This window comes from Burkholderia sp. BC1 (assembly GCF_052683555.1).
This window is the reverse complement of record NZ_JBQYLP010000202.1, coordinates 1-52,212: the sequence shown is the minus strand read 5'-3', so window position 1 is coordinate 52,212 and position 52,212 is coordinate 1. Positions and strand designations below refer to the sequence as shown.

Genomic DNA, 52,212 nt, shown 5'->3' with positions numbered 1-52,212 from the left:
GATGCTTTCCACGTAATGACTAGGCTTACTGATAGGCACAAGACTATCCCTTATTTTAAGAGAGTCCTCGTGTCCTCAGATACGTGGGGCCACTCCAATAACGCAGATAAAGCTCGGCGACATGAGCGCGCTGAAATGCGAGAGCGTGTGGTGTGCGGGTCCATCAGCCTCACCGTACTCAACGCGAAAGTCATTCCGAGCGGTAAGCGTCTCAACGATTGCGGCTTAACCACTGCTGGCGGTCTAATATTCAAGCGGGCAGGCTATCGGAGCATAAGTCATCGGTTCGCCAACGGGTTCGCTCCTGATGCCCTCCGCCCACTACATTTTGTTCTTAGCGAGCGTCTCGTATTCAAAAGCGGTCAGCCCAGACGTTAAGTAATCGTCGTTTAGCAGTTTGTAAAACCTCTTCACGCTATCGCGCGAAGAAAGGTGAAATTGACCGTCCACAATCTTGAGCCCGATCTTTTCTGCCTTCTGCGTTGCAAAAGCGAGTATCACGGCGGCGTCCAACCGTAGCACATCACTTTGTCCGGCACGCAGAATGTCGCGCTTCGGCGCGACGCAGGCCGCAAGATAACCCTTTACGTCATTGACAATCCCCATCTGCAGAATTGATTGAACAACTGACAACATGGCGCGCTCCGCGATCTCCGTAAACGAGAAAGCTTTCTCGAATTTCGAAAAATCATTTATATAAAACTCGCCATCAGCAAGGAGAACATCAAATCCCGGCGTTACCTTAATAAGATCACCATCGAAGATGGTGAATCTATTCTCCAGCTTATACAGCAGTATTTGATCCCGTCTGACAAGCGAAACAGGGTAGAACGTCTTGAAGAACACGACGGACTGCTGCGCAGACGCAATCTTTATCGCAATGCTGCGAATTTCGCCAACGTTGTTTTCGTTGAACGAGAAAAAGTCTGGTTCATCCTCGTTTTGCAACGCCTGGAGCTGAGCAAACTCTATAGGCTGCTCTTGCAGATCGTACATTACCAAGGCGTCGCTGCGCTGATCCATTTGCGACAAAAGCACGGTCTGTAACTCGTCGCGCTCAAAAAACTCACGAACGCTAGCAGCATAGTTCGCCAACACCGCATTTGTGGCTCGGTCATCAAAGTCAGCAAGCTTGTACATTCTGGCCGCCCGCGCCCCGAGGCCAAAATAGAGCTTCATGTTCACGCCATCTACGAAGATGGCGTCTAAGTGGTCTTTGAGTTCTTGTTTGGTCTTCATGTCAGATGCGCGTGGCCTTTCGTGCAAAGAAAATTTTCTTGTCCAGACGAAGTACGTTGACCGAATCACCAATCTCAATCTCCTCTCTGGAAATCAAGATCGCAGTGTTTCCCTGAGCTTTTACATTGAATATCTTGAAGCCTAGCAAGGATAACGTGGGGTTTGCGTAGAATAGGTCTGTTTTAATATAGATAGCACCGAGCAACAGCAACGTGATGGCAAGGTTTATCATCTGCCTCGGGCTATCCAAGCTAAATCCCACGAGAGGGATAACATAGGTCGCAAGAAAAACAAGATGCTCTGCGTTTTTGTCTTCTAGCTCTTCGATTTTAATCGGACCATCTTTTGCGCCTGATATGATCTTAACAAAGAGAGCATAGAAGATAGAAGACGCTGCAAGCATTGCGACGCAAACCAGTGGCAGAAGGTTTTTCAGTGCCAAAGTTGCTAGCGCTGGACGAGGCAGGAACGCGCAACCGAGACAGATGGTTACGTCGACATCCGCCTTATTAACAATAACAAGCACGAAGAGCAGCCACAGCGACAGGAGGTACATACCGACCTTAACGAGGCGGCTCATTCGAATCGATGCGACGTTCACTTGGACCCCGATGCCCCCGCATGAAAGGCGAGTGTTAGACAGAATTTTTACAGGAATTTAACACGTTGCCGCCCATGATTCCTGCTTACTGCGAGGGCGAGGGCTTCGCAGAATAAGCGCGTCGAAAACTTCCATGAGCACGCGTGGACCGATGCGTTCGTTTGCTTTTGCTGGCTGATCGCCGTCTTGACCGGCGGTGCTCGACTTCACCGAAGAACGGCAAGGCACGTTCCGTAGCGTCAGCTATGTTGGCTCCTCTCCTAAGAAGGGACCGCTGGCAACATCGCCGCCGCTGCCGCTTTCTATCGGGATATGCGCTCGGTGGCTAAAAGCAGACGGCTCTTGTTCGATCCGCCCGGAGCAGCACTTTGATAGTCAGTTTGTGGGTCGGAAAACAAAAAACCCCGTAAATCATTGATTTTACGGGGTTTTCCACCATCATCTGGCGGAGAGAGGGGGACTTTCTGCCAAAACAAAAAAACGGTTTAAAATCAAGTAGTTAGTAGCGGTTTGAGGTCAAAAACTTGTTACCCAACATGCTACCACATCACCCCCACCTGTAAAAATTTACAGGTTTTTAGACAAGCTCGTCTTGTCTCACAACTACCTCCCCCAAGATTGGGGGCTGGGGGGATGATAAACAAACTTCATCTTGTTGCTTGTTAAGTTCTTTTTTTATGAACAAGGAATATTTAGACATAAAGTGTCTAAATAAAGTGGATACAGGTTGATTTGTTTGTTTGGCGTAGCGAACAAACAAATCATAGACCTCCTTGTCTACAAATAGTTTTCTTTCTATGATGTTTTCTTTGTTGTTAATTTCCATTTAATTCTCCTATGTATTTGGTACCTTGGATAAAGTACTGTTTATCACAGGATGATTAAAAGTCAACATAATTTGGTACCATCAATAAAAAGTCAATCAAGGTACTTTTCAAAATCCCCCTACGAAAACTCACTTTGTGAGTTTCCTCAGACACAGTGCAACGCTTTCAGCCTTGCGATTCTGCCCTGCGCCCTTGCGGGCTTGGAAATTGGGGGATTTAGCCAAGTTTCTTGGCAATTTGTTTTCAAGTTGAGAATAACTTATATCAAGTTTTTAAGTTGCTTAAAGTCTTATTTGGTAAGGCTTTGGCGTGCCTCACCTTGTGAGGCAACTTTATTTTGAAAAATGAGGTAAAAAATAAGTCTGGTATTTATCATCTTTCTTTCTATGATGTTTGCGATAGGTACCTGTTTAAAGTATCACTCGACCGATAGCAAACCTATCGTTTGAGTGATAACAAAACCTATAACTCAAACGATAGCAAGGTGATAATTTAAGCGATAACGTGACATAGGTTCTTATCTCTTGTGCGCGGTTTCCTATGCCTGGTTCCGTTCATTTTTCAATGATAAGACGGAGCTTATCATTGAAAAATAAACGGCTCTTATCTTGACTTCCTCTCAGGGCTTCGCCCATTTTAATAGGAATTATTCTTTTTACTTTATATAGAGTTGCATTAGGGGTTCCCCCCGTTACTTTGACTTTAAAACCTGTCAAAGTAACGAGGGATAGATTTTCAATTTTTGGCTACGCTTTTTATAGAGCAACATCAACGGCTACGCCGAAAAATAGATTTTAATTTACGGCTACGCCGATATGAAAAACCATAGTTTGATTTCTTCCCCCCAACCCCCAAGCATGGGGGAGGTAGTTGAACACAAGACGAGCTTGTGTAAAAACCGATGATGGATGATTAAGAACCACGGGTTCTTATAAAACTGTCCCCACTGTCCCCTTTGTCCCCATGTTTTTAAAAAAGTGTCCCCAAGTTTGGGGCATCTTTTACGACACTCATTGTTTGTCAAGTATGTGTCAAGTAGAGCAGTTTGACAGTTTCAAACTCGCAAAGTATTAATAGATAAGGCTTTGGGCGATTGCGTCAAGTTGTCAAGCTGTCAAGTAGGGAGAATAGATTTTGTCAAGTAAATCTTCGCCGTTTACTTGACAAGACGAGCTTGTGTAAAAACCGATGATGGATGATTAAGAACCCAAGGCTTTAAAGTGTCATAAATCAATTTACGACACTTTTACGACACTTGAAAGCGCCAAGAACCACATTTAATAAGGCTTTCAGGGAAAGTGTCATACTGTCATACCTGTCAGAGCGTATAAAAGAAATTGTCTTAAAATTCCTCCGCAATTCTTGACAAATAAAAATAATCCATTACCTTGTAATTATAACTATTAGAAGGTATGTATGGATAAGAATAAAACCAATGATTTAACACCACACGAAATAAAGAAGATCATTGATAACTTTACCAACTCCCTTGTATTCAATGACAAGGGGCAAACAATCAGTGAAATTCTTTCAATCATAGATAGCCCTTTTAGCGACTATAAGAACAATGATGTTCTATCTATGATTTTCCATAGATTTTTTACGACCACTGAAATACCAGTTGCTTTGCCAATTTTTGGCTTTCTATCGTTAGTCAGCGCTTGGTGTGTAAAGAACAAAGCAACAATGACTATTCCCTTGGACCCAAGGGTAAAGCAATTAGATACATGGACGATTATGCTTGCCCCTTCTGGGTCAGCAAAATCGATGGCGTCAGGCATCATTAATTCAATGGCACCTCCTGATCCAGAAGGAAACAGTGTTATTGAGCCTAATTTCACCAAGCCTAACGGTCCAGCCGCCTTTGTTGAACAAGTTGCCAAGCTGGACGATGGAGAGACCTGTACGGGTTTTTGGATAGAAGATGAAGTGTCCCAGATGTTCAAGCTGGTTGAAACAGAAGGTCATCCAATGAATGAAATCCGTGAACATTTATTGAAGATGAAGGATAACGCCAAATTATCCAGACTATCCAAGGGCAAGGAAATTAAAACTAATCCCGTAGTGATGACACAATTATTCATCAATACGATTGATAGTTTCGCAAAGCACATTACAGATGAGAGCATGAAAGACGGATTGATGAGACGCTATCAATTCGTCTTGGCTCAAAAAGACGAAGATAGAGATCACACAGACTTTCCGTTGTATGATGTTTCAAACATTAGAACTGACGCAATGTTTGATAAATTCCTTGACGTATTTACACAAAACATTAGCCGTTTGAACTACACGTTTTCTAATGCTTGCTACAAAATCTATTGCGTAATGTATAAAAGATTTTGGCAACAGCAATACGTTAAATGGATGACAGGGCAAGAGAACTTTTATAGAACCTACATGATGGAAGCATGGAAATATGCCGTATTTCATCACATCATCCATCTTAAACAAGGCACCGAGATACAAGAGGACTCGATGCAGTGGGCGTTAAAAGTCGTCATGCTCCTACTCAATTCATTTGAGCGTTTCATTGAGTATCGAGCACGAAAGCCAGAAAGAATTATTATCCAGAAGGCGAAGATGGATAAATATATTGACTGGATAAGGGCGAATGAAGATAAGAAAGGTTTTGGGGTTAGAGCCTTTTGTAGAAAATTCAATATCTCAAAAGACGATGCCATTAGCTCGCTAACGAGCATTAAAGTCCATAACCCTAAATTCAAGTCCGTATTGTTGGACGATATAAATATCAATATTGTGAAGGAAGATAGAGTAAAGGCTTTTTACGATATCTTTGATGATCCAGCATTGTTTAACAAGGAAGCCCGAGACTCATACGATAAGAACAAAAAGGAATTGAAGTTTGGATTGAAGAAATAAAAAAAGCCCCTAATGGGGCTTTGTGATTAAAATTCTGTTTTGAAGTATTTTATTTTAACCAAAAGCGCATGTTGCGCTTTTGTTATCTGTTCTGCAACGAAAGGCAAGGGATATTTATCACTATAAATCTGGTTATTTGTTCCCTCGAACTCATGCCCAATAATTTGACAGCGAAGTTCTGTTGAAATGCCATTGTCTTTAAGAAAATTATTGAAGAATTTTCTTATTGAATGAAACACAAGTTTCTCCCTTTCTATCTTCAATGATTGAAGATAGCGAGAAAATTTCTTACCAACGGCATTGCCAGCACCTTTGCCATCCCTTTCCTTGTATTTAAATATCTTATCGGTTGTTTGTTTATCAACAAACACCTTAAAGTCTTTATAGATAACTTCCGGTATGGGTATTTCACGGATGCCAGCATCCGTTTTGGATTTCTCAATTCTAATGAAGTGAATTCCTTCACTTTCTACAATCTGGCTCTTGCGAAGTGTTGTAAGCTCACCAACGCGACAGCCAGTAATAAGAGCAAGAACCAGAACCCAGTAAAAATCTAAGTCTTTACCCTTATGAGGTTTAAGATTTTCGCTTGAATAGATGGATAGGATTTCTTCCAGATAAAAGATAGCGTATTGTTCACGCGTCTTTTCTCTGTTTGTCATTAAAGTTCTATTTTGAGCGGGGTTTGTATCGAAATAATAACCCTGCTTGATAGCAAAATTAAACAACGCCCTTATAACAGCGGTTTTGTTGTCTATGGTTCTTGTTGTATTGTTTTTGGTTAAAAGATACTCTTGAAACCGTGTAATGTCAGAACCAATGATTTTTGAAATTTGCGGGTTTTTCAGGAAGTCTGAAAATTCATTGATGTTAGCCTTGTAAGCATCAATAGTTGCTTGGGTCAATTTTTTCCTAATGGAAAAAAACTTGTCCAGCAATTCCAACAGCCTAAGGCTTTTTGTATTTGTTGAAGTCCTTGCCTCAGGTTGTGATTGAATAGTCACAGGAGGAAGCAACTTCATTGCTTCTATTAATGCTTTTCTATCCTCGTCGTTGCCTTCTTCACTTTTAAATACACCCCGAGAGAGGTCAATTTCGAAGGTGCGTAGCTTGTTCTTATCCATGAGTGCAAGCGCTTTGAGGACGTTCAAAGCGCGTAGCATAGCAGTTGCCTTGTCCCGAGTCCCAAGGGACCGTTTGAACTGCCTACGATCGATTCTGGTGTGGATGTAGAAGATGCCCGAGGGGCGGGCATAGACAGGTATTTTCATGGGTGGTAGCTACCAAAAGTGCTACCACACTCGAAACCCATTTTTTGAAAAAGTCCTTGTGAATCAAGGACTTAGAATGCTTGGCGGAGAGAGGGGGATTCGAACCCCCGATAGGCTATTAACCTATACACGCTTTCCAGGCGTGCGACTTAAACCACTCATCCATCTCTCCGGGAAGAGCGAGAGTATAGCAAACTCCGGCCGCGGTTCGCCACTCCCGCGCGATCCGGCGCGCCGGCCGGCCGAGCGCGTCAGAAATCGGTCGTCATCGACAGCCAGACCGACCGCGGGCTGCCTTGCGTCAGATAGCCGCCGATCGTCGAGGCCCAGTACGCGTGGTTCGCGACATTGCGGACCGTCGCGCGGAACGTCGTCTTCCGGCCGAACAGCTCGGTCGCATAGCGCGCGCCGAGATCGAAGCGGTCCCACGCGGGGATCGACATCGTGTTCGCGACATCGAGATACTGCGGCCCCGTATGGATCCAGCGCGCATTCAGCGTGAGACCGCGCAGCATCGGCACGTCGTATTCCGCGCCCGCATTGAGCATGAACGACGGCACGCCGATCGGCCGGTTGCCGTCGTTCGCGCCGCCGGCGGTGTGCTGCAGCGTCGCGTCGAGGTAGGTGACGCCCGCGATCAGCCGCACGCCCTTCCACGGCTCGCCGTACACGGCCGTCTCGATGCCACGGTGGCGCTGCGTGCCGTTCGCGGCGAACACGTTCGACGACGGATCGGTGTATGCCATCGGCTTTTCGATCTGGAACAGCGCGAGCGACGCGCCGATCTTGTCGGCGTCGTACCGGATGCCGGCCTCGTATTGCTTCGAACGATACGGCGCCAGCGACTGGCCCGCATTGCGCGCGGTGCTCGGCGCGGTCTCGCCTTGCGCGAGCGCTTCGCTGCGGTTCGCGAAGATCGACACGTTGCGCCACGGCTTCACGACGAGCCCGAACACGGGCGTCGTGACCGCGTCGCTGTATGCGGCCGACAGCGTGCCCGTGTAGTCGAAGTTGTCGACCGAGATCGACTGGCGCCGCGCGCCGATCGTAAACAGTACGCGATCGCCGAACAGGCCGAGCGTGTCCGACACGGCGACGCTGCGCAGCCACGTCTTCGCGACCGTCCCCGGGTCGCCCATGTCTCCGCCCGCATACACGGTTGCGGGAAAGGCGACGGGCGCGGGATCGTCCAGCGTGGTCGGAAACGCGCTCGACATCGTGTACGCGGACTGGCTCTCGATCCGGATGAACGAGGCGCCGGCCGTCACGAAATGCGTGACCGGGCCGGTCGCGAAGCGGCCGCGCACGCCGGCTTCGGTCGACTGCGCATCCTGCTTGTACGGCACGCTGAGGCGCGAGCCCGTCGTGCCCGTGCTCGTGTAGGTCGGCGTGTAGTAGTCGCCGTGCTCGTTCGTGTGCCGCGCGCCGGCGGCCACGTAGGCCGTCCACGCGGGCAGGAAATCGTACTCGGCACGCACGATGCCGACCGTGTCCTCGAGCTCGCTGAAGCTCCACGGCTGCGCGTAGTTGTGCGTCGCGGACGGCACCGCCGGCAGCTGGTTGCCGCCGACGAGCACGGTCGGCCGCCCGCCGTCGATGCGCTGCCGCTGATACAGGAAGTCGCCCGATACGCGCAGCTTGTCGCCGCGCCAGTCGAGCGAGACGGCCGTCACGTTGTTGCGGCGGCGTTCGTCGTCGACGGCCGTGTCGCCGCCGCTGATGGACTGGTTCACGCGAATGCCGAACTGGCCGTCGCTGCCGAAGCGGCGGCCGACGTCGACGTGCGTGCCGATCGAGCCCGACACCGAGCCGTCGACGGTGACGCGCGTGAGCGGCTTGTCGTCCGCATGCTTGAGCTGCACGTTCACGCCGCCGCCGACGGCGGAGCCGTTCGGCGACGCACCGTTCAGGAACGCGTTCGCACCCTTGAACACGTCGACGCGCTCGATCGCGTCGGTCTCGACGAGCTGCCGCGGCGTGACGCCGTACAGGCCGTTCAGCGAGATGTCGTCGCCGTCGAGCTTGAAGCCGCGGATCACGAACACCTGCGCGTAGTTGCCGTAGCCGGCCGCGCTGCGCACCGCGGGGTCGTTGTCGAGCACGTCGGCGAGCGTGCGCGCCTGCTGATCCTCGATCAGCTTCGACGTGTAGGTCGTCATGCTGAACGGCACGTCGCTCGCTTTCTGGCGGCCGAGCACGCCGAAATCCGCGCCGCGCGCGACCTGGCCGCCCGCGTAGGTCGGGACGAGGTCGCCGGGCAGCGGTTCGACGGTGCCCGTCACGTCGATCGACGGCAGGACGGCGCCATCGGCGGACGGCGCCGAGGCGGACGAACCCGCGGAAGCGGGCGCCGCGGCAGAGACAGCGGCGGCCTGCGCGAACGCAGCCGCAGGGACGGCACTCGCGAGCGCGATGCCGAATGCAATCGGCGTGAGACGCCGAACGGGAAATGAGGGTGTCGACATGGAACGCAAAACGGAGGTGATCGGTGATCCGTCCCAGGGCGGCAAGTCGGAATCCGGGCGGAAAGATCGGTCCGTACGATCGCGGACGCGTTGTTTTTGAGAAAGCGGCGCGGAGTTTAACGTAAACAAGAATCATTGTCATTTGACAATGAGACGTATCAGTATTTGGGATGGCGGGTGGGAGGCGACGGTCGCCGATCGGCGCAACCGCGCGCGACTCTGCTATCTTCCCCGGCATCTCGCTGCCTGCTCACTGCCATTTCATGACTGACCGCATCGTCGCCGCGTTCGATTTCGACGGCACCATCACGACGTCCGACAGCTTTCGCCATTTCGTACGCGCATCCGTCGGCACGCCGCGCTTCGTGTGGGCGGCGCTGCGCGCGCTGCCGTGGCTCGTCGCGATGAAGGTCGGGCTGCTGTCGCGCGGCGACGCGAAGGCGAAGTTCGCGTGGTTCGCATTCGGACCGATCCGCGAGGACGCGCTCGACGCGCTGGCGCGCACGTTCGTCGATACGTATCTGCCGCGCCTCGTGCGCCCCGAGATGCTCGAGCGCGTGCGCGAACATCGTGCGCGCGGGCATCGGCTTGTGCTCGTCAGCGCGTCGCCGTCGCTGTATCTCGACAAGTGGGCGCAGGCGGCCGGCTTCGATGCGGTGCTCGCGACGCGCCTTGCGTTCGAGCGCGGCGTATTCGTCGGGCGGCTCGACGGCGAAAACTGCTGGGGGCCGCAGAAGGTGGCGCGGCTGCGCGGATGGTGGGGCGAGCGGCCGCCGCAACGGCTGTTCGCCTACGGCGACAGCCGCGGCGACAAGGAAATGGCCGAGCTCGCGAACTGGGCGTGGATTCGCGGACGGCAGCCGATGCCGCCGATCGGCGACTGACGCGGCCGCTCACGCCGCGAGCGCACGGCGCTGAGCACGCCGCACGCCGCGCCGCGCGCGATCAGACGATCGCGATCCAGTTCGCGCCGCGCCCGCCGGGCACGCGCGTATGCAGCGTCAGCGTGCCGTCGTCGCGCGACACGGCGTACACCGCCACGTGCTCCGAGCGTTCGCCGCACGCGACGAGCCAGCGTCCCGACGGATCGATCGCGAAGCCGCGCGGCTGCGTTTCCGTGGCGGTCGCATGCGCGGGCTCGAACCGGCCGTCCGCGCTGCGGCGATAGCAGAGCAGCTGGCTCGTGGTGCGCTCGCTGACGTACGCGAAGCGCTCGTCGGGCGTCAGGTGCAGATCGGCGGCCCAGACGGCGGGCTCGGCCGGGGCGGGCGGTCGTGCATGGCCGGCCGGGAGCGCCGCGACGGCCGGGTGACGCGCGCTGACCTGCGCATCGCCGAGCCGGCCGCTGTCGGCATCGCGCGCGAACGTCGCGAGCATGCCGTGGAATTCGCTGACCGCGACGAGCGCGCGGCCGCCCTCCATGAAGCGCAGGTAACGCGGCCCGAAACCGGCCGGCACGCGGGCTTCGCCTTGCTCGCACACGCGCAGCCCGGCCGCATCCTCGACAAGTGCGAAACAGAACACGCGATCGGAGCCGAGCGAGCTGACGTACGCAAAGCGGTTGTCGGGCGAGACGATGACGGCATGCGCGTTCGCAATGCCGCCGGCGACGTGCAGCGGCGTGCCGTCGCCGGCGCGCACGCGCGCGGCATCGTAGACGCTGAACGCGTGGCCGCCGTACGACGCGCCGAGCAGCCAGCGGCCGTTGCGGTCGACCGACAGATAGGCGAGGCTCGCATCGATCGCGGTCGTGCCGAGCCGTGCGAGCGCGCCGGTCGGTGCGAGGCGGAACGCGACGATCGCCGGCGATTCGCCGCGCGTCGCGACGTACAGCCGCGCGCGGTCGGCTTGCACGGCGATCGGCATCGTGGCGTCGCCGGCCCGATAGCGCGCGAGCGGCGCGAGCGTGCCGTCGTGCGCGAGCGAGAATGTGGCTAGGTCGCCGTCGAGGGCGTTCGACACGACGACGGTCGAAAGGTCAGTGTTCGGCATGGCGGAGCATCGAAGCGTTGGTTACGGTATCGGCGGCGGGCAGGCCGCGCGGCGGATCGCTGCGCCGGTGCGTGCGCGCGAACAGTGCGGCGAACGCGGCGACGAGCGAGGCGATCGCGAGCGCATACAGCCCGCCGGTGATCGAACCCGTATGTTGCTTCAAATAGCCGAACGCCGTCGGCGCGACGAAGCCGCCGAGGTTGCCGATCGAGTTGATCAGCGCGATCACGGCCGCGGCGACGCGCGTGTCGAGGTAGCCCTGCGGGATCGGCCAGAACAGCGACGACGCGGCCTTGAAGCCGAGCGCGGCGAAACAGATCGACGCGAACGACCACACCGGATCGTGCGACGTCGACGCGAACAGTCCGCACGCGGCGAGCACGAGCGCGCAGGCGAGCCAGCGCTGCGGATGCCGCCACTTCGCGGACAGCACCGCGAAGCCGTACATCGCGCCGATCGCGATCATCCACGGAATCGTGTTGTACAGGCCGACCTGGAAGTCGCTGAGGCCGCCCATCTTGCGGATGATCGTCGGCAGCCAGAACGTGGCCGCGTAGATCGTCAGCTGGATCGAGAAGTACAGGAAGCAGAACAATACGATCTGCGGATCGCGCAGCAGCGCGAGTGCGGGCACGTGCCCGTTCGCGCGCACGTCGCGGCGCGCGCGCTCTTCGTCGAGCGCCTGCTCGAGCGCCGCGCGCTCCTGCGCATCGAGCCACGTCGCATCGCGGATATGCGACTTCAGCAGCAACCAGCTCGCACCGCAGAGCGCGACCGAAAACAGGCCTTCGATGATGAACATCCACTGCCATCCTTCGAGGCCGAGGCCGCGGATCGACAGCAGCGCGCCCGTCACGGGGCCGGACAGCACCGACGCGAACGCCGAGCCGCCGAGGAAGATCGCCATCGCCTTGCCGCGCTCGCGCGGCGGCAGCCATTGCGACAGATAGAGGACGACGCCGGGGAAGAAGCCCGCTTCGGCCGCGCCGAGCAGGAAGCGCAGCACGTAGAACGACGTGTCGTTCCAGACGAACGCCATCGCGGCCGCGACCATGCCCCACGTGGCCATGATCCGCGCGAGCCAGACACGCGCGCCGTAGCGCTGCATCAGCAGGTTCGACGGCACCTCGAACAGCGCGTAGCCGACGAAGAACAGGCCGGCGCCGAGGCCGTAGGCGGCCGCGCCGATGCCGATCGACGCTTCGAGATGGCGGTCGACGAAGCCGACGTTGACGCGATCGATGTAGTTCGCGATGAACATGACGAGCACGAGCGGCAGCACGTGCCATTTCACTTTCGACACGGCGGACGCGAGCGGGTCGCGCTCGGGCAGGGCGGGGGCGGGCGAGGTCAAGGCGTGTCTCCGGGGGCGGCCGACGGCGCACGGGCGGCTGGTGCTGCGTGCGCAGATGGCGATTTACGTAGTATGTCGTCGTATAACATGGTACGCGCGGCGCGGTGCAATGGCGTCACGGGTTTACCCGGAACTTGTCTCTATATTTCGCTGTTGCTGATGAGTTGCACTGTGCGTGGCGGCGCTGCTTAGAGATAGGATGACCGATGATTGCGGCACATTGCTTTGGCCTGCGCGACGACGTGAGATGGAAGGGCGCCGCAGAAGAGGCGTCGCGGGCCTCGCGTGCAGGCCAATCGAGCGCGTGCATCGCGCATGCCGATTGAAGGCCACGCACGCTACGCTATGTCGAAGCGCACCCGCGCCCGCGTCCGATCGCGGCACAATACGGGCGCGCGGCCCGCATGTCGTCCCGCAGGGACGCGCAGCGTATTGCGCAGGCTCGACGCACCGCGCGCGCCGCGGCCGCGAATTCATGGGGTGAGAGGGAGCAACGGACGGTGCAGCAACACGACGACGAACGACATTTCTTTGCCTTCAACGGCGACGCGGACGGCCTCTGCGCGCTTCAGCAGCTGCGGCTCGCGGAGCGCGTGCGCGGCACGCTCGTGACGGGCGTGAAGCGCGACATCCGGCTGCTGGAACGGATCGACGCGCGCGTCGGCGATCGCGTGACCGTGCTCGACATCTCGCACGACCAGAACCGCGACGCCTGCGCGCGGCTGCTGCGGGCCGGCGCGACGGTCCGCTATTTCGATCATCACTTCGCGGGCGAATTGCCGGACGATCCGCGCTTCGAGGCGCACATCGACACGGCGGCCGACGTCTGCACGAGCGTGCTCGTGAACCGTCATCTCGGCGGCCGGCATGTGCGCTGGGCGATCGTCGCGGCCTTCGGCGACGAGCTGCCGGCGCTCGGCGACGCGCTCGCGCATGCGCACGCGATCGATGCAGCGGAGCGCGACACGCTTGCCGAGCTCGGACGCTATCTGAACTACAACGCGTACGGCGACTGCATCGGCGATCTGCATTTCGATCCGGCCGCGCTCGCCGATGCGATGCTGCCGTGCGCGGATCCGCTCGAGTTCGTGCGCGGCACCGCGGTGTTCGCCGCGCTGCGCGACGGCTATCTCGACGACATGGCGCGCGCCTGCGCGCTCGCGCCGCTGCGCGAGGTGTCGGGCGCGACGCTGATCCGCATGCCCGATCGCCCGTGGGCGCGCCGCGTTGCCGGGATGCTCGCGAACCAGCGGATGCGCGACGCGCCGCATGCGGCGCTCGCGGTGCTGTCGCCGCGCGCGCAGGGCGGGCTCGTCGTCAGCGTGCGCGTGCCCGACGGCCGACCGCTGGGCGCGGACGAATTCTGTCGCGGCTTTCCGACCGGCGGCGGACGCAAGCGCGCGGGCGGGATCAATCATTTGCCGGAAAGAGAATTCGACGCGTTCGTCGCGCGCTTCGAGGCGGCGTTCCGGCTCGGCTGATCGCCGTGTAGGCGGGCGTCGGCGCGCTGTTGCACGCGCGAACGCACGCATCGATGTGACGTCGATCTGCGTGCCGTGCCGTGCCGTGCCGTGCCGTGCCGTGCCGTGCCGTGCCGTATCGCCGGCGCGACGCGTCGCGACCGGCGAGCAATCCGGCATCGATGAACCGATCTCGCTCATCGCTTGCCGCCGTTGCTCGCCACTTGCCACTCGCCGCACAGCATGCGACTACGCGGCCGCCCCCCATCAATTGCAGAACGCGACGTGCTCGAGCAGCGCGAACGCGACGTCCGGCCGCAGATACGCGGCGCCGCACCACGCGACGAACGCGAGCGCACCGGCCGCAAGCGCCGCGCGAATCATGCCCACGCGGCGCGGCCGCCCAGCGGACGCGCGATCCGCGCATCGTCGATCGGCAGATGCAGCAGCGCCGCGAGCACGCCGAGCGCGATCGAGCCGATCCACAGCGGCAGGTACGAATGCGTCGCGTCGTAGACCACTGCGCCGAGCCATACGCCGAAGAAGCTGCCGAGCTGATGGCCGAAGAAGACGAAGCCGAACAGCGTCGCGATGTAGCGCACGCCGAACACCTGCGAGATCACGCCGTTCGTCAGCGGCACCGTGCCGAGCCACGTGAGGCCCATCACGGCTGCGAACACGTACACGCTCGCCGGCGACAGCGGCACGGCGACGAACGCCGCCATCGCGAATGCGCGCACGAGATACAGCACCGACAGCACGTATTTGCGACGCAGCAGGCCGCCGAGGTGCCCGCACGCATAGGTGCCCACCACGTTGGTCAGCGCGATCAGCGCGAGCGCGACGCTCGCGTGCCGCGACGGCAGCCCGTGGTCGAGCAGATACGCGGGCAGATGCGTCGCGATGAACGCAAGCTGAAACCCGCACGCGAAAAAGCCCGCGTTCAGCAGCCAGAAGCCGCGATGCGAGAACGCCTCCCGTACCGCCTCGCCGATCGACTGTTCGGCGTCGGCTTGCGCGTTCGCGGCCTGCGCGGGGCGGTCGCGCAGCAGCACCGCGAGCGGCGCGAGCAGCAGCGCGACCAGCGCGAGCGCGACGAACGCATGCTGCCAGCCGATTCCGCCGATCAGCGTCTGCGCGACGGGCACCATGCAGAACTGGCCGAGCCCGCCGATCGCGCCGGCCACGCCAAGCGCCCAGCTGCGCCGCTCGGGCGCGCAAAGCCGGCTCAGCGCGCCGTAGACGGACGCGAACGCGGCGCCCGACAGCGCGATGCCGATCACGAGCCCCGCGCCGACGGTGAACAGCGCGGCGGAGCCCGCCAGTGCCATCGTCACGAGCCCGAGCGCGTACAGCAGCATGCCGACGACGATCACGCGCACCGAGCCGAAGCGGTCGGCGACCATCCCGGTGAACGGCTGCGCGATTCCCCAGATCAGGTTCTGCAGCGCGAGCGCGAGGCCGAACGCTTCGCGCGACCAGCCGTGGTCGAGCGTCACCGGCGCGAGAAACAGGCCCTGCACATGGCGGATACCCAGCGCGGCGCCCATGATCAGGCCGCCGGCGAGTACGGGCAGCCAGCGGCGTCGGGCGTCTTGCTCGATCGGGCTCATGTGTGTCTCCGGATGAAGGTGCGCGACGAAAGGCGCCGCGCCGCTTCCGATTAGACGATCGGCGCGATCGCCGCTCAAGCGATCATTCGGTCAGGTTCGCATGCGTGGCGGGAATGCGAGCGGCGGTGTGCCGGCGTCGCGGTGGGTGTCGTGCGGCGCAGTCCGTATAGAGGAAGTCTCGTGCGCCGGACACGGCCGCCTCAGCTGCGCGCCGCATCGTGCGCGCGTATCGCGACGTCGCACGCGGCCGCTTCGGCGAGCATCCAGTCGCGCACGTCGGCGACTTCGCGGCGCGGCGCCGGATCGTGCTGGTAGAGCCAGTAGCCGTATGTATCGGGCCGCGCGCGGATGCGCGGGCCCAGCACCGCGAGCCGGCCGTCCGACAGCATCGGCGCGACCAGCGCGAGGCGCCCGAGCGCGACGCCCTGGCCGGCGATCGCGGCCTGAATCACCTGATCGTACTGGTTGAAGCGCAGCACGCCCTTCGGCCGCGCATCGCCAAGCCCGCCCGCGTGCAGGTGCGCTTGCCATTGCAGCTGCGCTTGCGGCGGCCCGTCGAATTCGAGCAGCACGTGCTCGGCGAGCGCGGCGGCATCGACGAGCGGACGCGCGGCGAGCGCCGGGTGCGCGACCGGCAGCACGATCTCGTCGAACAGCCGCAGCGCGCCGGCCGGTGCGCGATCGCGCGGGCAGTAGCGGATCGCGAGATCGATGCCTTCGGCGCGCAAATCGAGTACCTTGTCGTTCGCGGCGACGCGCAGATCGACGTCCGGCAACCGCGCCTGCAGGCCGCCGAGCCGCGGCAGCAGCCACAGCGCGGTGACGCCGATGCTCGCGGTGATCGTGACCGGCTGACGCTCGCGCGCGACGGCGAGCGACGCGACGGTGTCCTGCAGGCTGTGCAGCGCCGCATCGGCCGCGCGGAACAGCCGCTCGCCCTCGGGCGTGAAGGCGATCGTCCGGTAGCCGCGCCGCAGCAGCGCGACGCCGAGATGCGCTTCGAGCGCATGAATCTGCCGGCTCACGGCCGACTGCGTGACGCACAGATCCTGGGCGGCGAGCGTGATGCTCATCCGGCGGCCGACGGCGACGAAGCCGCGTACCAGATCGAGCGACGGAAGGCGAACGAGCGGCGTTGACATGCGTGGGGCTCATGCGAACGGAGCAGCAAGATTGGTTGAGAACGCGGCGCCCGTCAAGTTCAATGGACGGGCGACGCGGCGCGCATCGGCGACCGCGCGGCATATCGGCGACCGATGCGCAGGCGACAGGAGACGGCATGACGATTTCGAACCAGGACGGCGGCGCAGCGCGCGGCGAACGCAGCAGCGGCGCGGCGCTGCCGCCCGAATCCGTGACGCTGCACGCGGCCGACGGCTACCCTTTGCGCGCGCACGTGTGGCGGCATCGCGGCGGGGCGGGTGCCGCGCGGCCCGTGACCGTGATCAATTGCGCGACGTCGGTGCGCTGCGACTACTACTTCCGGTTCGCGGCCTGGCTGTTCGCGCACGGGCGCGACGTGCTCGTCTACGACTATCGCGGCATCGGCGGCTCGCGGCCCGCGCGGCTCGCATCGCTGCAGGCGAACTGGCTCGACTGGGGGCGGCTCGATTGCGACGCGGCGTTGCGATACGCGCGCGATGCGTTCCCCGGGCAGCCGCTCGATGTCGTCGCGCACAGCATCGGCGGCGTCGCGCTCGGGCTCGCCGCATCGAATGCGCATGTGCGGCACGCGGTGACGGTCGGCGCGCAGTTCGCGTACTGGCGCGACTACCTGCCGGCCGAGCGGCGGCGGATGTGGTGGAAGTGGCACGTCGCGATGCCCGTGCTGGCGGCCGCGTTCGGCTACGTGCCCGCGAAGCGGCTCGGCTGGATGGAGGACACGCCGCGCGGCGTCGCGCTCTCGTGGGCGCGTTCGCGCCCGCGTTTCGAAGACGCCTACACGCGCGGCCTGCTCGCCGAAACCGCGGCGAGCCGTGCGGCATTGCCGGCGCGCTTCGCGGCGCTGTCCGCACCGATGCTCGCGATCGGCCTCGACGACGATCCGTTCGGCACCGTCGACGCGATCGAGCGACTCGTCGCGTACTACACCGGCAGCGACGTCACGCACTGGCGGATCGCGCCGCGTGCGATCGGTGTCGACGCAATCGGGCACTTCGCGTTCTTCCACAGCCGCTTCGCCGAGACACTGTGGCCGCTGGCGCTGTCCTGGCTACAGCACGGTGCGTTGCCGGACGATGCGCCGGGGCGCGCATATGCGCATCATCCTGCGACGCGCGATGCGTCGCAGCGTGGCCGCGTGCCGGGCGCCGTCGCCCACGGCTGAACGACGCGCGCGGCGCGGCGGCGCGCTGTGCTCGTATGCGGACGCCGCGCGCCGATCGCCGCCGCGGTCGGCCGATCGATTACCATCGGACGTTTTGTTCCACAGCCCGTCGCCCGCCGATGTCCATGCCGCCCGATTCCGTTTCCCCGGCCGATTCGCCGTCCGCCTACCGCATGCACGCGCTCGACGTGCCGCATGCGGCCGGGCGGGCCGGCGTGCAGGTCGTGCGCGTCGATTTCGACTGGGACGTGCCGCTCACCGCGCGCGCGTATGCGGCGCTGAGCGATGCGGAGCGCGCGCGGGCCGCGCGCTATCTACGGCACGCGGATGCCGTGCGCAGCGCCGCGACGCGGGCCGCGCTGCGCGACGTGCTCGGCGCGGCGCTGCACGTTGCACCGCACGCGATCGCGATCGTCGTCGACGAGGCGGGGCGCCCGTCGCTCGATCGCGCGCATCGCGTGCCGCTCGATTTCAACGTGTCGCATGCGGGCGAGCACGCGCTGATTGCCTGGGCGCCGGCGGGCCGCGTCGGCGTCGACATCGAGTGCTGCCACCGTCCGACGGACTGGCGCGCACTCGCCGGCGAAGTCTGCGCGCCGGCCGAGATCGCGTATCTCGACAGCCTGCCGGACGATGCGCGTGCGTCCGCGTTCATGCGCGTGTGGTCGGCGAAGGAGGCGCTGCTGAAGGCGCTGGGCACCGGCATCGTCGGCGGCTTGGGCGCGTTCGCGGTCGTGCCGCCGCGCGACGCGGCGACGCCCGCCACGACGATCGTCGATCCGGCTGCGCCGGCGGCCGGCGTGGCCGCGTTCGACGCCGCGTGGCTCGACGCGGCGCCCGACTACGCGGCGTGCGTCGCGTGGGCGCGCGCGTGAGCGGCGCCGGCGCTCATTCGAGCGCCAGGTCGTTCGGCGACGCGTAGCGCGCCTTGATCACGTCGCTCATCGGGAAGTCGAACGACAGCCCCTTCGGCGGCACCGGCTTCATGAACCACTTGTCGTACAGCGCGTCGATCTCGCCGCGCTTCATCAGCTGGACGAGCACGCCGTCGACGAGCGCCTTGAACTGCGGATCGTCCTTGCGCAGCATGAACCCGTAGGCTTCCGACGACTGCGGCGTGCCGACGATCCGCCAGTCGGCCGGCTTTGCCGCAAGCTGGCGCACGCCCGCGAGCAGCACGTCGTCCATCATGTACGCGGCCGCGCGGCCCGATTCGAGCGTGAGGCGTCCTTCCCCATAGTCCTTCGCGCTGATGATCTGCATGTTCATCTTCTTTTCCTCGTTCATCTTGCGCAGCAGGCGTTCGGACGTCGTGCCCTGGTTCGTGACGACCGTCTTGCCGGCGAGGTCGGGAAAGTCGCGGATGCCCGACTGGGTACGCGTGAGCAGGCGCGTCGTCGCGACGAAGAAGGTCGTCGAGAACGCGACCTGTGCATGACGCGCGGCGAGATTGGTCGTCACGCCGCATTCGAGATCGACGGTGCCGTTCTGCACGAGCGGAATGCGGTTCTGCGACGTGACGGGGATGAAGCGCACCTGCAGGTCGGGCTTGCCGGTGCGCGCTTTCACGGCCGCGATCACGCGGTCGCACAGATCCTGCGAGAAGCCGATCACCTTGCCGCTCGCGTCGACGTACGAGAACGGCACCGAGGTTTCGCGATGGCCGATCGAGATCAGGTTGGTCTGCCGGATCTTCTCGAGCGTGCCGGAGAGCGGTTCGGCGGCGTGCGCGGTGCCGGTGGCGAGCGCGCACGCGGTGACGAGCAGGGCGGTGAGCCGGGACGGGAAGTTCATGGCGGGTCTCTGTAGGCGAAGGGTGATTCGTATGTTGCCAAAGACAAAATAATTGCAACATATGTTAAACCCGTGGTGCCGCGTGCCGAGCCGGCGGCCCGCGCCGGACATCAGGGAAACTCCCGAGTCGAAATCGGCGAAAACGGGTTGTCTAGACAAGTCGCGATCGCTACACTGCAATCCATCCCGAACTTGTCTAGACAGGATTGCACACATGATCACGCTTACCCCCGGCCACCTGACCCTCCCGCAACTGCGCCAGATCGCGCGCGAGCCCGTGCAGCTGACGCTGGATCCGGCCAGCTTCGCGAAGATCGACGCGGGCGCGAAGGCCGTGTCCGACATCGCCGCGAAGGGCGAGCCGGCGTACGGCATCAACACGGGCTTCGGTCGTCTGGCCAGCACGCATATCCCGCACGATCAGCTCGAATTGCTGCAGAAGAACCTCGTGCTGTCGCATGCAGTCGGTGTCGGCGAGCCGATGGCGCGTTCGTCGGTGCGTCTGCTGATCGCGCTGAAGCTGTCGAGCCTCGGCCGCGGCCATTCGGGCATTCGCCGCGAAGTGATGGACGCGCTGATCAAGCTGTTCAACGCCGACGTGCTGCCGCTGATTCCGGTGAAGGGCTCGGTCGGCGCATCGGGCGACCTCGCGCCGCTCGCGCACATGTCGGCCGTGCTGCTCGGCGTCGGCGAAGTGTTCATCCGCGGCGAGCGCGCGAGCGCGGTGGACGGGCTGCGCGTCGCGGGCCTCGCGCCGCTGACGCTGCAGGCGAAGGAAGGCCTCGCGCTGCTGAACGGCACGCAGGCGTCGACGGCGCTTGCGCTCGACAACCTGTTCGCGATCGAAGACCTGTACCGCACGGCGCTCGTCGCCGGCGCACTGTCGGTCGATGCGGCGGCCGGCTCGGTGAAGCCGTTCGACGCACGTATTCACGAACTGCGCGGCCATCGCGGCCAGATCGATGCGGCGGCCGCGTATCGCGAGCTGCTCGAAGGCTCGGCGATCAACCTCTCGCACCGCGACTGCGGCAAGGTGCAGGATCCGTACAGCCTGCGCTGCCAGCCGCAGGTAATGGGTGCATGCCTGGACCAGATGCGTCATGCGGCCGACGTGCTGCTCGTCGAGGCGAACGCGGTATCGGACAACCCGCTGATCTTCCCGGATACCGGCGAAGTGCTGTCGGGCGGCAATTTCCATGCGGAGCCCGTCGCGTTCGCGGCCGACAACCTCGCGCTCGCGGCTGCGGAAATCGGCGCGCTGGCCGAGCGCCGCATCGCGCTGCTGATCGACGCGACGCTGTCGGGCCTGCCGCCGTTCCTCGTGAAGGATGGCGGCGTGAACTCGGGCTTCATGATCGCGCACGTGACGGCTGCCGCGCTCGCATCGGAGAACAAGACGCTCGCGCATCCGGCGTCGGTCGATTCGCTGCCGACCTCGGCGAACCAGGAAGACCACGTGTCGATGGCGACGTTCGCGGCACGCAAGCTGGCCGACATCGCCGACAACACGAAGCACATCCTCGCGATCGAACTGCTCGCGGCCGCGCAGGGCGTCGATCTGCGCGAGAACGAGACGAGCCCGAAGCTCGCGGAAGTGATGAAGACGATTCGCAGCAAGGTCGCGCATTACGAGCTCGACCACTACTTCGCGCCGGACATCGCCGTGATCGCGAAGCTCGTCGGCGAGCGCGCGTTCGCGAAGCACTGCCCGTTCGCCTTCGCATCGGAGCAGTAAGCCGATGAGCGCGCCGGTCTACCAGGAGATCAAGGATTTCATCCTGGCCCGCATCCACGCCGGCGAATGGGCGGAGGGCGATCAGGTGCCGTCCGAGAACGAACTGGCCCGCGAGTTCAAGGTCGCGCGCATGACCGTCAACCGCGCGCTGCGCGAGTTGACGGACGAGCAGGTGCTCACGCGGATGAAGGGCGCCGGCACCTACGTCGCGCGGCCGAAGTACGAGTCGACGCTGGTTGCGATCCGCAGCATCTCCGAGGAGGTCGACGCGCGCGGGCATGCGTACCACGCGCGTGTGCTCGGCCTCGAGACGATCCGTGCGGACGACACGCTCGCCGAGGAGATGCAGATGGCCGTGCGCGCCAAGCTGTTTCATTCGCAGGTGCTGCACTTCGAGAACGACGAACCGGTGCAGCTCGAAGAGCGCTGGGTGAACCCGGCGGTCGCGCCGGATTACGCGGCGCAGGACTTCACGAACACGACGCCGAACCAGTACCTGATGCGCGCGGCGCCGCTGCAGCGCGTCGAGTACCGGATCGAAGCGGCGGTGCCCGCGCCCGAGCGGCGCGAGCAGCTTCGGATGGACGACGTCGAGCCGTGTCTGGTTTTACATCGGCGCACCTGGTCGCAGGGCGTCGTCGCCTCGGTGGCGAATTTGTGGCATCCCGGCAGCCGTTATCGCTTCACCGGGCATTTCTGATTCCTATTGATATTTCCTTTCCTTCGGGAGCAGTCGTCATGAACCATCCGAAACACATCGATCCCCGTCTCGATCCGACGCGTACGATCCGCGCCCCGCGCGGCAGCGAGAAGACCTGCAAGACCTGGCTCGCCGAAGCGGCGTACCGGATGATCCAGAACAACCTCGATCCGGAAGTCGCCGAGCATCCGCATGCGCTCGTCGTGTACGGCGGCATCGGCCGCGCGGCGCGCAACTGGGAGTGCTACGACCAGATCCTCGCGTCGCTCAAGGATCTCGAGGAAAACGAAACGCTGCTGATCCAGTCGGGCAAGCCGGTCGGTGTGTTCCGCACGCACAAGGACGCGCCGCGCGTGCTGCTCGCGAACTCGAACCTCGTCCCGCACTGGGCGAACTGGGATCACTTCAACGAACTCGATCGCAAGGGCCTGATGATGTACGGCCAGATGACGGCCGGCAGCTGGATCTACATCGGTAGCCAGGGCATCGTGCAGGGCACGTACGAGACGTTCTTCTCGGTCGCGAACCAGCACTTCAACGGCGATCCGTCGGGCCGCTGGATCCTGACGGGCGGCCTCGGCGGGATGGGCGGCGCGCAGCCGCTCGCCGCGACGATGGCCGGCTTCTCGATGATCGCGGTCGAATGCGACGAGACGCGCATCGACTTCCGCCTGAAGACGCGCTACGTCGACAAGAAGGCGACGACGCTCGACGAAGCGCTCGGCATGATCGAGGAAGCGAAGCGCAGCGGCAAGCCGGTGTCGGTCGGCCTGCTCGGCAACGCGGCCGACGTGTTCACCGAACTCGTCGAGCGCGGCATCACGCCGGACTGCGTGACCGACCAGACGAGCGCGCACGATCCGATCAACGGCTACCTGCCGCAGGGCTGGACCGTCGCGCAATGGCGCGAGGCGCAGAAGGTCGATCCGCAGAGCATCGTGAAGGTCGCGAAGCAGTCGATGGCCGTGCAGGTGCGCGCGATGCTGACGCTGCAGCAACGCGGCGCCGCGACGCTCGACTACGGCAACAACATTCGCCAGATGGCGCTCGAGATGGGCGTCGAGAATGCGTTCGACTTCCCGGGCTTCGTGCCGGCTTATATCCGTCCGCTGTTCTGCGAAGGCAAGGGGCCGTTCCGCTGGGTCGCGCTGTCGGGCGATCCGGAAGACATCTACAAGACCGACCAGAAGGTGAAGGAGCTGATCCCCGACGATCCGCACCTGCACAACTGGCTCGACATGGCGCGCGAGCGCATTGCGTTCCAGGGTCTGCCGGCGCGCATTTGCTGGGTCGGCGTGAAGGATCGCTACCGCCTCGGCCAGGCGTTCAACGAGATGGTGAAGAACGGCGAGCTGAAGGCGCCGATCGTGATCGGCCGCGATCACCTCGACACCGGCTCGGTCGCGAGCCCGAACCGCGAGACGGAATCGATGAAGGACGGCTCGGACGCCGTCAGCGACTGGCCGCTGCTCAACGCGCTGCTGAACACCGCGGGCGGCGCGTCGTGGGTGTCGCTGCATCACGGCGGCGGCGTCGGGATGGGCTTCTCGCAGCACTCGGGCGTCGTGATCGTCGCCGACGGCACGGCTGACGCGCACGAGCGTCTCGGCCGCGTGCTGCTGAACGACCCGGCGACGGGCGTGATGCGCCACGCGGACGCCGGCTACGAACTCGCGCAGCAGACGGCCCGCGAAGTCGGCCTGAAGCTGCCGATGCTCGGTCGCTGAGCATGACGGCGCACGACCGCGCGCCGATGGCCGCCGCGCTGATCCGCGCGGCGGATCTCGTTGCGTCGCCGTGGAAGAACGGCGGCGGCGTGACGCGCGAAATCGCCGCCCGATTCCCCGAAGCGGGCCATGCCGACGCGCCGGGCGCCAGCGCGCCGCGCGGCGGCGCGCTCGACACGTTCGTGTGGCGCGTGAGCGTCGCCGACGTCGGCGCGGCGGGGCCGTTCTCGCGCTTCGACGGCGTCGACCGCACGCTCGTGCTGCTGTCCGGCGCCGGGATGACGCTCGCGGAAGCGGGCGGGCGGCGCCACGTGCTCGATGCGCCGCTCGCGCGTGCCGACTTCGCGGGCGAATCGGCGATCGACGCGACGCTGCACGACGGACCGACGCGCGACTTCAACCTGATGACGCGTCGCTCGGCCGCGCGCGGCACGCTCGACGTATGGCGCGCGGGCACGCACCGCGTCGCGCGCGCCGACACCGTGTTGCTGTTCTGCGCGGCGGGCGCCGTCGAGGTTGCGCTCGACGACGCGCGCTTCGCCCTGGAAGAAATGGACACGTTGCGGCTCGACGGGCCGCCGCGTGCGCTTGACGTCGTCGTGAGCGGAGGCGGCGCGCTGCTGGCCGTGTCGCTCGTCGTCGGCGAACGAGACTGAACGCATGAAACCGACTGTCTGGCATCACCTGAGGCTGTGTCCGCACGGCCATCCCGACGAAACGATCGACGATGCGGCGATCGCCGTCGACGAAACCGGCGCGATCGTGTGGCTCGGCGCATGCGCTGCGCTGCCGCACGGCTATGCGCACTGGCGGCGCGAGGACTTGCACGGCGCCTGGGTGACGCCGGGCCTCGTCGACTGCCACACGCACCTCGTGTACGGCGGCACGCGCGCGGACGAATTCGCGCAGCGCCTCGCCGGCGTCAGCTACGAGGAGATCGCACGGCAGGGCGGCGGGATCGTGTCGACGGTGCGCGCGACGCGCGCGGCCGACGAGACCGCGTTGTTCGTGCAGGCCGCCGCGCGGCTGCAGCCGCTGCTGGCCGAAGGCGTGACCGCGATCGAGATCAAGTCGGGCTACGGGCTCGACCTCGCGAGCGAGCGCAAGATGCTGCGCGTCGCGCGGCAGCTCGGCGAACGCTTTCCGGTGAGCGTCTACACGACCTTCCTCGGCGCGCACGCGCTGCCGCCCGAATATGCGGGCCGCGCGGACGCATACATCGACGAAGTATGCGAGCGCATGCTGCCGGCGCTGGCCGACGAAGGGCTCATCGATGCGGTCGACGTGTTCTGCGAGCGCATCGGTTTCTCGCTCGCGCAGACGGAGCGCGTGTTCGAAGCCGCGACGCGACGCGGGCTGCCGGTGAAGCTGCACGCGGAGCAGTTGTCGAACGCGGGCGGCACCGCGCTCGCCGCGCGCTATCGCGCGCTGTCGGCGGACCACCTCGAGTTTCTCGACGAAGCCGGCATCGAAGCGATGAAGGCGGCCGGCACGGTGGCCGTGCTGCTGCCGGGCGCGTACTACTTCATTCGCGAGACGCAGTTGCCGCCGATCGATCTGCTGCGCCGGCACGGCGTGCCGATCGCGCTCGCGACCGATCACAATCCCGGCACGTCGCCGCTCGAATCGCTGCTGCTGACGATGAACCTCGGCTGCACGCTGTTCCGGATGACGGTGCCCGAAGTGCTGCAGGGTGTCACGCGCCACGCGGCCGCCGCGCTCGGCCGAGCCGATCGCCACGGCGCGCTTGAAGTCGGCCGGCAGGCCGATTTCGCGGTGTGGTCGGTCGGCTCGCTGGCGGAACTCGCATACTGGATCGGCCGGCCGCTCTGCGAGCAGGTCGTGCGCGGCGGCACGACCGTGTTTCGGCGGATGATCGGATAGCCCTGGACGAGACGAGACTCACGATGACCGACATGATGTTGTTTGCGGAGCACGCTTATCTGCCCGACGGCTGGCGCCGCAACGTGCTGCTGCGCTGGGACGCGAGCGGCACGCTGAGCGGCGTGACGCCCGACACCGATGCGCCCGCCGGCGTCGCGCGCGCGGCCGGCCCCGTATTGCCCGGTATGCCGAACCTGCATTCGCACGCGTTCCAGCGCGCGATGGCGGGGCTTACCGAATACCGCGCGAATCCGGCCGACAGCTTCTGGAGCTGGCGCGACCTGATGTATCGCTTCGCGCTGAAGATCACGCCCGACGCGCTCGCGGCAATCGCACGCTGGCTCTATGTCGAGATGCTGAAGTGCGGCTATACGTCGGTGTGCGAGTTCCACTACGTGCACCACGCGCAGGACGGCTCGCGCTATCCGCATATCGCCGAACTCGGCACGCGCGTGATCGACGCGGCGCGCGCGGCCGGCATCGGCATCACGATGCTGCCGGTCTCGTATCAATTCGCGGGCTTCGGCAACAGGCCGCCGCGTGACGATCAGCGCCGCTTCATCAACACGCCGGACGGCCTGCTCGAACTGCTCGACGCGATGCGCCGCACGGCCCCGGAGCACGGCGGACTGCGCTACGGCGTCGCGCCGCACTCGCTGCGCGCGGTGTCGGAGAACGGGTTGCGCGTGCTGCTCGACGGGCTGCCCCACGACGCACCGGTGCACATCCACATTGCCGAGCAGACGGCCGAAGTCGACGACTGCGTGCGTGCGTACGGCGCGCGCCCCGTGCAGTGGCTGCTCGATCGTTTCGACGTCGACGCGCGCTGGTGCCTCGTGCACGCGACGCACATCGACGCCGCGGAGACGGCGGCGCTCGCGAAGCGCGGCGCGGTAGCCGGCCTGTGCCTGACGACCGAAGCGAACCTCGGCGACGGCATCTTTCCGGCCGTCGACTATCTCGCGCAACGCGGCGCGATCGGGATCGGTTCGGACAGCCATGCATCGGTCGACTGGCGCGCGGAGCTGCGCCTGCTCGAATACGGGCAGCGGCTCGTGCATCGTGCGCGCAACGTGCTCGCGAGCGAGACGCACGCGTACGTGGCCGATCGATTGTTCGACGCCTCGCTCGCGGGTGGCGCGCAGGCGAGCGGGCGGCCGATCGGCGCGCTGCGCGACGGCTGCCGCGCCGACTGGCTTGTGCTCGATCCCGATCATCCGGCGATCGCCGAACACGACAGCACCGCCTGGCTGTCCGGCGCGGTGTTCGCCGAACACGGCGATACGCCGGTGCTCGACGTCTATACGGGCGGCGAGCGCGTGGTGAGCGGCCGCCGCCATCGCGACGAAGCGGCCGCCTATGCGGACTACCGCGCCGCACTGGCGCAACTGCTGCGCTGATGCGCGGCTACCGGCGCATGCACCCCCGTGCGCCGCTCGACTTCCACGGTGACGCGACATGACTGAACAACCGGCTGTATTCACGCTGAAGCAGGGCACGGTGCCGCTGCTGATCTCGATTCCGCACGCAGGCACGTACATCCCCGACGACATCGCGGCGACGATGACGCCCGACGCGCGCTTCGTCGACGACTGCGACTGGCATCTGGAGCGGCTGTACGCGTTCGCGGCCGAACTCGGCGCATCGATCCTCGTGCCATCGCATGCGCGCTACGTCGTCGATCTGAATCGTCCGCCCGACAACGAGAACCTCTATCCGGGGCAGGACACGACGGGGCTCGTGCCGGTTGACACGTTCGACAAGCTGCCGCTGTATCCGGCGGGCGCACTGCCCGACGACGACGAAATCGCACGCCGCCGCGACCGCTATTGGCGTCCGTACCACGGCGCGCTGCAGGACGAGATCGCGCGGCTCAAGCGCGACCACGGCCGCGTGCTCGTATGGGAGGCGCACTCGATCCGCTCGCACGTGCCGCGCTTCTTCGAAGGGCGGTTGCCGGATTTCAATTTCGGCACCGCGAGCGGCGCGAGTGCCGCGCCCGGCCTCGCGGAAGCGCTGGCCGCGCGCGTGCTCGAACACGGCGGCTATACGGCGGTCGCCAACGGGCGTTTCAAGGGCGGCTACATCACGCGTCATTACGGCGTGCCGGAGACCGGCGTGCAGGCCGTGCAGCTCGAGCTGTCGCAGATCACGTACATGGACGAGGCGCGGCCGTATGCGTACGACGAAGCGCGCGCCGCGCGCGTCGCGCCCTTGCTGCGCACACTCGTCGAAACGGCGCTCGCGTACCGCTGAGCGGCGGCGCGCCCGATGCGGCGGTGCCGCGAAGCGGCGTGGTGCGCGTCTGTTCGTGCGTACGCCGCGCTGCCGCAGCGCAACAACACGGCATGGGTCGTTGCGATCGATGCCGTTTTTTTTGCCGCGGCGAACCGCACGATCGTCACCCGAAAATTTGACGCAATTTTTCGTTGATATAAGCTGAATGTCAGGAAGTCGCCGCACGTGCATCGGCCGCGAGCGCGCTCGGGAGGGGCGCGCCGTGCGATGCCGGGCTTCGGCGGCGGCTTCCCGACGCGTCGCCGCGGCGCGGCTGCCGCTTGCGCCCGATCGCGACGCGTGTCCGAGCATTCGTCTGTCCATCGAGAACGATCGTGAAAGCCGCCAGCCCATCGATACGTCGGACGCGAAGTCCGTCGGCGGGCGCGCCGACTCGGGCCGGGTCGATCCGGCCTGCTGATCGCGGCGCGCATGCCGCCCGTTTGCGCAAGCCTTGCCGCTTGGCCGTTTCCCGCTGCGGCGTGCGCCGCTTCAACCTTGCGACCGCGCACGTCTTCAGCGCGGTGCAGTGCGACGGCAGCGCGTCGTTGTTGCCCTAGCGTCCTCTTCCCGTTGCGAACCGAACCGTATGCCGTGCCGCCGCTGCGTGCACGCGGACGACACCTGCGCGCATGCGGCGCGCGTCGCCGCGCAGGCGCGCCGGTGTCGCGTGCGCCTGCGTCGTGCCGCGTGCAGACATTCGTTGCGCAGACAACGGAGCCGCGATCATGCGCGCCCGCCCGATCGTAGCCGTCACCGCCGACCGCATCATGCGCGGTCCGCATCCGAACCATACGGCCGGCGAGAAGTACCTCGACGCGCTCGTCGACGGCGCCGGCGCGCTCGCGTTCGTGCTGCCCGCGCTCGGTGCGCGCCAGCCGCTCGACGCGATCGTCGCGGCGATCGACGGACTGCTGTTGACAGGCAGCTATTCGAACGTCGAGCCGCATCACTACGGCGGCGCGCCGAGCGCGCGCGACACCTTGCACGACCGCGCGCGCGATGCCACCGCGCTGCCGTTGATCCGCGCGGCGATCGACGCCGGCGTGCCGGTGCTCGCGATCTGCCGCGGCATGCAGGAGCTGAACGTCGCCTATGGCGGCACGCTGCATCAGCGGCTGCACGCGACGGCCGGCTTCGACGATCACCGCGAACGGCTCGACGATCCGCTCGAGCGGCAATACGGTCCCGCGCACGTCGTGCAGTTCACGCCGAACGGACTGCTGCGGCGGATCGCGCGCGGCGCGACCGACGCGCGCGTGAACTCGCTGCACGACCAGGGCATCGCGCGCATCGGCGCGGGGCTCGTCGTCGAGGCACGTGCGCTCGACGGGCTCGTCGAGGCCGTCAGCGTGCGCGGCGCGCGTGCGTTCGCGCTCGGCGTGCAATGGCATCCGGAGTGGCGCTACGCGGAGCAGCCGCTGTCGCGCGACATCTTCGCGGCATTCGGCGCGGCATGCCGCGCGCGAATGGCGCATCGCATTCATGCGTTCGGCGGCGAGTTGCCGTCGCCGAACGCGTCCGACGTCGACTGAAAGAGGCCGATCATGCAACCCGAACTGACCGAATTCCTGCGCCAGCACCGCATCACCGAGGTCGAAGCGATCATTCCCGACATGGCGGGCATCGCGCGCGGGAAGATCATTCCGCGTAACAAATTCGAATCCGGCGAGTCGATGCGACTGCCGCAGGCCGTGATGGTGCAGACCGTCACCGGCGACTATCCGGAAGACGGCACGCTGACCGGCGTGACCGATCCCGACATGGTGTGCGTGCCCGATCCGTCTACGATTTGCCTGATCCCGTGGGCCGTCGATCCGACCGCGCAGGTGATTCACGACTGCGTGCACTTCGACGGCTCGCCGGTCGAGATCTCGCCGCGCTACGTGCTGCGCCGCGTGCTCGAGCTGTACGAGCAGAAGGGGTGGCAGCCGGTCGTCGCGCCCGAGCTCGAGTTTTATCTCGTCGACATGAATGCCGATCCCGACCTGCCGCTGCGCCCGCCGGTCGGCCGCACCGGTCGCGCGGAGACGGGGCGGCAGTCGTATTCGATCGAGGCCGTCAACGAGTTCGATCCGTTGTTCGAGGACATCTACGAATACTGCGAGATGCAGGGGCTCGACATCGAGACGCTGATCCATGAGGTCGGCGCCGCGCAGATGGAGATCAACTTCGTACACGGCGACGCGCTGTCGCTTGCCGATCAGGTGTTCCTGTTCAAGCGCACCGTGCGCGAAGCGGCGCTGCGCCACAACATGTACGCGACGTTCATGGCCAAGCCGATGGAAGGCGAACCGGGCTCGGCGATGCACATCCATCAGAGCCTCGCGGATGCGCGCACCGGACGCAACCTGTTCGCCGACGAAGGCGGCGCCGTGTCGCCGATGTTCCATAGCTATCTCGCAGGGCTGCAGAAATACACGCCCGCGCTGATGCCGATCTTCGCGCCGTACATCAACTCGTATCGCCGGCTGTCGCGCTTCATGGCCGCGCCGATCAACGTGCAGTGGGGCTACGACAACCGCACGGTCGGCTTCCGGATCCCGCAGTCGAATCCGGTCGCGCGGCGTATCGAGAACCGGATTCCGGGTGTCGACTGCAACCCGTATCTCGCGCTCGCCGCGACGCTCGCGGCCGGCTATCTCGGTCTCGAGCAGCAGCTCGCGCCGACCGAGCCGATCGCCTCGGACGGCTACTCGCTGCCGTATCAGCTGCCGCGCAACCTGGAGGAGGGCATCTCGCTGATGGCCGCGTGCACGCCGCTCGCCGACATTCTCGGCGACAAGTTCGTGAAGGCGTATCTCGCGCTGAAGGAAACCGAATACGAAGCGTTCTTCCGCGTGATCAGCTCGTGGGAGCGCCGCCATCTGCTGCTGCACGTATGAGCGTGCGGCATCGTCATCCGGAGGCAACATGAACGATCGTCACGACGCACGGGCGAGCGCGCGCTCGACCGCCGAATACCGCGCGCTCGACGCCGCGCACCACATCCATCCGTTCTCCGACATGGGTGCGCTGAACCGCGCGGGCAGCCGCGTGATCGTGAAGGCCGACGGCGTCTATCTGTGGGACTCCGACGGCAACAAGATCATCGACGGCATGGCCGGGCTCTGGTGCGTGAACGTCGGCTACGGCCGCAAGGAGCTGGCCGACGCCGCCTATCGGCAACTGCAGGAGCTGCCGTTCTACAACACGTTCTTCAAGACCACGCATCCGCCGGTGATCGAACTCTCGGCAATGCTGGCCGAAGTCACGCCGCCCGGCTTCAACCACTTCTTCTATTGCAACAGCGGCTCGGAAGGCAACGACACCGTGCTGCGCGTCGTGCATCAGTACTGGCGCGTGCAGGGCAAGCCGCAGAAGAAGTACGTGATCTCGCGCAAGAACGGCTATCACGGCTCGACGATCGCGGGCGGCACGCTCGGTGGCATGGGCTACATGCACGAGCAGATGCCGTCGAAGGTCGAGCACATCGTCCATATCGATCAGCCGTATTTCTTCGGCGAAGCGCAGCCGGGCGAGACGCCCGAAGCGTTCGGCCTCGCGCGTGCGCAGCAACTGGAAGCGAAGATTCTCGAGCTCGGCGCGGAGAACGTCGCGGCATTCATCGGCGAGCCGTTCCAGGGTGCGGGCGGCGTGATCTTTCCGCCGTCGACGTACTGGCCGGAAATCCAGCGGATCTGCCGCAAGTACGACATTCTGCTCGTCGCGGACGAAGTGATCGGCGGCTTCGGCCGCACCGGCGAATGGTTCGCGCATCAGCACTTCGGCTTCGAACCCGATTTGATCACGATGGCCAAGGGGCTCACGTCGGGCTACGTGCCGATGGGCGCGGTCGGCATTCACGAGCGCGTCGCGCGGCCGATCATCGACAACGGCGAATTCAATCACGGGCTCACGTATTCGGGGCATCCGGTCGCCGCGGCGGTGGCCGTCGCGAACCTGAAGCTGCTGCGCGACGAGGGCATCGTCGAGCGCGTGAAGCAGCATACGGGGCCGTACTTTCAGCGTCGGTTGCGCGAGGCGCTCGCCGATCATCCGATCGTCGGCGAGATCGCGGGCGCGGGGCTCGTCGCCGGCGTCCAGCTCGCGTGCGATCGAGAACGACGCGTGCGGTTCGACGCCGCAATCGACGTCGGCACGATCTGCCGCGACTTCTGCTTCAGCGGCAACCTGATCATGCGCGCGACGGGCGACCGGATGCTGCTGTCGCCGCCGCTCGTGATTCGCGACGACGAGATCGATGCGCTCGTCGACAGCGCGAAGCGTGCATTCGATGCGACGGCGGAGCGCGTGCGGCGGGGCGCGTGAGCGTTGCGTCGGCGCCGTTACGCGCGCGCGAAACGCTGTTCTTCGAACGCGATGATGCGGGCGACGGAATCGGTGACGGTCAGCGCGCCGGTTTCGATCACGAGATCGGGTGAGGCCGGCACTTCGTACGGATCCGAGATGCCTGTGAACTGCGGCGTCTGGCCCGTCGTCGCCTTTGCGTAGAGGCGCTTCGGATCGCGCGCGGAGCAGGTTGCGATGTCGGTTTTCAGATAGATCTCGACGAAGCGATCGTCGCCGACGATCTCTCGGGCGCGCTGGCGATCGGCCGCATACGGCGAGATCAGCGCGACGACCGCGGTGATGCCCTGACTGTTCAGCAGCTTGGCGATTTCGGCGGTGCGCCGGCAGTTCTCGGAGCGGTCCTCGCGTCTGAAGCCCAGGTCGGGCGAGACGCCGGAGCGCAGTTCGTCGCCGTCGAGAATGCAGACCGGGATCCGGTGTTCACGAAGATGCGCGGCGATGCGTTGCGACAGCGTCGATTTGCCGGCGCCGCTGAGGCCGGTGAGCCACAGCGTATGGGAGTGGTACGAGGTCATCGTGACTGGAATGGGGACGGCGCGGTAACCTGCGTCGATTCATGGATCGACATTGTTGGCGGCCGATTCTAATCGACCATTATCAATGCGGCATTACGAATTAGTTACGGTTCGTTACAACAATGTCCGCATCGGTCGGGAGTGGGGGAGACGAGCGCAGGTGGCGATACCGCGGGAGGAGTGCGTGTGCGCCGCAAAAACGAAAAGGGCCTGCGTCGTGAAACGCAGGCCCTCGAATTCTTTGGTGGGCGGTACTGGGATCGAACCAGTGACCCCTGCCGTGTGAAGGCAGTGCTCTACCGCTGAGCTAACCGCCCAAAGAAGCTGAAATTATGTCAGAGCTTTTTGGGTTCGTAAAGCCCTTTCTGCAAATTTTTTTGAGCGCATGCGCAGGGCCGGCCGAGCTCCGGCTGCGACGCTCGTTTTGGAACGGCGCCGCACGCCGAACGCGAGGTCGCCATGCCGCAATCGGCGCGCTAACTCGCGCGTGCCGGCAGCGCATCGATCGACGCGCGCACATATTCGGCGAAGCGCAGCGCGACCGGCTCCGCGCTGCCGCTGCGCTTCAGCTCGAGCGTGCGCGATTCGAGCGACGCGTCCTTCAGCGGCCGGAACGCGAGCCGCTCGCTTTTGGCCTGCTGCAGCACGCGCGGCACGAGCGCAATGCCCATGCCGAACTCGATCATCGACAGGATCGTCTGCCACAGCCGCGCCTCGTGGCGAATCACCGGGCTGAACCCGGCGTTCACGCACTGCGCGATGATCAGATCGTGATAGTGCGGTGCGGCGTCGCGCGGAAACAGGATGAACGGTTCCACGGCGAGTGCCGCGAGCGCGATCTTTCTGCGTCGCGCGAACGGATGCGCGGCCGGCAGGCAGCAGACGAACGGCTCCGCATAGACGGGCGCCGATTCGACCTCGGGCGGAAAGCGGCCCCAGTGCGCATAGCCGAGGTCGATCTGGCCGCGCTGCACGGCCTGCACTTGCGCCTGCGTATTCATCTCGCTCAGGACGATCTCGACGCCGGGGTAATCGGCCTCGAAGCGACGTACCGCATCGGGCAGCCCGCGATAGAGCATCGAATGGACGAAGCCGATCCGCAGCCGGCCCGCGAGACCGGATGCGGACCGCACGGTCAGCCGTTCCGCTTCGGCGGCCTGCAGCAGCAGCCGGCGCGCTTCGCCGAGCAGCACTTCGCCCGCGTTGGTCAACGCGACGGCCTTGTTCGTGCGCGACAGCAGCTGCACGCCAAGCGTCTCCTCGAACTTGCGGATGTCGAAACTCAACGCCGGCTGCGAGATGAACAGGCGCTTCGCCGCGCGCCCGAAATGCAGTTCTTCGGCGACCGCCACGAAGTAACGCAACTGCCTCAGTTCCATCGTCTGTTCTCCTCGTCCGCGCGTCGATAAGCGATATCTATCGTACCGAATAAATCCTGTATTGGACGCTTATCGACCGCAGGCCTACGCTGTCCGAAACGCCTGACACCGCCGCGCCGCGATTGCCGGCCGCGCAACGGCGCCCGGTAATCGCCCAGCACGAGACCGGCTCGCGCGACACGCCGCGACGCCGGCCCACATCGGAGACGCACATGAACGACACAGCGCACACGCCGGCCGCCGGCGCGTCCAATATCCCCGACAGCCGGGGCCTCAATTTCTTCTCCGTCGATCCCGATCTCGGCGCGTTGCTGAGGCTGCATCTCGGCGATGCGCACTACACCGAACTCGAACCGCAGCTTCGCGCGCTCGGCGCGCGCGTGTCGGGCGAGCTCGATGAATGGGCGTCGCGCGCGGACAAACATCCGCCGGTGCTCGAGCATCGCAATCGGCGTGGTGAGGCCGTGCAGCGGATCGACAAGGATCCGGCATACGTCGCGCTCGAACGCGTCGCGTATTCGGAGCTCGGGCTCGCGGCGCTCAGCCATCAGCCGGACGCCGCGCCGCCGCTCGTCAAGTACGCGCTGACCTTTCTGTTCGTGCAGGCGGAATTCGGGCTGTGCTGCCCGGTCAGCATGACCGACTCGCTGACGCGCACGCTGCGCCGCTTCGGCGATCGCGAACTGGTGGCGCGCTATCTGCCGATGCTCGCATCGCGCGACTTCGACACGCTGTACCAGGGCGCGATGTTCATGACGGAGCAGGCGGCCGGCTCGGACGTCGGCCGGATCGCGACGCGCGCCGCACGCGACACCGACGCGCACGGCGACACCGTGTGGCGGCTGTACGGCGACAAATGGTTCTGCTCGAACGCCGACGCCGATCTCGCAATGGTGCTCGCGCGCCCCGACGGCGCGCCGGACGGCATCCACGGGCTCGCCTTGTTCCTGCTGCCGAAGACGCTGCCGGACGGCACGCGCAACCATTACCGGATCGTGCGGCTCAAGGACAAGCTCGGCAGCCGTTCGATGGCGAGCGGCGAGATCGTGCTCGAGGGTGCGCATGCGTATCTGATCGGCGAAATCGGGCGCGGCTTTCACCAGATGGCCGACATGATCAACATGTCGCGACTGTCGAACGGCGTGCGCGCGGCGGGGCTCATGCGGCGCGCGATGAACGAGGCACTGCACGTGGCCGCGCATCGCGAAGCGTTCGGCCGCAAGCTGATCGACATGCCGCTGATGCAGCGTCAGCTGATGAAGATGCTGCTGCCGACCGAGGCCGCGCGCACGATGTTCATGCAGATCGCGCTGCTGCTGCCGCAGGCCGATGCGGGCGACGAGCAGGCAGCGCGCTGCGTGCGGATCCTGACGCCGCTGATCAAGTTCCGCGCGTGTCGCGATGCGCGGCGCGTGACGGGCGATGCGATGGAAGTGCGTGGCGGCACCGGCTACATCGAGGAGTGGAGCGATGCGCGGCTCGTGCGCGACGCCCATCTCGGCTCGATCTGGGAAGGCACGAGCAATATCGTCGCGCTCGATGTCGCGCGCGCCGCGCGGCGTGAGCAGGCGCTCGACGCGCTGCGCACGTTCCTCGGCGACCGGCTCGGCGCGGCGCCGCTGCCCGACGCGAGCCGCGCCGCGCTGCGGCGCATTCTGGCGCGCGCCTGCGACGGGCTCGCGCGCGTCGCGGCCGACGGCGACGACGCGCGCGTGCGGCAAGCGGCTTCCGCGCTGTACTACGCGAGCGCGGCCGTGCTGATGGCGTGCGAGGGCGCGCAACTCGCGCCCGATTACCGCCGTCTCGCGCTTGCGCATCTGCTCGTGCGCCACAAGCTCCTGCCCGTCGATCCGCTCGCACCGGCGTCGCGCGACGACGAAGCCGCGGCGTTCGACGCCTTGCTGCGCGGCGCGCCGGTGTCGCTCGACGTCGCGCTCGACCTGCTGCCGGAGGTCGAGCGATGAACGCTTCGCGTGGCGCACTGGAAGGCCTGAAGGTCGTCGACCTGAGCCGCGTGCTCGGCGGCCCGTACTGCACGCAGGCGCTCGCCGACCACGGTGCGACGGTCATCAAGATCGAACCGCCCGGCGGCGACGAGACGCGCGGCTGGGGGCCGCCGTTCGCGGGCGACACCGCGTGGTACTTCTTGGGCGTGAACCGCAACAAGGAAGGGCTCGCGCTCGACCTGTCGCGCGACGAAGGGCGCACGATCCTCTGGCGGCTGCTCGAGGACGCCGACGTGCTGGTCGAGAACTTCAAGCCCGGTACGCTCGCGCGCTGGGGGATGGACTATGCACGCGATCTGCAGCCGCGCTTCCCGAGGCTGATCCACTGTGCGGTGACGGGTTTCGGCGCCGACGGGCCGCTTGGCGGCTTGCCGGGCTACGACGCGGTGATCCAGGCGATGGCAGGGCTGATGAGCGTGAACGGCGAGCGCGACGGCGACGCGACGCGCATCGGCTTGCCGATCGTCGACATGGTGACGGGCCTCAACGCGCTCGCCGGCATCCTGCTCGCGCTCGCCGAGCGCGAGAAGAGCGGGCGCGGTCAGTCGGTCGACATCGCGCTGTACGACTGCGGCGTGTCGCTGCTGCATCCGCATCTGCCGAATTTCTTCGGCTCGGCGCGCGTGCCCGAGCGCAGCGGCAACGCACATCCGAACATCGCGCCGTACGACAGCTACCGGACGGCGACCGTCCCGATCTTTCTCGCGGTCGGCAACGATCGGCAGTTCGCGCGGCTCGTCGCGCATCTCGGCGTGCCGGCGCTGGCCGACGATCCGCGCTTCGTCGACAACCGCAGCCGCTGTGCGCACCGCGCGGAATTGAAGGCCGCGCTGGAGGCGCGGCTCGCCGCACATGCGTGCGAGCCGCTCGCGCGCGACCTGATGGCCGCGGGCGTGCCGTGCGGGCCCGTGCGTACGGTCGCCGACGTCGCATGCGATCCGCATGCGCTGCACCGCAACCTGTTCGTCGAGATCGGCGCGTATCGCGGCACCGCCTCGCCGGTGAAGCTCTCGCGCACGCCGGCCACCTATCGGCGGCCGCCGCCCGCGCTCGGCAGCGATACGCGTGCGGTGCTCGATCGCCTCGGCGTCGACCCGGCGCTGCAGCAGCAACTGTTCGATGCCGGCGTGCTGAAGGACGCGTCCGACGAGCAAGCGGCCGGCGGCGAGGTGAGCGCCGAACGCGCCGCCGGCCGCGAGCCGCCCGGCTGACGAACTGCCGCCGGCCGGCGGCAATCCCGGCCGCACGGACGGCGCGCCGCGTCGCGCCGCCGACAACAAACATGGAGACATCGATGAGCGGTTCGCACACCCAACCCGCATTGTCCGCGAAGCCCGGCCGCGCCGCGTTCGCGGCGTTCGTCGGCACGACGATCGAGTGGTACGACTTCTATATCTACGGCACGGCCGCCGCGCTCGTGTTCGGCAAGGTGTTCTTTTCGAGCGACATGGATGCGGGCGTCGCGACGCTGCTCGCGTTCGTCACGTTCTGGGCCGGCTTCGCCGCGCGGCCGCTCGGCGGCATCGTGTTCGGCCATCTCGGCGACCGCGTCGGCCGCAAGACCGCACTCGTCATCACGCTCGTGATGATGGGGCTCGCGACGACCGGCATCGGCCTGCTGCCGACCTACGCGCAGATCGGCGTATGGGCGCCGGCGGGCCTCGTCGTGCTGCGCGTGCTGCAGGGCATCGCGGTCGGCGGCGAGTGGGGCGGCGCGGTGCTGATCGCGAGCGAGAACGCGCCGAAGCACAAGAGCATCCTCTACGCGGCATTCGCGCAGCAGGGCTCGCCGACCGGCAACCTGCTCGCGACGGGCGCGTTCTTCGCGCTGAGCGCGATGCCGACGCCCGATTTCCTGATGTGGGGCTGGCGCATTCCGTTCCTGCTGTCGGCGGTGCTCGTGATCGTCGGGATGGTGATCCGGCTGAAGCTCGAGGAGTCGGCCGACATGCAGCGCGTGCTCGCGCGCAAGCGGACCGTGAAGCTGCCGCTGCGCGAGGTCGTGCGCGATCACTGGGTCGTCGTGCTGCTCGCGGCCGGCACGCTGCCGGTGATCAACGTCACGTATTTCCGCAGCACGTTCGCGCTGTCGTGGGCGACGAAGGAACTCGGCTACGCGCAGGGCACCTTCCTCGGCATCCTGTCGATGTCGCTCGTCGTGCAGTTCCTGATGCAGCCGGTCGGCGCGTGGTTCGTGTCGAAGGTCGACATGCGCCGCGCGATGTGCTGGATCCTGATTCCGGAAATCGTGCTGATGCCGCTGATGTTCCACGCGGTCGGCACGGGTTCGTACTGGGTCGCGGTCGCGGGGATGTGCATCTCGACGATTCCGTCCGCAATGTTCTACGGAGCGGTCGGCGGGGTGCTCGCGCGCGTGTTTCCGGCCAACGTCCGCTATACGGGGCTGTCGCTCGCGTATCAGTTGAGTGCACTCGTCGTCGGTGGCGGCACGCCGGTGCTCGCGCAGGCAATCCTGAATTCGACCGGCAGCATCGTCGGCGTCGCGATCGCGTCGGGCATCTACGCGCTCGTGTCGCTCGTCTGCATGATCGCGCTGCTCAATCGCACCGGCCATCGCGCGGACGCGTTGTCGAGCGCCGAGCGCAGCGATGCGGCCGAATGGGCGGCCGCGCCGGCCGGCGACGCAGCGGCCCCGCGCGACGACGAGCGCGGGCTGAAGCCGGCCGGGGAAACCGCATGATCGCGCGCGGCACGGCAGGGCCGCCGCACGCTCCGCGGTATGCGCCGCGGTACGTGCCGCCGCACATGCGGCCGCGCCAATGAAAAACGGCACCGTGCGATGCACGGTGCCGCCTCGTTTCGGGCACGGGCCGCGCGCTGTGCCGCGGCCCCACCTGTCGAATGTCAGCCTTCGGTCGGCGGCACGTAGCCGGACGCCTGATCCGCGCCTTCGCCGAAGAAGTACTTCTCGGTCTGCTTCATCAGATACTGGCGCGCGCGCGGGTCGGCCATGTTCAGACGGTTTTCGTTGATCAGCATCGTCTGCTGCTTGAGCCAGCCCTGCCAGGCTTCCTTCGAGACGTTCTCGTAAATGCGCTTGCCGAGCTCGCCCGGCAGCGGCGGGAAATCGAGGCCTTCGGCTTCCTTGCCGAGCTTCGCGCATTGAATCATTCGAGCCATCGTGTACTTCTCCTGTAATCGGTCTGGGGGAGGGCAGGCGTGCCTGCGCTCAGAGCTGCTTCATCAGCACGAGCGACTTGCGCTGCCAGTTATAGAGCTTGCGGCGGTCTTCCGGCAGGTCGTCGACCGTCGCCTTGACGAAGCCGCGCTTCAGGAACCAGTGCTCGGTGCGCGTCGTGAGCACGAAGATGTGCGTGAGGCCGCGCGCCCGCGCACGCTGCTCGATGCGCTTGAGCAGCCGTTCGCCGTCGCCTGAGCCTTGCGCTTCCGGCGCGACCGTCAGGCACGCCATCTCGCCGATCTTCTCCTGCTGGTACGGATACAGCGCCGCGCAGCCGAACAGCACGCCGTCGTGCTCGATCACCGAGAAATGATCGATGTCGCGTTCGATCTGGTGGCGGCCGCGGCGCACCAGCGTGCCGTCCGTCTCGAGCGGCTCGATCAGCGACAGGATGCCGCCGACGTCGTCCGGCGTCGCCTCGCGCAGGCTCTCGAGGTTCTCGTACGAGATCATCGTGCCGACGCCGTCGTGCAGGAACAGCTCGAGCAGCATGCTGCCGTCGAGCGACTGCGGAATCAGGTGCGCACGCGTGACGCCGCCGCGGCACGCGCGGATCGAATGCTTGAGGAAGAACGCGTCGTCGCCCTGGATGTTGCCCGAGTCGAGCAGTTCGGCCGCCGCGTCGAGCGACATTTCGCGGATCAGCTCGCCCGCGTCGTCGACGATGCCGGGGCCGTCCGTCAGGAAGATGATCTTGTCCGCGCGCAGCGCGATCGCGGCGGCCGACGCGACGTCTTCCATCGACAGGTTGAACGCCTCGCCCGTCGGCGAGAAGCCGAGCGGCGACAGCAGCACGAGCTTGCGGCTCGCGAGCGAATGGCGGATCGATTCCGCGTCGATCTTGCGCACGATACCCGTGTGCGCGAAATCGACGCCGTCGAGAATGCCGACCGGCCGGGCGGTGACGAAGTTGCCCGACACGACGCTGATGTGCGCATGCGCCATCGGCGAGTTCGGCAGACCCTGGCTGATCGCGGCCTCGATGTCGAGGCGCACTTCGCCGGCCGCTTCCTTCGCCGATTCGAGTGCGCGCGCATCGGTGATCCGCAGCCCGTGCGAAAACTCCGATTCGACGCCGTGCAGGTTCAGCTGCTCCTCGACCTGCGGCCGCGAGCCGTGCACGAGCACGATCTGGATGCCCATCGCCTGCAGCAGCGCGATGTCGGACACGAGCGCGTTCAGCAGCCCCTGCTGCACCACCTCGCCGCCGAACCCCACGACGAACGTGTTGTTGCGGAACTTGTGGATATAGGGCGCGACGGAACGCATCCAGTCGACGAACTGCGCGTGCCTGAGGGCCGAATCGTCGGCGGCCGGCAGGTTCGCGTCGGCGGTCTGCGCCGGGGGGAGGTCGGTTTGGGAATTCATGGGCGGGATTATAATGCGCCCCCATGTCGAATGTACCTAAAAGTCCCGCGGCGACGCGGGCAAAAGCGCCGTCGGCCCGGCACCCGGATGGTGCGGCCGACGCGCGCGGGCAGCAGGGCCAGCCGCCGCGCCGGCAGCAGGACGAGCAGGCCGGCAAGCCGCCGCGCGCCGCACAACCGCAGGACGCGCGCACACCGCGCCGCGAACGGCCGCCGCGTGCGGCGGTCGCACCGAATCCCGTTCCGCCGATCACGTACCCGGAAAGCCTGCCCGTCTCGGGCCGGCGCGACGAGATTGCGCGCGCGATCGCCGCGCATCAGGTCGTCATCGTCAGCGGCGAAACGGGCTCGGGCAAGACCACGCAGCTGCCGAAGATCTGCCTCGAGCTGGGCCGCGGGCTCGGCGCGGGCGGCACCGGGCTGATCGGCCATACGCAGCCGCGCCGGCTCGCCGCATCGTCGACCGGCCGCCGGATCGCCGAGGAGCTCGGCACGCCGTTCGGCGAAGTGGTCGGCTACAAGGTGCGCTTTACCGACAATCTCGCGCCGGGCGCGTCCGTGAAGCTGATGACGGACGGCATCCTGCTCGCCGAGACGCAGACCGACCCGCTGCTGAAGGCGTACGACACGCTGATCATCGACGAGGCGCACGAACGCAGCCTGAACATCGATTTCCTGCTCGGCTATCTGAAGGAGATCCTGCCGAAGCGGCCGGACCTGAAGCTGATCGTCACGTCCGCGACGATCGACGCCGATCGCTTCGCGCGCCATTTCGGCAGCGACGCGCACCCGGCGCCCGTGATCGAGGTCAGCGGGCGGCTGTATCCGGTCGAGGTGCGCTATCGCCCGGTGGCCGAGGATCGGCCGGCCGTCAAGCATGCGGAAGGCACCGCGAGCCGCGACCGCGTGAAGACCGCGCGCGAGGCCGAGCGCGACCTGATGGACGCGATCGTCGACGCGGTCGACGAGCTGTGCCGCGAAGGTCCCGGCGACGTGCTCGTGTTCCTGCCCGGCGAGCGCGAGATCCGCGAGGCGGCCGAGGCGCTGCGCAAGCACCATCCGCCGCATACCGAGATCCTGCCGCTGTTCGCGCGGCTGTCGGCGGCCGATCAGGACAAGGTGTTCAAGCCGTCGAACGCGCGCCGGATCGTGCTCGCGACGAACGTCGCGGAGACCTCGCTGACGGTGCCCGGCATCCGCTACGTCGTCGACACGGGCCTCGCGCGCGTGAAGCGCTATTCGTACCGGAACAAGGTCGAGCAGCTGCAGGTCGAGCCGATCTCGCAGGCGGCCGCGAACCAGCGCGCGGGCCGCTGCGGCCGCGTCGCGGACGGCATCTGCATCCGCCTGTACGACGAAAGCGACTTCCAGGCGCGCGCGCGCTTCACCGATCCCGAGATCCTGCGCTCGTCGCTCGCCTCGGTGATCCTGCGGATGAAGTCGCTGCACCTGACGGCGATCGAGTCGTTCCCGTTCCTCGAGCCGCCGCCCGGGCGTGCGATCGCGGACGGCTATCAGTTGCTGAACGAACTCGGCGCGGTCGACGACGACAACGCGCTGACGCCGCTCGGCCGCGAACTCGCGCGGCTGCCGCTCGATCCGCGCGTCGGCCGGATGATCCTGGCCGCATGCGACCAGCAGTCGCTGCGCGAGGTGCTGATCATCGCGAGCGCGCTGTCGGTGCAGGACCCGCGCGACCGCCCGATCGACGCGCAGGAGCAGGCCGACCAGGCACATCGGCGCTTTGCCGACGAGCGCTCGGAATTCCTGCAGTGGCTGAAGATCTGGGCGTGGTTCGAGGAAGCGGTCGCGCACAAGAAGTCGAACCGGCAGCTCGTCGACGCATGCCGGCAGAACTTCCTGTCGCATCTGCGGCTGCGCGAATGGCGCGACGTGCATTCGCAGCTGCTGACGGTCGTGCGCGAACACGGCTGGCGGCTCAACGAATCGGAGGCGACGTACGAGCAGGTGCATCTGGCCCTGTTGACGGGCCTGCTCGGCAACCTCGGCCTGAAGGCCGACGACGATCCGCACTATCTCGGTGCGCGCGGGATCAAGTTCTACCTGTGGCCGGGCTCCGCGCTCGCGAAGAAGGCCGGCCGCTGGGTGATGGCGGCCGAACTCGTCGAGACGAGCCGGCTGTACGCGCGCTGCCTCGCGAAGATCGAGCCCGAATGGGTCGAGAAGGTCGGCGCGCATCTGCTGAAGAAGTCGCTGTCGGAGCCGCACTGGGAGAAGCGCCCGGCGCAGGTCAGCGCGTTCGAGCGCGCGACGTTGTACGGGCTGCCGATCTACCATCGGCGACGCGTCGCGTTCGGCAGGCAGGACCCGGCACGCGCGCGCGAGCTGTTCATTCGCGGCGCGCTCGTCGACGGCGAGTTCGACACGAAGCTGCCGTTCTTCGCGCACAACCGCAAGCTGCTCGCCGACATCGAGCAGCTCGAGCACAAGTCGCGCCGGCAGGACGTGCTCGTCGACGACGAGCTGATCTACGCGTTCTACGACCACGCGATTCCGGCGGGCATCCATACGGGCGCCGCGTTCGAGCGCTGGTATCGCGACGAAGTGAAAAAGAGCGGCCAGCCGGACGACAAGCTGCGCCTGCTGTACCTGTCGCGCGACGACCTGATGCGTCACGAGGCGGCCGGCGTGACGACCGAGCTGTTCCCGAAGCGCGCGACGATGGCGGGCGTCGAGATGGCGCTGACCTACCATTTCGAGCCGGGCTCGCCGCGCGACGGCGTGACGCTCGCGGTGCCGCTGTACGCGCTGAACCAGGTCGATGCGCGCCGCTGCGAGTGGCTGGTGCCGGGGATGCTGAAGGAGAAGGTGCAGCTGCTGCTGAAGTCGCTGCCGCAGAAGCTGCGTCGCCATTGCGTGCCGCTGCCCGACTACGCGGCCGGCTTCGTCGAACGCACGGGCCGCGAGCGCTTCGGCGCGGGCGGTCTCGTCGAAGCGCTGATCGCCGACGTGCGCGAGCAGACGCAGGTCGCGATGAAAGCGGCCGACTTCAAGCTCGAGACGTTGCCCGCGCACCTGTTCATGAATTTCAAGGTGATCGACGAGCACGGCCGCCAGCTCGCGATGGGGCGCAATCTCGCGCAGCTTCGACAGGAACTCGGCGCGCAGGCGCAGCAGCAGTTCCAGAAGATCGCGGCGGCGTCGACGATCGCGGTCGGCGCGGATGGCGACGGCGGCGCGGCGGCGGGCGCGCCCGCCGGCAAGGACGGCCGCGGCGCGAAGGGCGGCAAGGCCGTCGCCCCGCAGACGCTCGCCGCGCCCGAGCCGGGCGCGACCGCGCTGTACGAGAACCTGACGACATGGAACTTCGGCAAGCTGCCCGAACTGCTGGAGATCCGGCGGCGCGGCCAGACGCTGTACGGCTATCCGGCGCTCGTCGATCGCGGCACGCACTGCGACGTCGAGGTGTTCGATTCGCCCGAGGAAGCCGCGCGGATCCACCGCGCGGGGCTGCGCCGGCTGTTCGCGCTGCAGCTGAAGGAGCCGATCAAGTATCTCGAGAAGAACCTGCCGGGCCTGCGCGAGATGGCGATGCAGTACATGTCGCTCGGCACGCAGGACGAACTGCGCGACCAGCTGATCGATACGGCGCTCGATCGCGCGTGCCTGCAGGACCCGCTGCCGGACGACGACGCGAGCTTTCATGCGCGGCGCGACGAGGGCCGCAGCCGGCTGAACCTGCTCGCGCAGGAAATCGCGCGGCTCGTCGGGCAGATCCTCACCGAATACGCGGGCGTCGTGAAGAAGCTCGCGCAGGCGAAGCCGTTCGCGCAGGCGCACGCGGACCTGCAGCAGCAGCTGTCGGCGCTGATCGGCAAGCGTTTCGTGATCGACACGCCTTACGCGCAGCTCGTGCATTTCCCGCGCTACCTGAAGGGCATCGCGCTGCGGATCGACAAGCTGAAGGCCGATCCGGCCCGCGACGCGAAGCAGCTCGGCGAACTGCAGCCGCTCGTCCAGCAGTACCAGCGCGCGGTGTCGCAGCGCGGCGGCGTCGTCGATCCGCGCCTGGCCGAATTCCGCTGGCTGCTCGAGGAATTGCGCATTTCGCTGTTCGCGCAGGAACTGCGCACGCCGATGCCGGTCTCTGTCAAGCGGCTGTACAAGGTCTGGGAATCGATGCAGCGTTAGCGCGGCAGCGTTTCCGGCGCGATACCGTCGGCGCGGCCGGCCGTATCGCGCGGCGCGCGCCGGCGCGACTGCGGCGGCGTGCGTCGAAGTGGCGCAATAAGACCGGGCGCCGGTCAACCGGCCGGGCCGGTCGGCCGTTTTACAATGACGGTTGTCCCACGACGTGAGTCTTCATGCGCAATTTCATTTCCCTCGGCCGCACGCTCGCGCTGGCCGCCGCCGTGCTGGCGCCCGCCGCGCACGCGAATAACGTGATCGTCCTCAATTCGGCCGAAGCCACGCTTTCCCTGATCGATCAGCAGACCCGCGAAGTCGTCGGCACGATGCCGACCGGCAAGGAACCGCACCATCTGATGGCATCGCCCGACAATTCGTCGCTGATCGTCGCAAATTCGGTCTCGAACAGCCTGATGTTCCTCGATCCGAAGACGGGCAAGCTGCAGCGCACCGTCGAGGGCATCGACGATCCGTACCAGCTCGGCTTCTCGCCCGACCGCAAATGGTTCGCGGCGGCCGGCCTGCGGCTCGACCGCGTCGATATCTACACGTACGACGGCCGCGACCTGCATCTCGCGAAGCGCGTGCCGCTCGCGGTGATGCCGAGCCACCTCGCGTTCACGAAGGACAGCAAGACGCTGCTCGTGTCGCTGCAGGTGTCCGGCGAGATTGCGGCGATCGACCTGCCGACGCAGACGGTCAAGTGGAAGATGAAGGTCGGCAAGGTGCCGGCCGGGCTCTGGCTGACGCCCGACGACAAGTACCTGCTCGTCGGCATGACGGGCGCCGACTACGTCGCGGTCGTCGACTGGCGCAACCAGAAGGTCGTCAAGCAGATCTACACCGGCAAGGGCGCGCACAACTTCCGCTCGCTCGCCGACGGCACGCACGTCGCGGTCACCAACCGCGTCGCGAATACGATCAGCATCATCGACGAGAACACGCTGACCAACGTCGGCGACATCACGGGGCTGCTGCCGGGCCCGGACGACATGGAACTGTCGGCCGACAAGAAGACGCTGTGGGTGACGTTCCGCTTCGCGAAGAAGGTCGGGATCATCGATCTCGCGTCGCGCAAGCTCGTGCAGACGATCGCGGTCGGCCGCTCGCCGCACGGCATCTACTTCTACGACCGTGCGCCGTGGAAGGCGGCGAACGGCGCGTGACGGACGGGGGCGCAACATGCTGCATCTGATCGACGCGTTCGTCTCGGACATCCAGACCTGGCTGTACGTCGACGTCGTGCAGCCGCTCCTCTTCAAGTTCAACCTGATGGACTATGACGAGGACACCTACGACGCGCTGTACTGGGTGATCATCGGCGCGCTGCAGATGGTGCTGATGTTCGTGCTGCTGCGCCCGCTCGAGGCGCTGCGGCCGGTCGAGCGGTGGAACGACCGCAAGGCGGTGCGCGTCGACGTGATCTATACGGCGATCGCGAAGCTCGGCATCTATTCGCTGTTCTTCTTCTTCGCGCTGCAGCCGCTGTTCGACCGCTTCCAGGCCTGGCTGCGGCTGCACGGCATCGCGAACTTCAATCTCGACTATCTGTGGCCGGGCGTCACGTCGCAGCCGATCGTCGCGTTCGCGATCTACCTCGTCGTGCTCGACTTCGCCGGCTACTGGTATCACCGCTGGCAGCACAAGTTCGGCGTCTGGTGGGAGCTGCACGCCGTGCACCACAGTCAGCGGCAGATGTCGCTCTGGTGCGACGATCGCAACCACCTGCTCGACGACGTGATCCAGTCGTGCTTCTTCGCGGCGATCGCGCTCGTGATCGGCGTGACGCCGTCGCAGTTCGTCGTGCTCACGGCCGTCACGAACTTCCTGCAGAGCATTCAGCACACGAATGCGCGCCTGTCGTACGGCCGGATCGGCGAGCGGCTGCTCGTCAGCCCGACCTTCCATCGCCGTCATCACGCGGTCGGCTACGGGCACGAAGGCACGAAGTACGGCTGCAACTTCGGCGTGCTGTTTCCGTGGTGGGACATGATGTTCGGCACGGCGTCGTGGAACCGCACGGTCGAGCCGACCGGCATCCGCGAGCAGGTCGAAGGCGTGTCGTACGGCGACGGCTTCTGGGCGCAGCACGGCCTCGCGTTCGCGCGGATCTTCCGCCGCCTGTTCCCCGCCAAGCGCGGCGTGGCGTCGTCGGTCTGATCGGCCCGTCCCGCTTGACTCTTCCGCTCGCACGGCCCGCCTGCGCTTTGGCGCAGGCGGGCCGTGTGGTTTATCCTTTCCCCGTTTTTCTTCGTCGATACAGGCTCGCATGAACGACTTGCTGCGCTCCTTCGTCCGCGCACTGGCGAGCGCGTTGCACCCGCGCATGCTGTGGCTCACCCTGATGCCGTTCGTCGTATCGGCGCTGCTATGGGGCGTCGTGCTCTGGTTCTCGTGGCAGACGCTCGTCGACGCCGCGCGCGGCGCGCTCGACGGCTTCGTGCTGACCGCCGCGCTGTACCGCGCGTTCGACGCGATCGGGATGTCGCAGCTGCATGCGGTCGTCGCGCCGTTCGTCGTCGTGTCGCTCGCGATCCCGCTGATCGTGCTGACCGTGCTGCTGCTGATCGCGTCGATCTCGATGCCGGTCGTCGTCAAGCATCTGTCGAACCGACAGTTCGCCGCGCTGGAGGCGAAGCGCGGCGGCACCTTCTTCGGCAGCGTGTTCAATTCGCTCGGCGCGGCGATCGTCGGCGTCGTGCTGCTGATCGTCACGATCCCGCTGTGGCTGATCCCGCCGTTCTTCGCGCTCCTGCCGCCCGTGATCTGGGGCTGGCTCACGTACCGCGTGATGACCTACGACGCGCTCGCGCTGCATGCGAGCCGCGACGAGCGCCGCGCGCTCGTGCGGCGCCATCGCTGGCCGCTGATCGGCATCGGCATTGCGACCGGGCTGCTCGGCACCGTTCCGACCTTCGTGTGGGTGTCGTCGGTCTGGATGATGGTGCTGTTTCCGTTCGTCGCGGCGGCGATGATCTGGGTTTACGCTTTCATTCTCGTCTTCTCCGCGCTGTGGTTCGGGCACTACTGCCTGCGCGCGCTCGAAGACCTGCGCGCGGCATCGCGCGCGACCACCATCGACATGGGGCACGCATGAGCATCGGCATCATCATCATCGGCGACGAAATCCTTTCCGGCCGCCGGCAGGACAAGCATCTGGCCAAGGTCATCGAGCTGCTCGGCGCGCGCGGTCTCGCGCTCGACTGGGCCGAATACGTCGGCGACGATCCGGCGCGCATCACCGCGACGCTCAAGCGCGCGATCGCCTCGGGCGACATCGTGTTCTCGACGGGCGGCATCGGCGCGACGCCGGACGACCATACGCGCCAGTGCGCGGCGGCGGCGCTCGGCGTGCCGCTCGAACTGCATCCGGAGGCGAAGGCGCTGATCGCCGAGCGGATCCGCGAAACGCATGCCGATCCCGACCGTCCGGTGGACTTCGACTCGCCGGAGAACCGCCATCGCTTCAACATGGGCGTGTTCCCGGTCGGCGCGACGATCATCCCGAACGGCTACAACCGGATTCCGGGCTTTTCGGTCGGCGATCTGCATTTCGTGCCGGGCTTTCCGGTGATGGCGTGGCCGATGATCGAATGGGTGCTCGACACGAAGTACGCGCACCTGCATCACGCGACGCCGCACGAGGAGCGCTCGCTGTACGTGTTCGAACTGCCGGAATCGACGCTGACGCCGCTGATGGAGAAGATCGAACGCGACTTTCCCGGCGTGCGCGTGTTCAGCCTGCCGAGCGTCGGCGACGCGGAGCGCGGCGGCATCTATGCGCGCCGCCATATCGACCTCGGCGTCAAGGGCGAGCCGGAAGCAGTCGCGGCCGCGTTCGTGAAACTGCGCGAGGGCGTGCATCTGCTCGGCGGCGACATCGTCGAGCCGGCCACCGTGCCGCGTACCTGATCGCGGCGGCCGTCACGCGGCCGGCCAGCGGCGCAGGGCCGCGTAGGGCCGCGCAGGGCGACCCGTCATCGGCATGTCATCGCGCGGCTCGACGATGATGCGATCGGCGGCGGCGTGCGGTCAGGCGCCGATCCACGGCAGCTTGCGGAAGCACCAGCCGTCGACCGTCTTGCGATGGCCTTCGGCGTCCTTCGCGCCTTCGAAGCCTTCGAGCAGATCGAAGGCCTTGCGGAAGCCGGCCTGCGCGGCTGCGACGGCGGCGAGCTTCGAGCGCGCGGCGCTGCGGCACAGGAACAGCACCGGCGTGTCGGGCGACACGGCGGCGCGCAGTTCGTCGAGGAATTCGGTGTTCGGCACGCCGCCCGGGTAGCGCGACCATTCGACGTGCAGATACTGGCCGTCGCCGACGAGCGGCCGGCCGATCCAGTCGAGTTCCGCACGCGTGCGCACGTCGACGAGGCGCGCGGACGGATCGAGCTGCAGCAGTTCGAAGGCCTCGGCCGGCAGCAGTGCGCCGGCGTAGTTGAGCGAGCCTTGCGCGCGGCGTTCGTCGGCCTTCGCGTAAAGCTGTTCGAGCGTACTCATGGCGGGAGTCTCCGTATCGGTCAAACGAGCATTCTAGCGCCGCCGCGCGGCGCGGGCTTCTCTCGGCAAGCGCCCGCGTACCGCACACACGCGCTCACCAAAAAGGTGCAGAATGGCGCGCGTGCACCAAAACGAAACGCGCGGATGCGCGTAACGCGGTTGTTGCACTTATGCGGTGCATCGACGCCACGCAATACGGCCGGCGACGCCCCGCAACTGCGCAGCGGCGCCCCGGCGCAGCAAGCCTCTGCGCGAATCGCATGCGAAGGGCATATGCTGGCACGGAAGCTGCTTTAAAGAATTCGGTCGAATCGGGGCGCTGCGCACGGGCCCGATCAGCTCGATAAACGAGGCGGTTCCCAGTCCGCCGGAATTGTTCAATCAGGAGAAGAGGTTATGAGTAAAACCGTCGCCGACGTCATGCAGCTCGTGAAGGACGAGGACGTCAAGTTTGTCGATTTCCGCTTCACGGATACGCGCGGCAAGGAGCAGCACGTGTCGGTGCCGGTTTCGGCGTTTGACGAAGACAAGTTCGAAAGCGGCCATGCGTTCGACGGCTCGTCGATCGCGGGCTGGAAGGGCATCGAGGCGTCGGACATGCTGCTCATGCCGGATCCGAGCGCTGCGTTCATCGACCCGTTCTACGAAGAGTCGACGCTCGTGCTGACCTGCGACGTGGTCGAGCCGGCGGACGGCAAGGGCTACGAGCGCGACCCGCGTTCGCTCGCGAAGCGCGCGGAAGCGTACCTGAAAAGCACGGGCCTCGGCGACACCGCGTACTTCGGTCCGGAGCCGGAATTCTTCATCTTCGACTCGGTCCAGTGGAACACGGACATGTCGGGCTGCTTCGTGAAGATCAACTCGGAAGAAGCGCCGTGGTCGGCCGGCAAGGAATTCGAAGGCGGCAACACGGGCCACCGTCCGGGCACGAAGGGCGGCTACTTCCCGGTCGCTCCGGTCGACACGTTCCAGGACATGCGTTCGGAAATGTGCCTGCTGCTCGAACAGCTCGGCATTCCGGTCGAAGTGCACCACCATGAAGTGGCAGGCCAGGGCCAGAACGAAATCGGCACGAAGTTCTCGACGCTCGTGCAGCGCGCCGACTGGACGCAATGGTCGAAGTACATCATCCACAACGTCGCGCACTCGTACGGCAAGACGGCGACGTTCATGCCGAAGCCGGTCGTCGGCGACAACGGTTCGGGCATGCACGTTCACCAGTCGATCTGGAAGGACGGCCAGAACCTGTTCGCGGGCAACGGCTATGCCGGCCTGTCGGAATTCGCGCTGTTCTACATCGGCGGGATCATCAAGCACGCCCGCGCGCTGAACGCGATCACGAACCCGACGACGAACTCGTACAAGCGTCTGGTGCCGCACTTCGAGGCGCCGGTCAAGCTCGCGTACTCGGCACGCAACCGTTCGGCCTCGATCCGCATTCCGCACGTGTCGAACCCGAAGGGCCGCCGTATCGAAACGCGCTTCCCGGATCCGATGGCGAACCCGTACCTCTGCTTCTCGGCGCTGATGATGGCCGGCCTGGACGGCGTGCAGAACAAGATCCATCCGGGCGAAGCAGCGGACAAGAACCTGTACGACCTGCCGCCGGAAGAGGATGTAAAGATCCCGACCGTCTGCGCGGGCCTCGATCAGGCGCTCGAAGCGCTCGACAAGGATCGCGAGTTCCTGACGCGCGGCGGCGTGTTCACGGACGGCATGATCGACGCGTACCTCGCGCTGAAGGAGCAGGAGCTGGCGAAGTTCCGCATGACGACGCATCCGATCGAGTTCGAGATGTACTACTCGCTGTAATCGGCGATGGCGCTTCGATTCAGCGCCGTCATGCCGATTCGTTCCCGTCGCGCGGTTCGCGGCGGGGACGGCGGAGTCTGAAAAGGGGACGGCGCCCAGCCGTCCCTTTTTTGTTCGCGACTGGACGAATCTTTGGCGCGGCAACGCGCGACACGCACGCACGATGGTTCTGAAGAATCTGATCAAGGCGAAGACGGGGCAGCCCGAGCAATTGACCGACGACGAGCGGCTCGCCCGTTCCGGCCTGCTCGCCGGGCTCGAGGCGCTGCCGACGGTCGTGCTCGTGCTCGACCGCAAGACGCTCAGGATCGCGTTCGCGAATCCGTCCGCGGAGGCGATGCTCGACATCTCGCGCCGCCAGCTCGCGCAGCGGCCGTGGGGCGAGATTTTCCCGAACGCGAACGAGCTCGCCTCGACGATCACCGCGATCGGCGAGGAGCGCTTTCACGCGACGCATCTGGACACCGTGCTCGACCGGCCCGGCCACGAACTGCTGCACGTGCATGCGATCGTCGGCTTTCTCGAGAGCGCGCCCGATTTCGTGCTCGTCGAATTGTTCGAGAACGAGCGGCAGTCGCGCACCGATCGCGAGGAGCGCATTCACGACCTGACCGCGGTCAACAAGCAGCTGATCCGCAATCTCGCGCACGAGATCAAGAACCCGCTCGGCGGCATCCGCGGGGCCGCGCAACTGCTCGAATTCGAGCTCGGCGAGCGCGAACGCGGCGAGCTGCGCGAATACACGCAGGTGATCATCAAGGAGTCCGATCGCCTGCAGTCGTTT

At 65.1% G+C, this 52,212-nt stretch carries 41 protein-coding genes and 2 tRNA genes; 25 read left to right on the top strand and 18 right to left on the bottom strand.

Annotated features, from left to right (window positions below):
* Positions 1 to 321 precede the first annotated feature (321 nt).
* The 3 genes from kwaB to ACSHSS_RS31270 form a co-directional block, all read right to left on the bottom strand.
* Positions 322 to 1,239, bottom strand: a complete 918-nt coding sequence (kwaB, locus tag ACSHSS_RS31280) for an anti-phage protein KwaB (RefSeq protein ID WP_065494619.1) — start codon at positions 1,237 to 1,239, stop codon at positions 322 to 324.
* Between the two features lies 1 nt (position 1,240).
* Positions 1,241 to 1,819 carry an anti-phage protein KwaA gene (gene kwaA / locus ACSHSS_RS31275; RefSeq protein ID WP_060261962.1) on the bottom strand — a complete coding sequence of 193 codons (579 nt, stop codon included), beginning with the start codon at positions 1,817 to 1,819 and terminating at the stop codon, positions 1,241 to 1,243.
* A 598-nt stretch (positions 1,820 to 2,417) separates the two neighbouring features.
* A complete protein-coding gene (locus ACSHSS_RS31270; RefSeq protein WP_042114724.1) occupies positions 2,418 to 2,666 on the bottom strand; it encodes a hypothetical protein in 249 nt (82 codons plus the stop codon).
* Positions 2,667 to 4,083: 1,417 nt separating this feature from the next.
* Here ACSHSS_RS31270 and ACSHSS_RS31265 point away from each other — a divergent pair.
* Positions 4,084 to 5,550 carry a hypothetical protein gene (locus ACSHSS_RS31265; protein WP_150728808.1) on the top strand — a complete coding sequence of 489 codons (1,467 nt, stop codon included), beginning with the start codon at positions 4,084 to 4,086 and terminating at the stop codon, positions 5,548 to 5,550.
* 26 nt (positions 5,551 to 5,576) lie between these two features.
* Here the strand turns inward: ACSHSS_RS31265 and ACSHSS_RS31260 are convergent, their stop codons facing one another.
* From ACSHSS_RS31260 to ACSHSS_RS31250, 3 genes are all read right to left on the bottom strand, one after another.
* Positions 5,577 to 6,674, bottom strand: a complete 1,098-nt coding sequence (locus ACSHSS_RS31260; RefSeq protein ID WP_158379962.1) for a phage integrase — start codon at positions 6,672 to 6,674, stop codon at positions 5,577 to 5,579.
* 228 nt (positions 6,675 to 6,902) lie between these two features.
* Positions 6,903 to 6,993: transfer RNA gene (locus tag ACSHSS_RS31255), tRNA-Ser, on the bottom strand.
* Positions 6,994 to 7,072: 79 nt separating this feature from the next.
* Positions 7,073 to 9,286, bottom strand: a complete 2,214-nt coding sequence (locus tag ACSHSS_RS31250; RefSeq protein ID WP_445546070.1) for a TonB-dependent receptor — start codon at positions 9,284 to 9,286, stop codon at positions 7,073 to 7,075.
* Between the two features lie 263 nt (positions 9,287 to 9,549).
* Between ACSHSS_RS31250 and ACSHSS_RS31245 the strand changes: the two genes are divergently transcribed.
* On the top strand, positions 9,550 to 10,170 hold the full coding sequence (locus tag ACSHSS_RS31245; RefSeq protein ID WP_445546069.1) for an HAD family hydrolase: 621 nt from the start codon (positions 9,550 to 9,552) through the stop codon (positions 10,168 to 10,170).
* Between the two features lie 61 nt (positions 10,171 to 10,231).
* Here ACSHSS_RS31245 and ACSHSS_RS31240 read toward each other — a convergent pair whose 3' ends face one another.
* Together ACSHSS_RS31240 and ACSHSS_RS31235 are read right to left on the bottom strand one after the other, a co-directional pair.
* Entirely contained in the window at positions 10,232 to 11,278 is a 1,047-nt protein-coding gene (locus ACSHSS_RS31240; protein WP_445546068.1) for a lactonase family protein, read from the bottom strand.
* On the bottom strand, positions 11,265 to 12,632 hold the full coding sequence (locus ACSHSS_RS31235; protein WP_445546067.1) for an MFS transporter: 1,368 nt from the start codon (positions 12,630 to 12,632) through the stop codon (positions 11,265 to 11,267). Before ACSHSS_RS31235 ends, ACSHSS_RS31240 begins: the two co-directional genes overlap by 14 nt.
* 500 nt (positions 12,633 to 13,132) lie before the next feature.
* Between ACSHSS_RS31235 and ACSHSS_RS31230 the strand changes: the two genes are divergently transcribed.
* Positions 13,133 to 14,113: an acetyltransferase gene (locus ACSHSS_RS31230; protein ID WP_445546066.1), complete on the top strand. Its 981-nt coding sequence runs from the start codon at positions 13,133 to 13,135 to the stop codon at positions 14,111 to 14,113.
* 246 nt (positions 14,114 to 14,359) lie between these two features.
* Here ACSHSS_RS31230 and ACSHSS_RS31225 read toward each other — a convergent pair whose 3' ends face one another.
* The 3 genes from ACSHSS_RS31225 to ACSHSS_RS31215 form a co-directional block, all read right to left on the bottom strand.
* The gene (locus ACSHSS_RS31225; protein WP_006415700.1) at positions 14,360 to 14,482 is read right to left on the bottom strand and encodes a hypothetical protein; all 123 of its coding nucleotides are present in this window, start codon (positions 14,480 to 14,482) and stop codon (positions 14,360 to 14,362) included.
* The gene (locus ACSHSS_RS31220; protein WP_445546065.1) at positions 14,473 to 15,705 is read right to left on the bottom strand and encodes an MFS transporter; all 1,233 of its coding nucleotides are present in this window, start codon (positions 15,703 to 15,705) and stop codon (positions 14,473 to 14,475) included. The genes ACSHSS_RS31225 and ACSHSS_RS31220 overlap by 10 nt, the downstream gene beginning before the upstream one ends.
* A gap of 200 nt (positions 15,706 to 15,905) precedes the next feature.
* Entirely contained in the window at positions 15,906 to 16,847 is a 942-nt protein-coding gene (locus tag ACSHSS_RS31215; RefSeq protein ID WP_445546064.1) for a LysR substrate-binding domain-containing protein, read from the bottom strand.
* A 137-nt stretch (positions 16,848 to 16,984) separates the two neighbouring features.
* On the opposite strand from ACSHSS_RS31215, the gene ACSHSS_RS31210 reads away from it, so the two are divergent.
* Both ACSHSS_RS31210 and ACSHSS_RS31205 read left to right on the top strand, forming a co-directional pair.
* A complete protein-coding gene (locus ACSHSS_RS31210; protein WP_105770094.1) occupies positions 16,985 to 18,031 on the top strand; it encodes an alpha/beta hydrolase family protein in 1,047 nt (348 codons plus the stop codon).
* 119 nt (positions 18,032 to 18,150) lie between these two features.
* On the top strand, positions 18,151 to 18,906 hold the full coding sequence (locus ACSHSS_RS31205) for a 4'-phosphopantetheinyl transferase family protein (RefSeq protein WP_445546063.1): 756 nt from the start codon (positions 18,151 to 18,153) through the stop codon (positions 18,904 to 18,906).
* Between the two features lie 13 nt (positions 18,907 to 18,919).
* Here ACSHSS_RS31205 and ACSHSS_RS31200 read toward each other — a convergent pair whose 3' ends face one another.
* The gene (locus tag ACSHSS_RS31200) at positions 18,920 to 19,825 is read right to left on the bottom strand and encodes a glutamate/aspartate ABC transporter substrate-binding protein (protein ID WP_445546062.1); all 906 of its coding nucleotides are present in this window, start codon (positions 19,823 to 19,825) and stop codon (positions 18,920 to 18,922) included.
* A 214-nt stretch (positions 19,826 to 20,039) separates the two neighbouring features.
* Here ACSHSS_RS31200 and hutH point away from each other — a divergent pair, with 214 nt between their 5' ends.
* The 10 genes from hutH to ACSHSS_RS31150 all read left to right on the top strand — a co-directional run bounded on the left by hutH (position 20,040) and on the right by ACSHSS_RS31150 (position 32,459).
* A complete protein-coding gene (gene hutH / locus ACSHSS_RS31195; RefSeq protein ID WP_039220934.1) occupies positions 20,040 to 21,560 on the top strand; it encodes a histidine ammonia-lyase in 1,521 nt (506 codons plus the stop codon).
* A 4-nt stretch (positions 21,561 to 21,564) separates the two neighbouring features.
* A complete protein-coding gene (hutC, locus tag ACSHSS_RS31190) occupies positions 21,565 to 22,260 on the top strand; it encodes a histidine utilization repressor (RefSeq protein WP_445546061.1) in 696 nt (231 codons plus the stop codon).
* 38 nt (positions 22,261 to 22,298) lie between these two features.
* Positions 22,299 to 23,987: a urocanate hydratase gene (gene hutU, locus ACSHSS_RS31185; RefSeq protein ID WP_006415893.1), complete on the top strand. Its 1,689-nt coding sequence runs from the start codon at positions 22,299 to 22,301 to the stop codon at positions 23,985 to 23,987.
* Between the two features lie 2 nt (positions 23,988 to 23,989).
* Entirely contained in the window at positions 23,990 to 24,643 is a 654-nt protein-coding gene (locus tag ACSHSS_RS31180) for a HutD/Ves family protein (protein ID WP_445546060.1), read from the top strand.
* Positions 24,644 to 24,647: 4 nt separating this feature from the next.
* Entirely contained in the window at positions 24,648 to 25,871 is a 1,224-nt protein-coding gene (gene hutI, locus ACSHSS_RS31175) for an imidazolonepropionase (protein ID WP_039220942.1), read from the top strand.
* Between the two features lie 23 nt (positions 25,872 to 25,894).
* Positions 25,895 to 27,271 carry a formimidoylglutamate deiminase gene (locus ACSHSS_RS31170; protein WP_445546059.1) on the top strand — a complete coding sequence of 459 codons (1,377 nt, stop codon included), beginning with the start codon at positions 25,895 to 25,897 and terminating at the stop codon, positions 27,269 to 27,271.
* A gap of 58 nt (positions 27,272 to 27,329) precedes the next feature.
* Positions 27,330 to 28,127, top strand: a complete 798-nt coding sequence (hutG, locus tag ACSHSS_RS31165) for an N-formylglutamate deformylase (protein ID WP_445546058.1) — start codon at positions 27,330 to 27,332, stop codon at positions 28,125 to 28,127.
* A 749-nt stretch (positions 28,128 to 28,876) separates the two neighbouring features.
* The gene (locus ACSHSS_RS31160) at positions 28,877 to 29,683 is read left to right on the top strand and encodes a gamma-glutamyl-gamma-aminobutyrate hydrolase family protein (protein WP_253578395.1); all 807 of its coding nucleotides are present in this window, start codon (positions 28,877 to 28,879) and stop codon (positions 29,681 to 29,683) included.
* Between the two features lie 12 nt (positions 29,684 to 29,695).
* A complete protein-coding gene (locus ACSHSS_RS31155; RefSeq protein ID WP_253578396.1) occupies positions 29,696 to 31,033 on the top strand; it encodes a glutamine synthetase family protein in 1,338 nt (445 codons plus the stop codon).
* Between the two features lie 28 nt (positions 31,034 to 31,061).
* Positions 31,062 to 32,459, top strand: coding sequence for an aspartate aminotransferase family protein (locus ACSHSS_RS31150; RefSeq protein WP_445546057.1), 1,398 nt, complete (start codon positions 31,062 to 31,064; stop codon positions 32,457 to 32,459).
* A gap of 17 nt (positions 32,460 to 32,476) precedes the next feature.
* Here ACSHSS_RS31150 and cysC read toward each other — a convergent pair whose 3' ends face one another.
* From cysC to ACSHSS_RS31135, 3 genes are all read right to left on the bottom strand, one after another.
* Positions 32,477 to 33,016, bottom strand: coding sequence for an adenylyl-sulfate kinase (gene cysC / locus ACSHSS_RS31145; protein ID WP_445546056.1), 540 nt, complete (start codon positions 33,014 to 33,016; stop codon positions 32,477 to 32,479).
* Between the two features lie 242 nt (positions 33,017 to 33,258).
* Positions 33,259 to 33,333 (bottom strand) — tRNA-Val (locus ACSHSS_RS31140).
* A gap of 159 nt (positions 33,334 to 33,492) precedes the next feature.
* The gene (locus ACSHSS_RS31135) at positions 33,493 to 34,395 is read right to left on the bottom strand and encodes a LysR family transcriptional regulator (protein WP_105854900.1); all 903 of its coding nucleotides are present in this window, start codon (positions 34,393 to 34,395) and stop codon (positions 33,493 to 33,495) included.
* Between the two features lie 212 nt (positions 34,396 to 34,607).
* Here ACSHSS_RS31135 and ACSHSS_RS31130 point away from each other — a divergent pair, with 212 nt between their 5' ends.
* The 3 genes from ACSHSS_RS31130 (at position 34,608) to ACSHSS_RS31120 (ending at position 39,102) form a co-directional block, all read left to right on the top strand.
* Positions 34,608 to 36,359 (top strand): acyl-CoA dehydrogenase family protein, encoded by a 1,752-nt coding sequence (locus ACSHSS_RS31130; RefSeq protein WP_217061382.1) that lies wholly within the window; start codon positions 34,608 to 34,610, stop codon positions 36,357 to 36,359.
* Positions 36,356 to 37,612, top strand: coding sequence for a CaiB/BaiF CoA transferase family protein (locus ACSHSS_RS31125; RefSeq protein ID WP_249470574.1), 1,257 nt, complete (start codon positions 36,356 to 36,358; stop codon positions 37,610 to 37,612). Before ACSHSS_RS31130 ends, ACSHSS_RS31125 begins: the two co-directional genes overlap by 4 nt.
* Before the next feature lie 83 nt (positions 37,613 to 37,695).
* Positions 37,696 to 39,102, top strand: coding sequence for an MFS transporter (locus ACSHSS_RS31120; RefSeq protein ID WP_445546055.1), 1,407 nt, complete (start codon positions 37,696 to 37,698; stop codon positions 39,100 to 39,102).
* A gap of 164 nt (positions 39,103 to 39,266) precedes the next feature.
* Here ACSHSS_RS31120 and ACSHSS_RS31115 read toward each other — a convergent pair whose 3' ends face one another.
* Together ACSHSS_RS31115 and argA are read right to left on the bottom strand one after the other, a co-directional pair.
* Positions 39,267 to 39,542 carry an oxidative damage protection protein gene (locus tag ACSHSS_RS31115; RefSeq protein ID WP_006401987.1) on the bottom strand — a complete coding sequence of 92 codons (276 nt, stop codon included), beginning with the start codon at positions 39,540 to 39,542 and terminating at the stop codon, positions 39,267 to 39,269.
* Positions 39,543 to 39,591: 49 nt separating this feature from the next.
* A complete protein-coding gene (gene argA / locus ACSHSS_RS31110; RefSeq protein WP_006401986.1) occupies positions 39,592 to 40,971 on the bottom strand; it encodes an amino-acid N-acetyltransferase in 1,380 nt (459 codons plus the stop codon).
* 23 nt (positions 40,972 to 40,994) lie between these two features.
* Between argA and hrpA the strand changes: the two genes are divergently transcribed.
* The 5 genes from hrpA to ACSHSS_RS31085 all read left to right on the top strand — a co-directional run bounded on the left by hrpA (position 40,995) and on the right by ACSHSS_RS31085 (position 49,031).
* Entirely contained in the window at positions 40,995 to 45,122 is a 4,128-nt protein-coding gene (gene hrpA / locus ACSHSS_RS31105) for an ATP-dependent RNA helicase HrpA (RefSeq protein WP_445546054.1), read from the top strand.
* A gap of 173 nt (positions 45,123 to 45,295) precedes the next feature.
* Positions 45,296 to 46,285, top strand: a complete 990-nt coding sequence (locus tag ACSHSS_RS31100; protein ID WP_445546053.1) for a YVTN family beta-propeller repeat protein — start codon at positions 45,296 to 45,298, stop codon at positions 46,283 to 46,285.
* 16 nt (positions 46,286 to 46,301) lie between these two features.
* The gene (locus tag ACSHSS_RS31095; protein ID WP_445546052.1) at positions 46,302 to 47,279 is read left to right on the top strand and encodes a sterol desaturase family protein; all 978 of its coding nucleotides are present in this window, start codon (positions 46,302 to 46,304) and stop codon (positions 47,277 to 47,279) included.
* Positions 47,280 to 47,388: 109 nt separating this feature from the next.
* Complete coding sequence (locus ACSHSS_RS31090) at positions 47,389 to 48,216, top strand: EI24 domain-containing protein (RefSeq protein ID WP_039220968.1); 828 nt, start codon at positions 47,389 to 47,391, stop codon at positions 48,214 to 48,216.
* Positions 48,213 to 49,031 (top strand): competence/damage-inducible protein A, encoded by an 819-nt coding sequence (locus tag ACSHSS_RS31085; RefSeq protein ID WP_445546051.1) that lies wholly within the window; start codon positions 48,213 to 48,215, stop codon positions 49,029 to 49,031. The genes ACSHSS_RS31090 and ACSHSS_RS31085 overlap by 4 nt, the downstream gene beginning before the upstream one ends.
* A gap of 120 nt (positions 49,032 to 49,151) precedes the next feature.
* Here ACSHSS_RS31085 and ACSHSS_RS31080 read toward each other — a convergent pair whose 3' ends face one another.
* Positions 49,152 to 49,616 (bottom strand): rhodanese-like domain-containing protein, encoded by a 465-nt coding sequence (locus tag ACSHSS_RS31080; RefSeq protein ID WP_006401980.1) that lies wholly within the window; start codon positions 49,614 to 49,616, stop codon positions 49,152 to 49,154.
* A 396-nt stretch (positions 49,617 to 50,012) separates the two neighbouring features.
* On the opposite strand from ACSHSS_RS31080, the gene glnA reads away from it, so the two are divergent.
* On the top strand, positions 50,013 to 51,428 hold the full coding sequence (gene glnA / locus ACSHSS_RS31075; RefSeq protein ID WP_445546050.1) for a type I glutamate--ammonia ligase: 1,416 nt from the start codon (positions 50,013 to 50,015) through the stop codon (positions 51,426 to 51,428).
* A 163-nt stretch (positions 51,429 to 51,591) separates the two neighbouring features.
* On the top strand, positions 51,592 to 52,212 hold a 621-nt coding region (locus ACSHSS_RS31070), incomplete at its 3' end, for a histidine kinase dimerization/phospho-acceptor domain-containing protein (RefSeq protein ID WP_445546049.1).

What these genes read in the sequence shown, in the direction of transcription:
- kwaB (WP_065494619.1), bottom strand. Translation starts at nt 1,239, where the DNA reads ATGAAGACCAAACAAGAACTCAAAGACCACTTAGACGCCATCTTCGTA.
- kwaA (WP_060261962.1), bottom strand. Translation starts at nt 1,819, where the DNA reads ATGAGCCGCCTCGTTAAGGTCGGTATGTACCTCCTGTCGCTGTGGCTG.
- ACSHSS_RS31270 (WP_042114724.1), bottom strand. Translation starts at nt 2,666, where the DNA reads ATGGAAATTAACAACAAAGAAAACATCATAGAAAGAAAACTATTTGTA.
- ACSHSS_RS31265 (WP_150728808.1), top strand. Translation starts at nt 4,084, where the DNA reads ATGGATAAGAATAAAACCAATGATTTAACACCACACGAAATAAAGAAG.
- ACSHSS_RS31260 (WP_158379962.1), bottom strand. Translation starts at nt 6,674, where the DNA reads ATGGATAAGAACAAGCTACGCACCTTCGAAATTGACCTCTCTCGGGGT.
- ACSHSS_RS31250 (WP_445546070.1), bottom strand. Translation starts at nt 9,286, where the DNA reads ATGTCGACACCCTCATTTCCCGTTCGGCGTCTCACGCCGATTGCATTC.
- ACSHSS_RS31245 (WP_445546069.1), top strand. Translation starts at nt 9,550, where the DNA reads ATGACTGACCGCATCGTCGCCGCGTTCGATTTCGACGGCACCATCACG.
- ACSHSS_RS31240 (WP_445546068.1), bottom strand. Translation starts at nt 11,278, where the DNA reads ATGCCGAACACTGACCTTTCGACCGTCGTCGTGTCGAACGCCCTCGAC.
- ACSHSS_RS31220 (WP_445546065.1), bottom strand. Translation starts at nt 15,705, where the DNA reads ATGAGCCCGATCGAGCAAGACGCCCGACGCCGCTGGCTGCCCGTACTC.
- ACSHSS_RS31215 (WP_445546064.1), bottom strand. Translation starts at nt 16,847, where the DNA reads ATGTCAACGCCGCTCGTTCGCCTTCCGTCGCTCGATCTGGTACGCGGC.
- ACSHSS_RS31210 (WP_105770094.1), top strand. Translation starts at nt 16,985, where the DNA reads ATGACGATTTCGAACCAGGACGGCGGCGCAGCGCGCGGCGAACGCAGC.
- ACSHSS_RS31205 (WP_445546063.1), top strand. Translation starts at nt 18,151, where the DNA reads ATGTCCATGCCGCCCGATTCCGTTTCCCCGGCCGATTCGCCGTCCGCC.
- ACSHSS_RS31200 (WP_445546062.1), bottom strand. Translation starts at nt 19,825, where the DNA reads ATGAACTTCCCGTCCCGGCTCACCGCCCTGCTCGTCACCGCGTGCGCG.
- hutH (WP_039220934.1), top strand. Translation starts at nt 20,040, where the DNA reads ATGATCACGCTTACCCCCGGCCACCTGACCCTCCCGCAACTGCGCCAG.
- hutC (WP_445546061.1), top strand. Translation starts at nt 21,565, where the DNA reads ATGAGCGCGCCGGTCTACCAGGAGATCAAGGATTTCATCCTGGCCCGC.
- hutU (WP_006415893.1), top strand. Translation starts at nt 22,299, where the DNA reads ATGAACCATCCGAAACACATCGATCCCCGTCTCGATCCGACGCGTACG.
- ACSHSS_RS31180 (WP_445546060.1), top strand. Translation starts at nt 23,990, where the DNA reads ATGACGGCGCACGACCGCGCGCCGATGGCCGCCGCGCTGATCCGCGCG.
- hutI (WP_039220942.1), top strand. Translation starts at nt 24,648, where the DNA reads ATGAAACCGACTGTCTGGCATCACCTGAGGCTGTGTCCGCACGGCCAT.
- ACSHSS_RS31170 (WP_445546059.1), top strand. Translation starts at nt 25,895, where the DNA reads ATGACCGACATGATGTTGTTTGCGGAGCACGCTTATCTGCCCGACGGC.
- hutG (WP_445546058.1), top strand. Translation starts at nt 27,330, where the DNA reads ATGACTGAACAACCGGCTGTATTCACGCTGAAGCAGGGCACGGTGCCG.
- ACSHSS_RS31160 (WP_253578395.1), top strand. Translation starts at nt 28,877, where the DNA reads ATGCGCGCCCGCCCGATCGTAGCCGTCACCGCCGACCGCATCATGCGC.
- ACSHSS_RS31155 (WP_253578396.1), top strand. Translation starts at nt 29,696, where the DNA reads ATGCAACCCGAACTGACCGAATTCCTGCGCCAGCACCGCATCACCGAG.
- ACSHSS_RS31150 (WP_445546057.1), top strand. Translation starts at nt 31,062, where the DNA reads ATGAACGATCGTCACGACGCACGGGCGAGCGCGCGCTCGACCGCCGAA.
- cysC (WP_445546056.1), bottom strand. Translation starts at nt 33,016, where the DNA reads ATGACCTCGTACCACTCCCATACGCTGTGGCTCACCGGCCTCAGCGGC.
- ACSHSS_RS31135 (WP_105854900.1), bottom strand. Translation starts at nt 34,395, where the DNA reads ATGGAACTGAGGCAGTTGCGTTACTTCGTGGCGGTCGCCGAAGAACTG.
- ACSHSS_RS31130 (WP_217061382.1), top strand. Translation starts at nt 34,608, where the DNA reads ATGAACGACACAGCGCACACGCCGGCCGCCGGCGCGTCCAATATCCCC.
- ACSHSS_RS31125 (WP_249470574.1), top strand. Translation starts at nt 36,356, where the DNA reads ATGAACGCTTCGCGTGGCGCACTGGAAGGCCTGAAGGTCGTCGACCTG.
- ACSHSS_RS31120 (WP_445546055.1), top strand. Translation starts at nt 37,696, where the DNA reads ATGAGCGGTTCGCACACCCAACCCGCATTGTCCGCGAAGCCCGGCCGC.
- ACSHSS_RS31115 (WP_006401987.1), bottom strand. Translation starts at nt 39,542, where the DNA reads ATGGCTCGAATGATTCAATGCGCGAAGCTCGGCAAGGAAGCCGAAGGC.
- argA (WP_006401986.1), bottom strand. Translation starts at nt 40,971, where the DNA reads ATGAATTCCCAAACCGACCTCCCCCCGGCGCAGACCGCCGACGCGAAC.
- hrpA (WP_445546054.1), top strand. Translation starts at nt 40,995, where the DNA reads ATGTCGAATGTACCTAAAAGTCCCGCGGCGACGCGGGCAAAAGCGCCG.
- ACSHSS_RS31100 (WP_445546053.1), top strand. Translation starts at nt 45,296, where the DNA reads ATGCGCAATTTCATTTCCCTCGGCCGCACGCTCGCGCTGGCCGCCGCC.
- ACSHSS_RS31095 (WP_445546052.1), top strand. Translation starts at nt 46,302, where the DNA reads ATGCTGCATCTGATCGACGCGTTCGTCTCGGACATCCAGACCTGGCTG.
- ACSHSS_RS31090 (WP_039220968.1), top strand. Translation starts at nt 47,389, where the DNA reads ATGAACGACTTGCTGCGCTCCTTCGTCCGCGCACTGGCGAGCGCGTTG.
- ACSHSS_RS31085 (WP_445546051.1), top strand. Translation starts at nt 48,213, where the DNA reads ATGAGCATCGGCATCATCATCATCGGCGACGAAATCCTTTCCGGCCGC.
- ACSHSS_RS31080 (WP_006401980.1), bottom strand. Translation starts at nt 49,616, where the DNA reads ATGAGTACGCTCGAACAGCTTTACGCGAAGGCCGACGAACGCCGCGCG.
- glnA (WP_445546050.1), top strand. Translation starts at nt 50,013, where the DNA reads ATGAGTAAAACCGTCGCCGACGTCATGCAGCTCGTGAAGGACGAGGAC.